The organism is Hominimerdicola alba (genome assembly GCF_900112155.1).
GTDB lineage: Bacteria > Bacillota > Clostridia > Oscillospirales > Ruminococcaceae > Hominimerdicola > Hominimerdicola alba_D.
The window spans coordinates 1-57,671 of record NZ_FOKQ01000005.1 but is presented as its reverse complement, the minus strand read 5'-3'; the positions used below and the strand labels follow the sequence as shown (position 1 = coordinate 57,671).

The window sequence follows — 57,671 nt, the reverse complement described above, 5'->3', positions numbered from 1 at the left end:
TTGCTGCGCCTGTTATAAACGCCCAGCGTCCTTTTACATCAATCATTCATATTCTCCTTTGCTTTTTCAATAGTATCAATTACCTTGTCGCACCACATATCGAATTCCTTGTCCTCGTGCTGATATTCGGGGTGTGCAAGGATATTTTTTACAGTCATTTCTATGCCCTTTGCAGCACTTATCTCCGCCTTGAAATCGGGAACTACCGACTTCAGCTTTGAGTTATCGAATATCACCGAGTTTGACTTATCACCGATAAGACTGCCGATAAAGTCGTAATCTTTGCCCATGTCAGCCAGCATCTGTGAGGATACATAGTATGCATTAAGTTCAACACCCAGCGCATCTGCGATGGCTTTATATATGCTGTTCCAGCTGACGCTTTCATCGGAAGTGATGTGATAAGCCTGACCAATGGCTTCTCTTTTGCCGATGAGTCCTACAAAACCCTTAGCGAAATCGCTGTTGTGGGTTATCGTCCAGAGTGAGGAACCGTCACCATGGATTATAACGGGCTTGCCCTCCATGATACGTCTTATTACCTGCCAGCTTCCTCCTTTGCCGTGTACCCCAAGTGGGACGCTGCGTTCATCATAGGTATGGCTTGGTCTGACGATAGTAACAGGGAAGCCGTCATTGCGGTATCTTTCAAAAAGATATTCCTCGCTGGCTTTCTTGTTTCTTGAATATTCCCAGTAAGGATTTTCAAGCGGAGTTTCTTCTGTTATAAGATAGCTCATAGGCGGTTTCTGATACGCAGAAGCGGAACTTATATAGATATACTGCTTGGTCTTTCCGTTGAAAAGCCTGAAATCTCTCTCGACTTGTGCGGGGACGAATCCGATGAATTCTGCAACGCAGTCAAATTCCATATCCTTGATCTTTTCAGCGGTCTCTTCTTCGTTATTGATATCTGCCGTTATGAACCTGATATTACCCTCAAGTCCGCTGTTCCTGCTGCCTCTGTTGAGCAGATAGACCTCGTTATCACCTGACAAAAGCAATTTTGTTATTGCCATGCTGATGGTTCCCGTGCCGCCGATAAGCAATACTTTCATGATTAACCTCCTTATTGGGTCTGTTGATTTTCCGTGCTCATATAATAGCAAATCTGGCGACGCATTTCAACGGTCTGGGGGAACATTTATAGATTTATACAATTTTTGAGTCTAATAGTGATATTTTTATCCGGCAAGTGGTGTTATAATGTAATACGTCAACCACCCGATTTCTTTTTGGACAGACGGAACTGTTTCGGTGTCAGCCCGCGCTGGCGTTTGAAGCTGCGGATAAAGTGGCTGCAATCTGAAAAGCCTGTCTGCTGGCTGATGAAAGTCAGATCGTGATCGGTAAACAGAAGATACTCTTCAGCCTTGAAAATGCGCATACGCTCGATATATTCCTTACAGCTCATGCCATATTGTTCGCGGAACTTTACCGCAAAGCCCGAATAGCTCATGTGACATTTGTCGGCGATATCCGTGACGCGGATATTCTCGTCAAGGCAGCTGTCGATATACTCTGCGATGTTTTCAATGCCGAAAACATCTGCTGAGTTTGCGGGGCAGCCGTTGATATCAAGACCCGAAGCTATCCATTTTCTTACAATTCCGAAAATGAGACGATAGATCTGAGAGCGGAGGATAATATCCCTGCCGTAAAGATAATGTTCGGTCTCGTTGACACAGTCATAGAATATCTCGCGGCAGTTGAGCTCGTCTGATTCGGAAGTGCTGAAATGTATCTGCATATCTTTTGAATGTGCGTACCTGAAAACTGCTGTTACAGAGGGTGCATACGACGAAGAATTCGGGAATTTGGCGGGATCAAATTTAAGTCCCGCGAAAAGAATAGGATTTCCGTCGGCAGACATTATTGAATGTACAGAGGAGGGGTAGAATATCATCAGTTCTCCTTCTGATACATCGTATGGTACACCGTCACAGGTTACGGCGGCTTTACCGTTGATAACGTATATGAATTCAGCAAAATAATGCCAGTGTGGTTTTACGGGAAAGCTCATTTTTTCGGTATCAAAAATGAAAGTTTCGATAGGCGAATTAAGGCTGTCCTGCTTTTCAAAAAGGGAACTCATAGGCTGATTCCTTTCTTATGCAGTTTTTTCCAATTATATATAAATATTGTAACACAAATATTAAAAAAAATCAATAGGGTAATCAAAAAAGGAGGATCATTTTTAATGAACAGTACTTCCGATCTCACACAAGGTAGGCCGTTCAAACTTATAATGCGCTTTTTCTTCCCTTTGCTGCTAACGAATTCACTGCAGCAGCTGTATTCTTTTGCTGATACTGCCATAGTCGGAAAAGGACTAGGTGACGATTCACTTGCAGCAGTAGGTAATATGTCATCGCTGTGCTTTCTGATAATAGGCTTTTCAATGGGACTTTCCAACGGATTCTCCATACTGATAGCCCAGAGCTTCGGCGAAAAGAACATGGATAAACTCCGCAGGACACTGGCGCATTCCATCGAACTTGCTGCCGTGATCACAGTACTGCTCACGCTTTTCAGCGCGGTTTTCCTCAGACCTATACTTATACTGATGAGGACAGATCCTTCTATAATAGATGAGAGCCTGCAATACGGCTACATTCTTTTCGGCGGACTTGCCGCAACCATAATGTACAATATGTGCGCGGGGATACTCCGTTCTCTCGGTGACAGCAAAACACCGCTGAAAGCTATAATAGTATCCTCGGTAATGAATATCACCCTCAACTCGGTGTTCATTTTCATATTCCACTGGGGTGTGAGAGGTGCAGCGCTGGCGACTATACTTTCGCAGATATTCTCCGGTGCTGTTTGCTTTGATAAACTGCGCAAAACAGATTTCCTTGCACTTTCAAATTCGGATTTTTCCCATGACGCGAAAATGTATTCTGTACTTCTCGGAAACGGCATACCTATGGCGCTTATGAATTCAATTACTGCTGTAGGCTGTATGGCTGTGCAGTATTTCGTAAACGGTCTGGGAGTTGCGTTCACTTCGGCATATTCGGCTTGCAGCAGATATCTGAATATGTTCATGCAGCCTGCCGCAACCGCGGGTGCAGCTATGTCTTCCTACACAAGCCAGAACTACGGCGCAAAGCGCTTCGACAGGATATGGGATGGTATGAAAGTCTGCCTTGGTATAGCAGGTGCAGCATATCTGGTGTTCGGTTCGGTGATGGTATTCTTCCCCGAATGGCTTGCGTCGCTGATACTTTCCGGCGAAAAGCAGATAAGCTACGCGGCAGAGTTTCTGCCTGTATGCGGAGTTATGATACTTTCTGTTGATATGCTTTTCGTTATAAGAAACGGTGTGCAGGGAATGGGATTCCCATTTGTGCCTATGCTTTCGGGCATAGCCGAAATGGTGCTTCGCATAGGTGCGATAGTTCTTCTTATCGACAGCATGGGCTTCAAAGCCACTGCAGCCGCTGAGATATTTGCATGGGTAGGTGCACTTCTTATAAATTCTGCGGCGTTCATAGTGATATTCGCCCGTGAAAAGGCAAAATATTCCGATAAGCAGAAATGCATCGCAAACCTTGCACATTCCGCAAGATAAGGGAATAATCCCTGATTTAACTTAGCTTTACAGATTTGTTCTTCCATATTAATGCCCCTCAATGGGTCTATCCCTTGAGGGGCACTATTATATCTGAATCTCAGCTTTACTTAAATATTTTAATATCTTGTGATTTCGCCTAATATCGCACCGTAATATTTGTTTGGATATTTGAATTTTCATATAATATTAATTTTTGTATTGATTTTCTTAACGAAATAGTGTATAATTAAATAAATACATTTTGCCTTGTTTGCAGGAGGTATTATTTATGCTATACAACGATCCAGTTTTCTTAAAAATAGCAGAAACACTGCTCATCGAATATAAAGGTATATATTACATCAATGCAGCTACAGGCGAGTATTGGTGGTATTCTTCTGATGCCTCTTCACGGTCGATCAAACTTGAACAAGGCGGCAAGGATTTTTTTGCTGATCTGGAAAAGGATATAGAACGTGTAATACATGAAGAAGACAGACATATCTTTCGGCAGGATCTCAGGAGGGATAACCTTCTTTCAATTCTGGAAAAAGGCAGCGAATACATGATAGAGTACCGCGTTATACTCAGCGGTAAGCCTGTTTATCATTCACTAAGACTGATAAGAGGTGTCGGTGAAGATACCGATCACTTTGTTATTGGTATCAGGAATGTTGACAAGGAAGTAAGAGAAAGGCAGAGGGCAGAAAAGAACGAGTATGAGCTTGAGATCTATAATCAGATCGCGGGCAGCCTTGCTGCGCACTACGATACGCTTTACTATGTTGATATGGAGACGAACGGATACTTTGAGTATTCTTCGACAGATATATACAAGAGCCTGAATGTACCAGCGGAAGGTGATGATTTCTTCAGCGAGAGCTACAAAAACATGAAGAAGTATGTTCACCCCGAGGATCAGGACAGAGTTATCCCGCAGTTCAAAAAGCAGACCATACTGGAAAATCTGAAAAAAGTAAAGTCATTTAATCTGACCTACAGACTTATGGTGGGTGGTTCGGTGATGCACTGTCGATGCCTTCAGATATGGGCGAGTGATAAAAAGCATATCCTGGTTGCCATCGAGAACATCAATGATGAAGTTAAAACTCAGCAGCTTCTTGAAGAGACTATGAAGGAGAAAGCGGCTTACGGTCATATAGTAAATACCCTTGCCCTGCGCTATGATGTTATATACTATGTAAACGGCAGTACCGGGGATTATTCGAGATATTCATCGGATAAGCCTGCTGTTGACGGTTCGCTGAGCTTTGACGGCAATGATTTTTATAACGAAGCAGTCAATGTCATCAACAAACAAGTACACCCTAAGGATCGTGACAGGATCCTTTCGATATGTGACAGGGACTATATGATCACCACACTTGAAAACAACAGCCAGTACAGTGCTGATTTCAGGATAAGAACGCATGGAAGAACAGCGCATACCAGGCTGACAATAATGCGTTCGGGAGATAAAACGCATTTTATAATCGGCCTTGAAAACATAGATGAAGAGGTCAAGAAGGAACAGGAGCAGATAGATGCGCTCAACAAAGCCAACGAGCTTGCAAGGCGCGACGGTCTGACAGGAACCAGAAATATGATAGCTTTCCGTGAGTTTGAGGAATCTATCCAGAAAAGCATGGACAGCGGGTCTGGTCATTCTCCCTTTGCTGTGGTGATATGCGATATCAACGACCTTAAAGCTATAAATGACAGCGAGGGTCATAAGGCTGGAGACGAATATATAAAGTCTTCATGCAGGATAATATGCGGACTTTTCGCCCACAGCCCTGTTTTCAGGATTGGCGGAGATGAATTTACAGCAGTGCTTGCAGGTTCGGATTACGAAAAGCGAATTTCGCTTGTTGAAACTCTGCGCAAATTATCCCATGAAAACTTTAAGAAGAATGACGGCCCAGTGCTGGCTGTCGGCATAGGTGTATACGACAAGCTGAACGATAAGAAGTTCTCTGAAGTCTTCAAGCGTGCTGATGAGAATATGTATCAGGACAAACTCAGGCTGAAAGATGGCAGACCTGTTGCCGAAAGCGAGAACCAGGATGAAACGAGAAAGCGCATACCGGCGGAACGTAAGAGACTTCTGGACAGTATGTTCGAGATGAATTGTATTTCCGCAGACGGAATGTATATATACATATGCGATATGAGGTATGATTTTTCCAGGTGGTCAAAGGCAGCAGTGGATTCCTACGGCCTGCCTTCGGAATATATGTACGGCGCGGGAGATATCTGGGAGGAACATATCCACGAGGAGGACAGGGAAGCATATCACAGCGGTCTTGCGGACATTTTTTCAGGCAAATGCAAAGGCCATGATATGCAGTACCGCGCAAGGAGAATAAACGGAGAATACAATGTATGCACCTGCCGCGGTATAGTGCTGAAAGATGAAAACGGCGAACCCGAATACTTTGTGGGCGCTATCAGGGATCACGGCATACAGAGCAACATCGACAGTCTTACAGGACTCAGAAATCAGTATGGGTTCTTTGATGAGGTGCAGTCAAATATTGTCAAAAACAATGTTATGCACATCGGACTTGTGGGTATTGCAAAGTTTTCGGAGATCAATGAGATCTACGGTTATCATTTCGGAAATCTTGTACTGCAGAAAACGGGACGGTTTCTTTTTGATAATTCAGTGGATTTTGCCAGTGTGTACAGACTGGACGGTACAAAGTTTGCTATACTCAGCACTAAAAACATTTCAGTTGAGAGAACGGCAGAACGGTATAATAATCTGCGTGCGCGTTTCAGGGAAGGCATTGTCATAGATGATAAAAAGATCATGCTGGAACTAAATGCGGGCATGATAGATATAGAAAACTTCAATATTGATTCGCAGACGGTCATGACCTGTCTTTCATTTGCGTATAATGAATCTAAGATAAAACGTCGCGGTGATCTTGTTATTTTCAACAACGATCTCGGAAGCGGCAACAGGCAGAGAATTGAGAAATTCCATGCCATAAGAGCCTCGATAACACAGGGGTTTGAAGGCTTCTATCTGATGTATCAGCCTTTTGTGGATGCAAAGACCGAAAAGATCAAAGGCGCTGAAGCACTTCTCAGATGGAAGAGTGAAGAGTATGGCATAGTTCCCCCCGATCACTTTATACCTTTGCTGGAACAGGATCCGCTCTTCCCGTCACTTGGCGAGTGGATACTAACGACGGCTATAAAAGATGCTCAGAAAATGCGGGAGATCTATCCTGATTTTACCATCAATGTCAATCTGTCATATTCACAGATCGAAAAAGCTGACTTTGTGGATATAGTGATGGATATTCTTGACAGGACAGGTTATCCCCCTGAGAACCTTTGCCTTGAAGTTACTGAAAGGTGCAGACTTCTGGATATCGATATGCTGGGCAATACTGTATGCAGTCTGCGCAGCAGGGGCGTAAAGGTGGCTCTTGATGATTTCGGAACAGGATTCTCATCTATCGGCATAGTCAAGGAACTTCCTTTTGATACGATAAAGATCGACAGGAGTCTTGTAAGCAGGATAGAAGAGGACATTAAGGAACGCGAACTGATAAAGACTTTCGTTATGATGGCGAACACCTGCGGTGCTAAGGTCTGTGTCGAGGGCATAGAGACAGCTGGCATGGGCAATATACTCAGGCAGTACAGCGTTGACAGTTTTCAAGGGTATTATTATTCAAAACCTTTGGAATACGATGCTTTTATGAAATGGAGGAAAGACTGAGGTCTGAAAAACACAGATGATTTTTATGGCAGAAATGTCATTCTGCCTATTGACAACAGCGTGATGCTGTGATATAATTTAGTTGTCTTCGGGGCAGGGTGTGATTCCTGACCGGCAGTTATAGCCTGCGAGCCGCAATGCGGCTGATCCGGTGTGATTCCGGAGCCGACGGTATAGTCCGGATGAAAGAAGATGACTGCGCCGTTTTTGCGGTAAATCGAATGTTCTGCCCCCGTATGCTGCGGGGGCTTTTTGTATTTTTACGAGAGGGAGTGTCATCATGGTGCATGAAGACTATATGCGCAAGGCTCTCGCCCTGGCGGAATGCGGCATGGGATTTGTTTCGCCTAATCCCATGGTAGGAGCTGTCATAGTGCGTGACGGTAATATCATCGCTTCGGGATATCATAAAAGGTACGGCGATCTCCATGCCGAGCGCAGTGCTTTTGCGGAATGTGACGCAAAGGGCATAGATTGCAGAGGTGCTGATATGTACGTCACATTAGAGCCCTGCTGTCATCACGGAAAGCAGCCCCCCTGCACTGATGCGGTGATAGAACACGGCATAAAGCGTGTGTTTGTGGGTTCTTCCGACCCTAATCCTCTGGTTGCAGGCAAGGGGACAGCTATTCTCAGAGATCACGGTATAGAAGTCGCAGAGGGTGTGCTGAAAGATGAATGTGACCGCCTTAATGAGATATTCTTCAAGTTCATAACGACGAGTCTGCCCTTTGTAACCCTTAAATATGCCATGACCATCGACGGAAAGATCGCCTGCTATACAGGAAGATCACAGTGGATAACAGGTGAGACTGCACGAAAGCACGTACACCGCGAGAGACTGCGTCATGCGGCAATTATGGTAGGTGTAGGTACTGTGCTGGCAGATGATCCCTTGCTTACCTGCCGCATCGAGAACGGCAGAGACCCTTTGAGGATAGTTTGCGATACTCATCTGCGGACTCCACTTGACAGCAATATAGTACGTACAGCTGGCAAAGTGCCTACGCTGATAGTCTGCGGTGATGCTGACAGCGGGCGTATCGGGGAGTATGAAAAGTATGGTTGCAAGGTGCTGAGTATGCCTGATAAAAATGGCAGTACTGATCTTGCGGCGCTGATGGCATATCTCGGAAAAGAAAAGGTCGACAGTGTGCTTATTGAAGGCGGCGGAACGCTTGGCTGGTCTGCTCTTGAAAGCGGTGTAGTCGATAAAGTCATGTCTTACGTTGCGCCTAAGATATTCGGGGGAAGTACAGCGAAAACTCCCGTGGGCGGACAGGGCGTGTCTGTGCCCGATGAAGCTTTTATACTGGAAGACCGCAGGATATCCGAGCTTGACGGCGATATACTTATAGAAGGACGGGTGAAGAGATGTTCACGGGACTGATAGAGGAAACAGGTACTGTATGCGAGGTCTGCCGAAACGGAAATGCGTCATTTATACGTATAGCCGCAGAAAAAGTCCTTGATGGTACTAAAGTCGGGGACAGTATCGCAGTCAACGGCGTGTGCCTTACGGTTACCGATCATGATGGTAAGATATTCAGGGCTGATGTTATGAACGAGACCCTTAGCCGATCTTCGCTGGGAACGCTGAAACAGGGCAGCAAGGTGGATCTTGAAAGAGCGATGTCGGCGGAAGGACGTTTCGGCGGGCATATTGTATCGGGTCATATCGACGGTACAGGAACTGTCAGCAGTATAAAGCAGGACGGCATCGCTGTGAGATATACCATATCGGCGGACGACAAACTGCTAAGGTATATTGTTGAGAAAGGTTCTGTGACCCTGGACGGCATAAGCCTTACCGTGGCAGCGGTGACGGATACTGACTTTACAGTATCGGTGATACCCCACACCGCCGAGCAGACGATTCTGCCGTATAAAAAAGTGGGGGATATAATAAATATCGAAACAGATATAATAGGAAAATACGTGGAAAAGCTGCTGCGTCCTGCTGAGCCGAAAAAGAGCGGCGTTACAATGGAGCAGCTTATGAAGAACGGATTTATCTGAGGAGTGGGCATATATGTTTGAATACAATACTATTGAAGAGGCACTTGAAGCTCTGCGAAACGGCGAGGTGATACTTGTCACCGACAATGAGGACAGAGAGAACGAGGGCGATATGATATGCGCGGCTCAGTTTGCCACCACCGAAAATGTGAATTTCATGGCGGCGCACGCTAAGGGGCTTATCTGTATGCCCGTCAGCGAGGCTATCTGCCACAGACTTCATCTGCCCCAGATGGTGGATTACAATACCGATAATCATTCGACCGCTTTTACGGTGTCCATCGACCATGTGGATACGACTACGGGCATTTCCGCAGAGGAGAGGGGTTATACTGCGAGAGCCCTCGCAGACCCGAATTCAAAGCCTGAGGATTTCCGCCGCCCGGGGCATATGTTCCCGCTGACTGCCAAGAAGAACGGCGTTCTGGAACGTGAGGGACATACCGAGGCTACTGTTGACCTCATGAGACTGGCAGGACTGGAGGAGTGCGGTCTTTGCTGTGAGATAATGCGCGATGACGGCACGATGATGCGCACCGAGGAACTTCAGGAAAAAGCCAAGGAATGGGGCATGAAGTTCATAACCATCAGCCAGCTTAAGGAGTACCGCAAGGTTAATGATAAACTGGTGGAGCGTGTGGCTGATACCAAGCTGCCCACCAAGTACGGCGAGTTCCGTGCCATAGGATTTATCAACAAGCTCAACGGTGAACACCATGTGGCGCTTGTAAAAGGCGATATCGGAAACGGTGAGGACATACTCTGCCGTGTACATTCCGAGTGTCTCACAGGTGACGCTTTCGGCTCGCTGAAATGCGACTGCGGACAGCAGTTCGCGGCGGCGATGACCGAGATAGAGAATGAGGGCAGGGGAATACTGCTTTATATGCGTCAGGAGGGCAGAGGCATTGGTCTTATAAACAAGCTTCGTGCCTATGAACTTCAGGACGCCGGAATGGATACCCTTGAAGCTAACCTTGCTCTTGGCTTCCCCGGAGATATGAGAGAGTACTATATCGGCGCACAGATACTCCGTGACCTGGGCTGCAAGACTCTCAGACTTCTCACAAATAACCCCGATAAGATCTATGGTCTCAGCGGTTTTGGCATCGAGATCAAGGAACGTGTGCCGATACAGATGTCTGCCACCGCATACGATCTTTTCTACCTGAAAACAAAACGTGATAAAATGGGTCATATTCTTGACTACTGATAATATTTTAAGGAGCTGTTATTATGAACACTTTTGAAGGAAAACTTATCCCCGAAAACGTGCGTGTGGGCATCGTAGTTGCACGTTTCAATGAATTCATCACATCAAAGCTGCTGGGCGGCGCTGTTGATACTCTGGTTCGTCACGGCATATCTGAGGATGCTATCGACACTGCATGGGTACCCGGTGCTTTCGAGATACCGCTTATCGCAAAGAAGATGGCAAAGTCCGGCAAGTATGACGCTGTTATCTGTCTTGGCGCTATAATCAGAGGCAGCACTTCTCACTATGATCTGGTTTGCAACGAAGCTGCAAAGGGTATAGCACAGACTTCTCTTGAAAGCGGCATACCTGTTATGTTCGGTGTTATCACCACCGAAAACATCGAGCAGGCTATCGAGCGTGCAGGCTCAAAGGCTGGCAACAAGGGCAGCGAGTGTGCTGAGGGTGCTATCGAGATGATCAACCTTATCAAGGCTATCGAGGGCTGATAATATAAACTGCAAAACGGATAGACCGTCAACAACGATGGCTATCCGTTTTTTGTACTCATATTATCCTGAACTGTGTGGGTGTCATGCCCTCGTAGCGGCTGAACAGTTTCGTGAAATAACTACCGCTGCAAAAGCCGACTTTTTCGGATATTGCTTCGACAGACATATCCGTTGTGGAGAGCAGTTTTTTAGCAGTCTGGATACGTCGTTTGGCGATATATTCCATAGGACGGCAGCCGAGATGCCGTTTGAAAAGGCGGCATAGCTGCTGTTTTGAAAGACCGGTGACGGTGCACAGTTCTTCCATGGTAATCTTGTTCATATAGCTGTTATTGATATGGTCGATAGCTGTGACGATGGCACGGTTGGAGGTCCTGACAACTCTGCCCGAGTTCTTCTGACGGTATAGCTCAATGAGAAAATTATACAAATACCCCGACGCTCTGAGATTGCCGTTAATGCTGTCGCCTAGAATTGACTCGTGCATACGTGAAAAGAAATGCTCCAGCAGTGCCATGTCTTTTATCTCAAAGACAGTTGGCTTTTCAAGCCCGATATATTTCAGAAAATCAGCGCAGGCGTATCCGTCGGGCACGACCCAGTGAATGTCCCAGTCATCTGAGGTGGGATAGTATTCATGAGGGTATCCCGCAGGCAGGAATATGGCGGTATGCGGGGATATCTCAGTGATGATTCCGTCAATGCAAAGCGTTCCGATGCCTTTGGTGCAGTAGAGAATCTGAGGATGTGGGAATCCTCCGCTCCTGACTGTATGAGGCTGACAGTTGTGCTTACCGATATTATCAATGAATATGGGGAGACCAAGCTCCTTGTTTTTGATGGGATAATCATAGAAATACATTTTCATACCTCCCTGAAAAAGATGGTACTATTGTTATAACAATATACTATCATTTATTGACAGTTTTGTCAATAAGGGTATAATAAGTGTAATAAGATAGGTTCTGTGTTATTCGTCAGAAAAGGAGAGACTATGGATATTTCAGCTATTGCAAAAAAAGGTTCACCCAAGTCAGAAATGATATATCACGAAGACCCACTTGCACTGCATATCGGCACTCTGCCGGATCATGCTTATTTTATACCGTTTGCGAAAGGACAGGACGCTTTTGCAGAGCGCAGATGTTCACAGCGTTTTGAATTGCTGAACGGCGAATGGTATTTTGCATATTATGACAGCATAATCGATATGCCCGATGATCTCACGGATATGAGGGATAGTGAAAGTATATTCGTGCCCTCAAACTTGCAGCTCTGCGGTTATGACAAGCCGCAGTATACTAATCTAAACTATCCGATACCTTATGACCCGCCCTTTGTTCCCGATGATATCCCAGTGGGTGTTTACGGCAGGGATTATGATTATACGCCCGACGGTCTGCGACGGATCCTTTGTTTTGAGGGTGTGGACAGCTGTCTGTATTTGTATGTTAACGGAGTATTTGCAGGGTATTCGCAGGTTTCGCATCACACTTCCGAGTTTGATATCACCGAACTTCTGCATGAGGGCCAAAACCGCCTGACTGTGGCTGTTCTTAAATGGTGTGACGGCACGTATCTTGAAGATCAGGACAAGTTCAGGCTTTCGGGCATATTCCGCGATGTGTATGTGCTTTCGCGTCCTGAAAAAAGTCTGAGAGATTTCCGTATCACTGCCGTGCCTGACAGCACTTTTACAAAGGGTGAACTGCGTGTATCTGTTGAGGGCACATCGGCGATACTTCGTCTGTATGACGGTGAAAAGCTTATCTGCCGGGGTGATGCATCTGAGGATAAGCCCTTTGAATGTGAGGTGGAAGATGTCAGGCTGTGGTCTGCCGAAAGTCCTTACCTTTATCGGCTGGAGATTGAAACGGACAGCGAGCTTATCGGCGAGAAAGTCGGTTTCAGAAAAGTTGAGATAGTTGACGGAGTTTTCAAACTGAACGGCAAGCATATCAAGCTGTTCGGCGTGAATCGTCATGACAGCTATCCTGACACCGGATATTATGCTGACCGTGAGAAAATGCTTCATGACCTTACTCTAATGAAACGCAGTAATATCAACGCTGTACGTACTTCACACTATCCCAACGCCCCTGAATTCTATGCGATGTGCGACGAACTGGGTCTGTATGTCATCGATGAAGCCGACCTTGAAACTCACGGCTGTGTATGTGTTTACAATGACCTGAAATGGTCGGCGGAGAACGCATATAATGGCATTGCGCTTATCGCGAAAGATCCTCTTTTCCGTGAAGCTATACTTGACCGCGAGCGTCTTCTCGTCAGCCGAGATGTGAACCGTCCTTCCGTGGTGATATGGTCTTTTGGAAACGAATCGGGATATGGTGAAAATCTGCGTGAAGCCGCAAAGCTGATAAAGTCGCTGGACAGCAGCCGCCCTGTGCATTATGAAAGCACCTACAAGCTTGACGAAACACCCGATGACGTTCTTGACATGGTTTCGGAGATGTACACTTCGCCCGAAGATATACAAAAATTTCTGGAAAGAGAGGACGAAAAACGCCCCTTTATATTGTGCGAATATTCCCACGCCATGGGCAACGGTCCCGGCGACCTTGAGGAATATCATGAGCTTTTCATGAAAAGTGACAGGCTTATGGGCGGGCTTGTCTGGGAATGGGCTGACCATGGGGTAATACTCGGATATACTGCGGACGGCAAGCCGAAATATGGCTACGGCGGTGACAGCGGCGAAAAACACGATGACGGAAATTTCTGTATGGATGCTCTTTGTTATCCCGACAGAACACCCCACACGGGTCTTGCCGAAGTGAAGCAGGTATACCGTCCTGTTCGCGTAACGCGGATATCCGCTGACAGATTTGCAGTCAACAACCTGCTTCGATTTATCGATGCGGGTGAATATCTCACCTGTAATTGGGAGATAACTTACGACGGTGGAAAGGCGGCAGCGGGAAGCTTTGATTTTTCTGCCGAGCCTATGGGAAGCGCAGAAGTAACTATCCCCGAAGCTGCTCGGAATTTTGAACGCGATGCGTATATCAGATTTATTTTCACGGCGAAGAACGGCTATAGCGTGTTTGCAGACGGCGATGAAGTCGGCTTTGACCAGATAAAGGTCTTCACGGCTGAAAGAAAGGCAGTTATCAACGAGGGAAAAGCTCCCGATATTACCGAAACACCACTTAAATTTGAGATCACGGCAGGGGATATAAGATACGTATTCAACAGGCGTACAGCGCAGTTTGACGGCATTTTCAAGGGTGGGAAAAATCTGCTTGCAAAGCCAATGGAGTACAACTTCTTTCGCGCCCCGATTGACAACGACACAATGAAGAATGACTGGTATGCGGCACATCTGAATGACTACAAATTAAAAGTATATGAAACAAGTATATCTGCTGAAAATAGCTGTGCAATAATTCGTGTGAAGCAGTCATTCGGCTGGAGCATACATCAGCCATTTGCGAAAATGACAGCCGAATATCGTATCGGAAATCACGGAGAATTGGATATAGGATGCGACGCGGAGTTTTCAAACAAAGTGACATTCCTGCCGAGATTCGGGCTTAGGCTGTTTGTTGATAAGGATTTTGACAGTGTTGAATATTACGGATATGGAGAATACGAAAGCTACGCTGATAAGCACCAGGCGTCCTATGTCGGCAATTTCAGCGCAAAGATAGCCGATATGCACGAGGATTATATCAGACCTCAGGAGAATGGCTCCCACTGGGGTTGTACAAGAATGTCGGTGACAAACGGCAGCGATACGCTCGTATTTTCAAACCCAGATGGTTTTTCTTTCAGTGCATCTGAATACACTCAGGAGGAACTTGCTGAAAAGCGGCACAATTTTGAGCTTGTAAAGTGCGAACACAATGTCATATGTGCGGATTTTGACATGGCAGGTGTTGGCTCAGCTGCCTGCGGCCCTCAGCTGGCGGAGAAATACAGACTTTCTCTGCCCAAGATAAGCGGCAGTATAAAAATAGTACCCAATTGATTGAAAAAACTAATGCCCGCATCACACAAACGTGATGCGGGCATTTTGTAATCTATTTAACGGCTTTGAGTTTCCACTTGCCGCTTTTGTATCTCAGTATGCTGACTGCTCCTGTGATCGCCCATGTTATGGCAGTGGTTATCCATATACCGCGCCAGCTGATATATGCTATCCTTGTAAGGACAAGTGAGAAAAATATCCTGCAAAGTACTTCGGTGATACCATTGACTAGTGAATAGCCTGTATCACCTGCGCCATTCAAAAATCCCCTTGTGATATGTATAGCTCCCAGAGGGATATAACAGCTGCCTGTTATGATAAGTGCAAGAGCACCTATCTCTTTCGGGCGGCTGCCGTTGACGAAAATACCGATAACATTCTTTCCGAAAAAAGCAAACAGAACGAACATAACTGCCGCAAATATCGAGCCTATCTTCATTGAAGACTTATATCCTTTGACCGCGCGTTCCTGTTTGCCCGCGCCGATGTTCTGTCCCGTGAAAGCGGTCACTGCCGCACTCATACTGAAATATGGCTGATGAACAAGCTGTTCTATCCTCATGGTGGCGGTATATGCTGTCATTATGCCTTCATCAAACCTGTTTGTAACGCTTTGCAAAGCTACCATTGACAGCGATATCAGACCATTCTGCGCAGCTATCGGGATTCCTGTAGTAACACATTTTTGTATGAGTTTAGAGTCGATCTTCCATTCGCCTTCTTTTGGGCGGATATCAGCATTTGTCTTAAAGCAGTAGATTATGCAGCTTACCGCTGAAATACCCTGAGCGAGAATAGTCGCAAATGCCGCACCGCCGACACCCATCTTGAATACCATCACAAACAGCAGATCGAGTATGACATTAAGTATTGTCGATACTATCAGAAATATCAGCGGAGTTTTTGAGTCGCCCAGCGCTCTCATGACGGAGTTTATCCAGTTGTAGGCGGCGACGCATATCGTACCCGCGCAGGCTATCTTCATATATGTTGCCGCGCGTCCCAGGAGGTTCGCTTTGACCCCGAGAAAAGTCAGAACCTGCCTTGCAAACAGTACAGAGGGTATCGTTGCCAATATGGCGAATATCAGCGTTATAACTGACGAATTGACCACTGCCGCCCGTACCCTGTCAGGACGTCCTGCACCGAAATATTGTGATATCAGTACTCCCGCGCCTATCGAAAGACCTATGCACAGCGTATAGAACAGGTAGGTTATTGAGCCCGTTGCACCTACTGCAGCCAGCGAATCATCCCCAAGATATTTGCCGACTATCATGGTATCTACCACATTATAGGTCTGCTGCAAAAGATTTCCCACTAATAGTGGCAACGTAAAGCTGATTATACATTCTATTTCGCTGCCTTCAGTCATTATCCTGCTGCGTGACATCATATACCTCCTTTATAAAATAATAATCATATTATAATACCGAATAGTACAAAAGTCATCTGATATAATATGAATATTCTTATAAATATTATAGTAAAAATTTTCCATATTTGAGATTTGTCATATATTTATGAGATGTTGATGTATCTATAATTATATGGTATAATTAATTTCTAAAAAAATGCAACCGACGCACATCTATTGGTTAGTAGTAAAGTGGAAGCTTCTATATCATAATGAAAGGAGGAACAATGTGGAAGACGATCAGATAATTGATATGTACATTAACAGGGATGAAAACGCAGTCGCGATGACAGAAAGCAAATACGAGGTCTACTGCCGATCCGTCGCTTCACGAATACTTAGTACCAGGGAAGATACAGATGAAGCCTTAAACGATACATGGCTTGCGGCATGGAATGCGATACCACCACATAAGCCCAATAATCTCAGGACGTTTCTTGCAAAGCTCACCAGAAATATCAGCCTGAACAAAGTACGTTCCGCTAAGGCAATGAAACGAGGTCCGGCGGAAGTTCGTGTGGTTTTTGAAGAAATAGAAGAGTGGTTAAGATCGTGTGATGATACAGAACAGAAAATATCAGAACAGGCGGTGGCAGAATCTATAAACGGATTTTTAGATGGTATATCGGAAACAGAAAGAAATGTGTTTATCCGCCGTTACTGGTATATGCAGCCTATATCCGAAATAGCCGATTATCACGGCTTTTCAGAAAGCAAAGTAAAATCTATGCTGTTTCGTATGCGTAAAAAATTGTACTCAAAAATGGAAAAGGAGGAACTGATATGAAAGCCGAAACTTTTATGAATGCCATGGGCATGATAGATGATCGGTATATTGAAACAGATATGCCTAAGAAGAAAACTTCGATAAAATGGAAAAAGACGCTTATCTCCGTTGCAGCTGCCGCGATAGTGCTTTGTCCGCTGCCAGCGCTGACAGCTTTTGGTGTTGCGCCCGCATATTATATGCTTTACAAATTTTCCCCCGCCGTTGCACAGAATTTTAAGCCTGTTGAAAGATCCTGTGAAGACAAAGGCATTGAAATGACAGTCATTTCAGCACAGCGGAGTGGCAGTACGGCGAGCGTTTATCTTGCTATGCGTGATACTGAGGGGAAATATCCGCAAGGTGAATGGGATCTTTTTGATAGCTACAATATAAATGTTCCCTCCGACAGTATGTCGGGTACCTGCAGTTTTGCGGAATATGACAGCGATACCCACACTGCATATTTCTTAGTTGAACTTGATACGGTCGGCAGAGATATGCCCAAGGGTAAGGTGACTTTCTCGGTAAGTGAAATGCTTCTCGGCAAAGAGAGGACTGAGGGCATTGTTAATGAGATCGATATGGACAATATCCCCTGTGATCCCAGGACGTGTACTCTGGAAGATGTTGAGATACGGGGAATGAGTCTTGATGAGATTGATTGTCAGCGTTTTCTGACTATTCCCGAAAAACCAATATGCACACCAGCAAACGGCGTATCGATACAGAATATAGGTTACTTCGATGGTGCGCTGCATATCCTGGAAAAATATGATGATATATTCCATACCGATAATCACAGTTTTCTAAGTATACTAGATAATAACGGTAAAGACATCGTTGATGAAAGTTTGTGGGAATCTATAGATTATTGGGGTGAACAGCATATAGACGCATATCGCGAACATATCATCAGGATACCGTATGAAAAGCTCAGCGGTTCTCATCTGTACGGTGAGTTTGTGACATCGGATAATTATATTTCAGGTGATTGGGAGATAACTTTCACACTTGAATGAATAGATAAATATATTTCGGGCTGCCAATTATAAGGTTGCCCGAATTTTTTTACTTCTTTTCTTGTCTGGTGATAATGCACAACAATTTCCGACTAACTATATATGAAAAGTAAACTTTAGATGAAAATATATAATTCCTATTGACAAACTATAATTTACACTGTATAATAAATCATAGCAAAATCATAGGAATAATATATTTCCTCAGATAAGAAAGGAAAGATAGTATGTCAGAATTACTCAGGATAGAAAACCTCTCGGCTGCGGCTGAGGATAAGGAACTGCTTCACGGTGTATCCCTTGAAGTATCGGAGGGTGAAACTCACGTTGTTATGGGTCATAACGGCGCAGGTAAATCAACTCTCGGCTCGGTGATAATGGGCAGTCCCGAATATAAAGTTACAGGCGGAAAGCTGATATTTGACGGTGAGGATATAACAGCACTTGGTGCAGACAAGCGTGCAAGGCTTGGTATATTCCTCTCATTCCAGAACCCGATAGAGATACCCGGTATAACCCTTTCGGATTTTCTGCGAAATGCACTTGAACAGGTAACAGGCAAGCATCTGAAGCTTTGGGATTTCAAGAAAAAGCTGGCAGCGGCGATGGAACTTCTTGATATGGACAGTTCATATGCCGATCGTGACCTGAATGTTGGATTTTCAGGCGGCGAAAAGAAAAAAGCTGAGATACTTCAGCTGCTGATACTGGAGCCTAAGCTGGCGATACTCGATGAAACAGATTCGGGTCTTGATGTTGACGCAGTAAAGACAGTATCCAAGGGCATTGAAGAATATAAAAAGCGGACAAACGGAGCGCTGATAGTTATAACTCATAACACCAAGATACTTGAAGCACTGACCGTTGATAAAACACATATCCTTTCGGCAGGAAGTATAGTATCGGAAGGCGGCGCAGAGCTGGTAGATGAGGTAATCGAAAACGGCTTTGAGCAGTTCGCGGGCAGGGAGTGAGATAATGAAGGATAAAACACAGGTGGTCGATATCGACCGTTCGCGATATGATTTCCGATATGAAGAGGACGAGAGCGAATATCTTGAAAGCGGCATTTCGCCCGATATAATCAAATCAATATCAGATGAAAAGAACGATCCCGACTGGATGCGGGAGTTCCGACTTAAATCTCTTGAAATATATGACCATACACCTATGGTGGATTGGGGTCCCGATATATCTGGACTTAATGTTGACAGTATCGTTGCATATATCCGCCAGAAAAACCGTATGAAGACTGATTGGGAGGACGTTCCCGAGGATATCAAAGAGACTTTTGAGAAGCTGGGTATCCCACAGGCTGAGCGTGAATCCCTGGCAGGCGTTGGTGCGCAGTATGACAGCGAGCTTGTATATCACAATGTCCGTCAGGAGGTAGCGCAGTCTGGTGTTGTTTATACCGACCTTGAAAGCGCTATGCATGACCCTAAGTATGCGGATATCATTAAGTCTCATTTTATGAAATTGGTACCCCCGACAGATCACAAATTTGCGGCACTTCACGGTGCGGTATGGTCTGGAGGCTCATTTGTATACGTACCAAAAAATGTACACTTGGATATACCTCTGCAAAGCTATTTCAGACTGAACGCAAAGGGCGCAGGACAGTTCGAGCATACGCTGATAATCCTTGAAGAGAACAGTTATCTGCACTTTATCGAGGGATGTTCAGCACCTAAATATTACGAAGCATCGCTTCACGCAGGCTGTGTTGAACTGTATGTTGGCAAGGGAGCAAAGCTGAGATATTCCACCATAGAAAACTGGTCGAAGAATATGTACAATCTTAACACAAAGAGAGCTCTTGTAGAAGAAAACGGAACGATAGAATGGGTATCGGGAAGCTTTGGTTCACACGTATCATATCTTTATCCTATGAGTATATTGAACGGCAGGGGAGCAAGCGCAGAGTTCACAGGCATAACCTTTGCAGGTGAAGGTCAGAACCTTGATACAGGTGCGAAAATGGTTCACAATGCTCCTGAGACTTCTTCGTATATGAATACAAAGTCCATCTCGAAGAGCGGCGGTGTAAGCACTTTCAGAAGTGCGGTGGTCGTTAAGGAGAACGCTAAGGGCAGTAAGAGTTCGGTGAACTGTGAGTCCCTTATGTTGGATAGTATATCAAGATCTGATACCGTGCCGGTTATGGATATACGCACAAAACAGTGCGATATCGGGCATGAAGCTAAGATCGGACGTATCAGTGATGAAACAGTTTTCTATCTGATGTCCCGCGGACTGAGTGAAGAGCAGGCGAGAGCGATGATCGTCCGCGGATTTGCGGATAACGTTTCTAAGGAGCTCCCTCTGGAATACGCAGTTGAGATGAACAATCTCATCGGTCTTGAAATGCAGGGAGGCATAGGGTGAATAATATGAGCGAAACAAAAATAAATGTTCTGCCTGTGCCAACATTCAGATGGCTCGGGGTTAATGATTACAAACATGATATAAAAGATTTTAAAACTGATTCAAGTGAGATATCTGTTTCGGAAAACGAGAGCAAGTCCGAAGTGGTATATATCGATCGCGAGGGCTCTTCGGATATCCACATCAGCGCTGAAAGCGGTTCAAAGGTAAAGCTTGTTCAGGTGTTTGATGTTAAGGGACAGGCTAAGTCGAAAGTTACAGCAGAGCTTGGCGAAAACGCATCACTGGAGCTGGTTGAGCTGTTCCTCGGTGGGGAAGTAGTAAGCGAAATAGTCACCGATCTTAAAGGCAGAAAAGCATCTTTTGAAGCTGATATCGGATTCAAACTTGACAGCGGTGACAAGCTGGATATCAACCTTATTGCCGACCATCACGGCAGAAAAACAGTATCACGCATAAATGCCAGCGGTGTTCTGGGCGGAGATGCTGAGAAGACATTCAAGGGAACTATCGATTTCAAAAACGGTTCTGACGGTGCCAAGGGTGCTGAAAAAGAAGAAGTTCTGCTGATGAGCGATACAGCTGTCAACAAGACCGTACCGCTGATACTTTGCGCTGAGGAAAATGTAGAGGGAAGTCACGGTGCTTCTGTGGGACGTATCGATGAAAAGCAGTTCTTTTATATGCAGTCCAGAGGTATTGACGAAGAAAAGATTTATGACCTTGCGGCTCAGGCCAAGCTTGCCAAGGTAATCAGCAGGATAGATGACAAGGAGACGCTTTCACGAATATATGCGCGTCTCGGAAGAGGTGATGAAAGTGAGTGAGAAACTGATCTCAAAGGCAGATTTTCCTGTCTTTGAAAAATATAAAGATCTGGTTTATCTCGATAATTCCGCAACCCAGCAGAAGCCCCGACAGGTGCTTGAACGTGTTGAGAAATACTATCGGGAAGAGAATGCCAATCCGCTGAGAGGACTTTATGATCTCAGTGTAAAGGCAACAGACGCATATGAAAATTCCCGCGAAAAAGTGCGTGAGTTTATCGGTGCAAACAGCACAAAGGAGATAATTTTTACAAGAAATGCCAGCGAGAGCCTGAACCTTATTGCCTACAGCTGGGGCAGGGCGAATATCGGCAGCGGTGACGAGATACTTGTTGCTATATCGGAGCATCATTCAGATCTTCTTCCGTGGCAGCTGCTTGCGAAAGAAAAGGGTGCAGCTCTTAAATATCTCGACTGCGATAAATACGGTGAATATAAGGCAGATGATCTGAAAAAAGCCCTTACACCGCAGACAAAGATATTTGCCATCGCGCAGATATCCAATGTATTCGGCAGAGTTAATCCGATAAAGGAATTTGCTGGGATATGCCATAAAAACGGAACACTGATCGTTTGTGACGGAGCACAGAGCGTGCCTCATATCCCTGTAGATGTCAATGATCTTGACGTTGATTTTCTCGCATTTTCGGGACATAAAATGCTGGCACCAATGGGTATCGGCGTACTTTACGGACGCGAAGAACTGCTTGAAAAAATGCCTCCCTTCCTTTCCGGCGGTGAGATGATAGAGTACGTCACCCGTGATGGTGCGACCTATGCAGAACTTCCACACAAGTTCGAGGCTGGCACTGTGAATGTTGGCGGTGCAGTTGGTCTTGCGGCGGCTATAGATTATATCAACGAGATAGGTTTTGAAGCTATCGAAAAGCGAGAAAACGAGCTCACCGAGCTTGCTTTCAATGAGATGAAAAAGATACCTTACGTGAATATCATCGGTTCGGAAAAAGCTGAGGATCACCACGGTATACTAACATTTACCGTCGAGGGTGTTCATCCTCACGATATTGCAGCCATATTCGATGCGGACAACATAGCGATACGCGCGGGACATCATTGCGCACAGCCCCTGCATCAGCATCTGGGTGTGCAGTCCACCACAAGAATGAGCCTTGCATTTTATAATGACGAAGAGGACATAAAGCGTTTTATCGAAACGCTGAAAACAATAAGAAGGAGAATGGGATATGACGGATAACTTTTACGGTGAGGTGCTTGCCGACCACAATCTGCACCCGCTCCACAGGCATGAGCTGCCATGTGCGACCCATGTGTGTAAGGGTCTGAACCCTACCTGCGGTGATGATATCGAGCTGCATCTTGATATACATGACGGTGTTATCACAGACGGTTCATTTACGGGACTGGGCTGCGCTATATCTCAGGCATCGGCAGATATAATGCTGGAGCTGATAATCGGAAAATCTCCCGATGAAGCAAGGTACTACGCTTCACTTTTCCATAAGATGATAGAGGGAAAGATATCCGATGAAGAACTTGAAGAACTTGAAGAAGCAGGTGCATTACAGAACGTTTCAAAAATGCCCGCAAGAGTAAAATGTGCTCTGCTTAGCTGGAACACAATGGAGAAGCTGCTGAATGGAGGTGACAGCTGATATGAAGATCTCAACAAGAGTCGAGCTTGGTATCGTAGCGCTGGCAGATATTGCTGTTAATTCAGAAAAAGGGAATACAGTATCGTCTGCTGAGATAGCTGAAAGACAGAATATATCCCAGAAATATCTTGAACAGATAGTTCTGGGCCTGCGTCAGGGTGGATTTGTAAAGGGTCAGAAAGGTTCTCACGGAGGATATGTCCTCACTCGCCCCGCGGAAAAGATATTTCTTTCCGAGATACTCAATGCCCTTGATAACAATATCCTTGCCGATACCTACGAGGCGGAAGACGATCAGGAAAACAACAATATCAGAGCTTCTGTAAACAGCTGCCTCTGGGGAAATATCAACAACTATATGCGGCGTTTTACCGAGCAGATGTCCCTTGCCGATCTTATCAAAGAGTGTCAGAACGAACACGCTGAAAAGAAAAATTATATGTACTATATCTGATATGGACGATTTAAACCCGGACAATATTTTAATAGAAAAATGACCCCCGAAGCGGACAGATGACACTTCGGGGGCATTTTTTTCACGCTATATATCATGCTTTGTTGTATAAGGTATAAAAATCTTCGCCGTTATTCACAGCTTTTACAAGTTCGAGCAACTCCTGTACAGAATGTTTATCCAGCCATTCACTGATCTCATGTTTAGCGCATAGGTAGTGAAATTGACGCTCGTTTTCATCTTTGCATTGAAATTCAGAGTGTGAATCCATATCTTCAAGAGGTGTTGCTTTCTTGCCGTTGTCGGTCTTTGTTACCCAGTTTTCATAACTGTATTTTTCACGGTAGTCATTCTGTGTCGCCAGTCCTTCATCGAACCAAACAGGCAGATTTCTCTGTGTATCAGCTGATATATATGAGTGAAGTTCCGCGTGTGTCAGCTCATGTGCAACCACATCTACATTGAAATAATCATTCGATAAACAGATGTAGTCCTTCTTTGTAGGAAAAAGAAAAGTATTCGTATCTTTTTCGCCTATCTTGTCCGAGATATTTTTATCATCGCAGATTATGATAGTAGTGGTTTCAAGACAGTGCGTATCACCGTAGAATTCGGTCACACGTTCCTTTGCCTGCGCTGTTATTTCGCGGACTTCATCGGGAGTCAGTGAATTATCCTTGTTGAGATAAACATTGTTCTCGATCTTATTGAAATTTGTTCTTAAAGGGATACTCATGATATATCCCATTTGGGTGAACTGAAAAAATATCACTGCGGCAACAATAAACAGTGCCAACATAGTGAGAATGATCGTCGGTATCACTTTCTTTGATCTTGTTTTCATGGCGTTGTCTCCTTTGGATTTATTTTATCTGTCTGTTGTAATATTATACAGCTTTATGCTGAGAATGTCAACCGATCGGAAAAGTATATATCTGAAATGTTTATTGTACAAAAAATATCCCCTGTTTTCTTACAGGGGATATTTTTCATCTATATGATCTTATCTTCAACGAACTTGTCAAGCACAGCGTCTATCGGTCCGCTAACCTCGAAAACTCTTACGTTTTTCGATATCAGATACGCTGCCGCGCCTTCGCCGATCTTCTGTACCAGCAAAGCATCGCAGTCCGAGAGAAGCTCGATAATCTTATCGAAACGCGTAGTATCGTGACCAAGTGAATGCTGACAGGCAGCCACCGCATCACGCACATCAATGAAAGTATGACCTGTTTCATTCAGCTCATATACACGAAAGAAATTCGCGTGGCCGAAATGTTCGTTTACTGTAAAACCATCAGATGTTGCTACTGCAATTTTAGACATATCATATACCTCACTTTTAAAAATATCTCCTGTCGGCTGACAGGAGATATCTGCTATTATTTATATGTTGCAAGCGCAGTGTTGTAGATATCTTCTATAACTCTGAGACCGCCTGTGTAGCCCACATAATTTGTTGTCATAACTATGCGGTAAGGTGTAGGACAAGCTATGGAAAGGAAGTCAGCATTTATCTCAGCTGCAAGCTCCTTGTCCCAGCCGCTGCCGAGGATAAGACCTCTGCCCTTGTGTTCAAGACCTCTGATTACGTCCTGCATAGCACCTGCATCTGGGTCGAAGTATACAGGTATCTCACGCTTGTCTGAGGTCGACTTGATATCAGCCTCGATCTGCTCCTGATACTTTTTGGGAACATTATCAACGATGAACTGTTCCTTGGGTACAAGTCCTGTTTCGTGAAGCAGGAACTTTGTCAGACCAACAACATATCCCGCATCGTGGAGGATATGCACGTAACTTGGCAGACCGTAACGGAATTCCAGCAGGAAAGTAGCGAGGTTGTCAAGCTCTTCATAGTATGCTTTTTCCTCTTCTTCGATGAACTTTCTTGCTTTCTTTTCATCGATCTCTGCACCCTGTTCAAGTGCAAAATCAAGCACTCCGTTAAGGAACTTTGTAGTCTCGTTAGCACCGACAGGCAGATAGCCGAACTTGAAATATGGCTGACCGTATCTGCGCTGAAGATTCTTAACTATAGGTTCGCCGTACCAGGGTGATACGAACACATTGAAGTTTGCCTTGGGAATGGTCTGCCATTCCTTTACGCCACCTGAGTGAGGTCCGAAAAGGATATTAACTTTCAGACCGAGACCTTCCAGAAGTCTCTTGTATTCTTTCAGGTTGCCCTTCCAGAACTGATCCTGATAAGGTATGGAAGCGATAACGTTCACCAGATTTTTCTCCGAACGAGAGGGATTTTCCTCCTCAAAACGGCTTACATACTGGTCGATTATTGCATTCACAACTGCCGAATGAGATACATAGTTGTTGGATTTGAAACCCGAAGTTTCAACGTGAACTATGGGTCTGTCCTCTTCAAAGAGGAACTCGTCTGTGACGCTTGCAACGTCATCACCAACGATACCTGCGGTACATCCTGTTACAACAACCTGCAAGTCAGTGTCAAGCACCTTGTAGGTATTCTTGATTATATTGCGAAGTCTGTCAGTTCCGCCGAACACAACTTCCTTTTCGCTGAAGTTCGTGCAGGGTGCAGTTTCACCGCCTGCGTAACCTGACGAACGCTCAAAAAAGCCTTTTATCATAACTCCGCAGCCGGGACCCGAGTGAAGTATCGGTACAGCGCGGGGAATAGCTACTACTGTCTGTAATGCGCCTATGGCACAGGTGTAGCGCTCCTGTTCAATCAATCCTGCCATATTTGTTTCTCCTTTACTTTCCCAAGAATGTGTAAGGCTCCTGATCCAGCCACCACTTAGTGTAAGGGTTAGCTGAGTGTTTAGCCAGGTTCTTTACGAACTCATCGTTCTCGATAGTTTCGAGTATGCGCTCGCCGTAATTTACCAGACCTTCATAGCCCATACCGAAATGCTCATCGCCCACCAGCAGTGATGGTATACCAAGCTTTGCGCCCCAGAGGGTCATGCCGCCGTGACGAGCCAGAAGTATATCGGGCTTGATGCGGTTGAGTACGTTAACAAGCTCGAATTCCTGCTTGTTGCAGACGTTGTAGTTAGGCACATCACCGTAATCCGATACCGTATGTCTCAGAGTATCAGCACGCTCATCCTCATTATCATACTGAGGATCGTGATGGAATATCGCAGCACCCTGAGGTTCCATGCCCAGCTCTTTCAGCAGAGCCAGCAGTGAATGGCCGTGTGAAGCACCTGCGGTAACATATGCGGTCTTGCCCTTTAGTTTCTCGCGGAGAACTTCGATCTTGGGCATATATTCTTCCTTTTTGCGCTTCAGGAATTCTTCTACTTCCTTTTCCTTGCCGATTATCTGACCCAGTTCTCTGAACCAGCGATCGGTCTGTGCAATGCCGTAAGGAGGTGAATTGCGTATCTCAGGCACTCCGAACTGCTGCTCCAGAGCCGCACCTAGGTATGAACCAAGTGTCGAACATGCCTGTATTGTCAGAGCAGCTTCACTTGAATAGCTCAGGCTGTCCACAGTTGCAAATGGTGTGATATAGTTAGGCTCATAACCGAATTCTGCAAACCACTCGCGGAAAATATCGCTGCCCCAGAAGTTTATAACATTGATGATATTTCTCTTCTGTCTTGCGGGCTTGATGATCTTTCTTGCAATACCGTGATATCCTGCATCAAAGCCCGATGTCCACATCTTTGAACGGAAGCCCTCGCAGAATACAGCAACTACAGGTATGCCAAGTTCTTTCTGAGCAGCATTGGTAACGCTCTCAACGTCGTCACCGATGATACCTGCCGCACAGGTGGTTATAACAAATATCGCACTGGGCTTAGCACGTTTGTGTACCTCACGGATAGCAGCTTCAAGCTTCTTGCTGCCACCGTAGATCGTATCTTTTTCCTCCAAGTTGGTAGAGTATATCTTTCTCTGTGTGGGGTGGTCAAGCTGTCTGAGATATGCGTTCACGCGATATGTGAAAGCAAACTCATGCAGACAAGTTGAACATCCGACAGGACCGTGAGAGATTATCGCAGCGTCCTGTATAAGTGTCAGTGTGCAGGCAGCGTTTGATGTGCCGCATCCGAGACACTGGCTGAAAGAACGGTTCTTGTCCTTCATTTTTCCGCCGCAGGCAGAGCAAGCATCTACAAGCTCCTTTGCAGTTCCCTGAAATCCCGTGATCGAATTGAGACGTATCTCACGAATCTCGACCTCGGGTATATTCAAATTAACTTTACTCATTATCAAAACTCCTATTCTTATTTTTGTTATTCTGATAAAATCAGAGTATCAAGTAAGTTATGATAAAAACACAAAGCATTGATCCATGTCAGTAATTATGAATTATGAATTGTGAATTATGAATTATCTTAGATCTTATAATCGTCCTTCAGATCGTCCATCAGACCATACTCAACAAGTATCTCTTCAAGTCTTTCCTGAGTCATGGGCTTGGGTATTACGAACATATCGTTCTGCTCGATCTTCTCTGCAAGTGCTCTGTACTCGTCAGCCTGCTTGGACTCGGGGAAGTGCTGGATAACTGTCTTCTTGCGTATCTCTGCACGCTGAACATCGTTATCACGGGGAACAAAGTGTATCATCTGTGTGCCCAGTTCCTTAGCGAATGCTCTTACCAGTTCAGCCTCACGGTCAACGTTTCTGGAGTTGCATATGATACCGCCCAGACGAACTCCGCCCTGTCTTGCATATCTAGCGATACCCTTTGATATATTGTTCGCTGCATACAGAGCCATCATCTCGCCCGATGCAACTATGTATATCTCCTTAGCCTTGCCCTCACGTATAGGCATTGCGAAACCTCCGCAGACAACGTCACCAAGTACATCATAGAATACATAATCCAGATCTTCGGTATATGCACCCAGTCTCTCAAGCAGACCGATAGATGTGATGATACCGCGTCCTGCGCAGCCTACGCCGGGCTCAGGTCCGCCTGACTCAACGCACTTTGTGCCCATGAAGCCTTCTTTCAGGATTGCGTCCAGCTCGATCTCGTCCTCGCCCTGATCTCTCAGAGTATCCAGAACTGTCTTCTGATGCAGACCGCCCAGCAGAAGTCTGGTGGAGTCAGCCTTAGGGTCGCATCCTACAACCATTACGTTATTTCCGCGCTCAACAAGTCCTGCTGTAAGGTTCTGTGTTGTGGTGGACTTACCGATACCACCCTTACCGTATATTGCAATCTGTCTTAATTCCTTAGCCATTTTACTTTACCTCATTTCAAATAATAGTTTATATATTAAATACCGTATATGGTATTTTAAGATTTACTCATATATTTCATATGGTATTTTATCCGTGTGAGAATGTATCTTTTCTTGTCAATCTCTGCAGGTTCTGATATATCTCTTCGCCGTAATCCTTGCCGCCGGGTATTCCGACTGCATCTGCACGGCACCGCTGACAATGTCTGAATACATCTATATACTTCGATGCTTTCAGTATCGCTCTTTCAAGTTCCATGCAGTCTGGTTCGCGGCAGTCTTTCAACTTGTGATTTGGTATCAGCGGTATAATATTGTATATCGTAGCACCCGCTTCGGCAACTGTTCTTGCAACTTCTTCGATATGGTCGCCGTTTATTTCGGGAACGAATACCGTGTTGACTTTTAGTGTCATACCCGCATCACTGAGTATCTTTATACCTTTAAGCTGCTGTTCGATAAGTATCTCTGCGGCTTCTACACCTGTATAATGCTTGCCGTGCCAGATGATACCATCATTGAGTTTAGCTTCGATCTCGGGATCAACTGCGTTAACCGTTACCGTGAGTGAATCTATCCCCACATCCAGGATATCCTGTGCCTTTTCAGCAAGCAGAAGTCCGTTGGTGCTCATGCATTTCACAAGCTCGGGATATTCCTCTTTTATCAGCTTGAAAGTTTCCAGTGCATATGGACTTGCAAGCGTATCGCCCGGTCCTGCTATTCCCGCAACGTGTATATCGGGACAGACCTCAAGCGCCCTTTTGATAGCATCTAAAGCTTCTTCCGGTGTTATTACTGTTCTGCTGACACCCGGTCGGATCTCGTAGTTGTTGAAACTGCGTTCGCAGAATCTACATTCGATATTGCAGCTCGGGCTTATGGGAAGATGTATTCGTCCCGAACCGTTTTTCTCGCCTCTTGCAAAGCATGGATGCTTTGTAGTCAGCTCTTCGTATGAGATCGCCATTTGTCCACCTCCCATTGTTTTTCTTCCATTAGCAGACATATCGCCTGCTCGATTTCAAGCGGTATCTGATAAACAGCCTTGTTGTTTTCTTCAATATACTTCTTTGCCCCGGGACCTATTCTTTGTGCAACTATGGCAGATACATCGCTCAGCTGTTCGAGCACTGCGCCGAATTTTGAAACTTCGTGCCATCCGCCGTTGCAAGGGGGGCGAACTTCTATCTGACCTGTTATGTCATATTCCTCTTTTTCAATGTCCAGTGTTGCGATATAAAACCGTTCCGCCGCACCGAAATGACTGTCTACCTTAACTCCGTCGGAGCTTGCAAATGCTATTTTAAAAACCATTAACTCACCGCTATCCGAATAATCCTGTACTAAAATATCTGTCGCCTCTGTCTGGGAGTACGACTACGATATTTCCCTTTTCAATAGTTTTAGCCAGCTTCAAAGCTGCTGCCACAGCCGCGCCCGAAGACGATCCTGCGATTATGCCCTCGTTCCTTGCGAGATCGCGTACTGTTGAAAAAGCTTCTTCATCGTTGACTTTTATGACCTTATCCACAAGACTTATATCCATCGTATCAGGGATAAAATCATTGCCGATACCCTCGATGTTGTAATCGGAGTGTTCGCCGCCTCCTATGGTCGAGCCTTCGGGATCAGCGAGGATACCGACTGTTTTGCCGTGTTCTTTAAGATATCTGACGATACCTGAATAAGTACCGCCGCTTCCTGCACCTGCAACCAGATAATCGATATCTCCGTTAAGGTCATCGAATATCTCCTTGCCTGTGCCCTCGTAGTGTGCCAGAGGATTGTTGGGGTTTTTGAACTGTTCAAGAGATATCGAATCAGGTATCTGAGCTTTCAGTTCTTCAGCCTTGCGTACTGCACCAAGCATACCCTCAGCACGGGGAGTATTTATAACCTCCGCACCAAGCGCTCGCATCAGCGCCTGCTTTTCAGCGGAAAACTTCGTCGGAACGGTGAAGATCACTCTGTAACCTCTTCCGAGTGCTGCGAATGCAATTCCCAGTCCCGTGTTGCCTGCGGTAGCTTCGATTATCGTACCGCCCTTTTTTAGAAGACCCTCTTTTTCGGCTGCCTTGACCATGTATTCACCAATGCGGTCTTTGACGCTTCCCGAGGGATTATACATTTCAAGCTTGGCATAAATATGTATATCGGGGGAGACCCCCATATTTGTCAGCCTGACCAGTGGTGTGTGACCGATAAGGTCATGCATATTTTCATACAGCATATTACTTTACCTCACTTTTTGTGATCGCCTGTTCAAGGTCGTTCAGAATGTCATCAATATTCTCAATACCTATTGAAAGCCTTATCAGACCATCGGTTATGCCTACCTTTTTGCGAATCTCTTCGGGTATCGAAGCATGCGTCATGCTTGAGGGGTGGCATACCAGTGATTCAACACCGCCGAGACTTTCAGCCAATGTGATCAGCTTAAGGCTCTCGAAGAATGTGTTGATATCGTAGTTGTCCTTCAGTTCAAAGGATATCATCACGCCGCCGTTTTTAGCCTGACGCTTGTTGACTTCATATCCCTTATCAGTAGGAAGTCCCGGGTAGTGAACGCTCTTTACAGCCTTATGCTCTGTGAGATACTTTGCAGCAGCTTCAGCATTTGCAACGTGTCTGTCAAGACGAACACCCAGTGTCTTGATACCTCTTATCAGCAGGAAGCTGTCAAATGGAGGAAGCACACCGCCTGTGGAATTCTGTATGAATGCCAGCTTTTCCGCAAGCTCCTGAGTTTTAACTACTGCCAGACCTGCAACGACATCGCTGTGTCCGCCGAGATATTTTGTAGCACTGTGAAGAACGATATCAGCACCAAGTTCAAGAGGTCTCTGTAAATATGGTGTCATGAATGTGTTGTCCACGATTACGAGAAGACCGTGTTTGTGAGCTATCTCAGATATTGCGCGGATATCGGTTATGGTCATCAGAGGATTTGCAGGGCTTTCTATCAGAACAGCTTTCACATCTGGTGTGATATCCTTTTCAAAAGCCTCGGGATTCTCTGTATCCGATATAGTATAGTTTATTTCAAAGTGATTGAATATCTTGGAAAGCAATCTGAATGTGCCACCATAAACATTTGAAGATATCAGCACTCTGTCACCTGAGTTTAACAGGCTGAGAACTGCAGTTTCAGCAGCAAGACCGCTGGCAAAAGCAAATCCTGCGTGACCGCCTTCAAGCTCTGCGATAAGTGCTTCAAGAGCTTCTCTTGTGGGATTGCCTGTTCTTGAATACTCATATCCTCGCATCTTTCCCAGACCGTCCTGCTTGAATGTGGATGTCTGATAGATGGGAACGTTAACAGCACCTGTTCTTTCATCTATTGATATACCGCCGTGTATCAGCGCAGTTTCAATATTGTTGTAGCTCATAGTCCATACTTCCTTTCATATCATTCATATCTGTATAGTATGATTTATATCGTGACTATATTGTACAACATATTCTGCAATTTGTCAACACCTAAATATGATAACGTTGTCACGTTCTCATATGTAGTATTCAGGTTCGTTCAATTCCCCGTAAGGACGGCAGCTTTCGCGTATTATCAGCGTACCTTCAACTTCCAGTCGCGAGATTATCCTGTGTCCGCCTTTGATGCGGTCAAGCAATAGCATCAGCGAAAAGCGCACCATCTCGTTTTTAGGCAGTGATATCGTTGTCAGCATGGGCTTGGTGTACTGTGCCGCGTCGATATCATCATTGGATATGATGGATGGTGAATATATCTTTGATCTTCGTCGGTTTAGAGCTTTCAGCATACCCACCGCAAGGATATCATTTGCACAATATATACCCGATGGCGGATCAGCCAGTCCCGAAAAGTATTCCAGAGCCGCTATGCCATTGGCTTCATTCGGTGTAGTGTCGTAGATATAATCAATATCCGGGGACAGATGAAATGTGGTCATCGCCGCCTGATATCCGTTAAATCTCGATTCGTTGTGGCAGTCACCAACATAACCTATCTTCGTGTGACCAAGCTTTGCAAGATATGCGATCGCTGTGCGGGCTATTCTGCTGCCGTCGCAAAGCACCTCATCGACTTCATAATTCGTCGAGTTTCGGTTTATCGAAACGATATTCTTTTCCTTGGTCTTCAGCTGTTTCAGAGCACGGCTCGTTGCCTTGCCGATGATAATAAGTCCGTCTGACTTGTGCGTACTGTCTCGGTAAAGCTCTTCCACCAGATTCTGGAGCCTGTCGCTCTGTATTATCTTCTCATCTGAAAACTCACTTCGATGCCATACGTTGTTGACTATACAGCTGCTGTTTCTAAGTTCTTTTTCAAGTATCATCAGCAGCTCATCATAGAATGGGTCTGCTGCACCGCTGCCCAAGTGGGTAACAAGGATATTTATATGATATATCCTGTCCTCATTCCTGCCGCCTGCTCTCAGGGAACGGGCATTGGCATTCGGGATATAGTTTATCTCACGGGCAGCTTCTATGACCCTTTGCCTTACTTCCTCACTGGAACATTTGTGGTTCGGGTCGCTGAGTATCCTGCCCACGGTAGATACCGATACTCCTGTCATTTTTGCTATTTCTTTCAGAGACATATTTTTGCTCCCCTTTGTGAAATATATGTAATCCTATCTGATATATATGATTATAACATTTTATCTCCTACTTGTCAACTAGGTTATTTGTTAATTTTCTGTGATTACGTTGTCACAAAAAAGACATCTCCGTATATTACGGAGATGTCACGATATCAGAATTATTACAGCAGTCCTGCCGCCTTGAAAGCCTGTTCGAGGTCTTCGATGAGATCGTCAGCATCCTCTAAGCCTGCAGAAATACGAATCAGATTGCGCGGTATCTCAGCCAGCTTGAACTCATCCTCGGTCAGCTCGGAGTGAGTTGTATTAGGCGAGTCAACTATGAGAGAACGTGCGTCACCGAGGTTTACATGATAGTGGAAAAGCTTGATGTTGTTAAGGAACTCAGCCTCCTGCTCGGGAGTGCCCTTTATGCCGAAGGACAGCACTCCGCCGCCGCCGTTTGTAAGATGCTTGTCAGCCAGTTCCTTGAACTTGTAGCTAGCAAGGCTTGGGTGACGAACCCATTCAACAGCAGGGGAGCTTTCAAGATATGCAGCTATCTTAGCAGCATTTCTTGACTGCTTTGCAACTCGCTCTGAAAGTGTCTCAAGACCGATGATACCAAGATATGCATCCTGAGGTGAGAGCGCAGCGCCCAGCAGGTTCAGGTAAACGAGTATTGCACGGAATATAAAGAAGTTATCGGGGAAGATATCCGCAGGTGCTTTTCCGCCCAGCATTACTATGGGCTTGTAGAACTGAGGATATCTCTCCTTGGTGTACAGTGACATATCGCCGTTGTCAAGTATAAGACCCGCGATGATATTGCCGTGACCTGTCAGCGCCTTGGTTGCGGAATATACAACGATATCAGCACCGTGTTCGAGTGGTCTGTAAAGGTAAGGTGTTGCAAGGGTGTTATCAACTACAACAGGTACGCCGTGCTTGTGCGCAACTTCGGATATAGCATCGATATCCAGCAGATAAGCATTAGGATTGCTGATAGATTCAACATATATCGCCTTAACATCGTCTGTTATCTCAGCGTCCAGTTTTGCGGGGTCAAGAATAGCATCGGTGAGCTTGATATTTACACCGAATTCGGGGAACAGTCTGTCAAAAGCATCTATCGTTCCGCCGTAAACGTAAGGTGAAGCAAGTATCGTTCCGCCGCCAACTGCCAGATTCAGCAGTGTGTAGCTTATAGCCGCCATACCCGAACCTACTGCAACAGCGTTTTTTGCGCCGTCAAGAGCCTTTACTCTCTCAGCGAAGTAATTAACAGTGGGGTTGCCCACACGTGTGTAAAGATATCCCGCTTCCTTATATGTAAAAAGATTCTGCGCGTGCTCGGTATTCTTGAAATCGTAAGCCGCTGTCTGATATATAGGGGGCGAGATAGCAAGGTTGTTATCCAGAGGACTGTAACCTGCCTTTATTTTCTTGGTATCAAATCTTAAATCTGCCATAATGATCTTCCTTTCGGTGTTGTTTTGTTTTCGATGTTTACAGTTTACCCGAAAACAGTGAAAAGGTCAACGATAAAAGGTGATATCGTTGTCATGCACTCGCTGAAATATGGTGATTTCACGTTCGTTTTGGGTATCGAAATACACTGTTTTAAGTATAGAAATAGTCCGGTTCATCGAAAACGTGACAACGTTATCTATACGCAGATTCGGGGGTTTTCGGCATATATTACCTTCTATTTGTAGACATATGATATATCATTGGTAAAATAATAAGAATACGTTATCACAAATAGCGCTAGCTATAAAACATCTTTATTAGTCCTGATAAACAGTGTTTATCGGCTCGGGCTTAGCATTCTTTTGCAGACTCAGTTTCAGCTCCTCGATATACCTTTCTCCTATCTCACTGAGAGCTCCATGCTTCTTTCTGATATATCCTATCTCCATAACTGTATTGTGATTTTCGCTGTCCTCACGGAATGGTACAACAACATAATCACTGCCGTTCATTTCCTCGCAGAGTATTCCCGAACACAGTGTATATCCGTACAGTGTTTTCATAAGCTCACCCATAGCGGCGCGGTCAGTCGCTTTTATCATTCGGGGATAGATATTCTCGCTGAGTATCTCCTCGGCAAATAGATATCCGTTGCTTCCGTTCTGTTCAAATGAAAGACAAGGATACGGCGCAAGCTGTTCAAGCCCGATAGATTCCTCGCCGGCAAGAGGGTGCCCGCGCCACATATATACATAAGCTCGGCATTTTATAAGCCCTGTAAATTCCAGTTCGTTTTCTTCAAGCAGTTTTGTTATGGGCTTTCGGTTGAATGAACTGATATACAAAACTCCGATCTCGCTTTTCAGGCTTCCAACATCGTGTATGATATTCAGTGTCTCAGTCTCTCTTATTGCGAATTCAAATTCAAGTGTGCCGAACTGCTTTACGGTCTCGATGAACGCACTTACCGCAAAGGAGTAATGCTGGGTAGATACACCGAATTTTCGCTTCATATCCTTGTTGATATATTTTTCGCAGACAAGTTCGTACTGCCTGTAAAGCTGTCCGATGCTGCAAAGAAATTCCTCGCCCTCTGCAGTGGGTACAACGCCCTTTGGTGTGCGCAGGAAAATCTCTGCGCCTATCTCGCGTTCAAGTTCACGTACTGCGTTTGTAAGTGTCGGCTGAGATATCCCCAGCTTGTCCGCCGCCTTATTCATTGAACCGCTCTCGCTTATCATAAGTGCGTAATTTATCTGTTGAAGTGTCATACTGTTCTCCTTTTCACCGTATAAACTAAAACGCTCATCGGTAGTATTGTCTCGATGAGCGCCAAAAACTATTTCCGAAAGACTTGTATATAGGATATGTGTTCAGATATGCATAGCGTCCATCGCCTTGATATATTGCAGACTTGGTATGAATATCCCGTCATGCTGCCTGCCGATGTATACCTGTTCTCCGTCTTTGTATACCAGCAGCTGAGCAATAGGTACGTCATCCCATTCACCATTGTCAAGGGCTGTTGTTGCGAATATATATCCTGAACCCAGTTTACGATACAGCATTGTGTCTTTCATATTTTTATGTATATAAATCAGCTCGCCGTCATATATCATGAGGTTCAGCTTGTTTTTGTGTGACATCTCCTGAATGAAATTATCCACAAGTTCGCAGCGCTCTTTCTGAGAAAGTTCACCATTCTGCTGAGCACTGTTCAGTGTATCCATCAGGAATAAGAATAATCTTTCCGAATCGGTATCACCGCTTTGATTGTTAAGATATGGTATCAGTCTGCTGCCCGAATATATCGTACCGTTGTGGATAAGCGTCCACTGTCTGCCGGTGATATCTCGACCCGTGAAAGGGTGGCAGTTTTCAAGCTTTATCGAACCCACAGTAGCAAATCTTATATGCCCGAGAGTAGTTGTCTGGTCTTCGATCGTTTTCACCAGCCGTTCAACAGCAGCGCTGTCAGATGCACGTTCACATCCTCTTATCAGCCTGTCACCGTACATTATTCCCCAGCCGTGAGGGTTGCTTGCACTGTGAGAGTAAAATTCTTTTAGCTGTTCTTTGATATCTGTTGGTCTGGCGGCAGAAAAGCCGATAAGTTCACACATCTGTATCACCTTCTATCCGTAGATCTTTTCATTGATGATCCTGTTGCACAGGCGGTCACTGAGTTTTGTTTTTTCATATGCTATAACATTGAGATATTCTGCATTATCAGAAAAACGCTCCGACATTTTATCCAGTATCTGCTCCGCACGTTCAAGTATCGGGATACCGTCTATGGTCACTCCTTCAAGGTCAAGCAGTGCGGCATTTCTGTGATTATGTACAGCCCGGATCTGCAATTCATCGGTGTATTCAAAATCAGGCTGTTCCGAAAGATATACTGCCAGAAGATGAGCAAAACGAAGATCATTTGCATTGATACCCTGCGGCTCCAGCGGGTTGAGATCGAACATTCTCAGCTCGATGTGGCTGACACCATTTGCAAAATTCTCGATACTGTTCTCACCCTTTGGTTTCAGCCTTATGGGCATATACAGCTCACTTGCCGAAAACAGCTTTCCCTCGTCAACATACTTCTGTATACTGTCAACATATGCTGAAAGACTGTCAAATTTCAGGGTCGGTACAAAGCTATTCCAGTAGCCTCTCTCGCTGCTTCTTATGGAAGAATATCTGCTCACCTCAGCGCCATTTGCGCCGTCTTCATATAGTGAACGGTCATATACCGGACTTGCGGCAGTAAGCAGCAGCGGCAGCCAGCTGTGTCTGCTGAGCTGTTTGTACAGCCTGAGATAGAAACTGTTTTTGAATTCGGAAAAATCCTCACCTGACGATATACTTTTCAGATATTCGTCATCGAAAGAGAAGTTGAAATGTATTCCCGAAAAGAGCATCAGCCTTTTTCCGTAGCGTATCTCCAGCTTTTCGCGGTAGAAACGCTTGCCTGAAAGATCGCCTTTGAAATCAGCAACTGGTATCTCACTGTCGTCCGAAAAATGCGGCGGGTTGCTGTAAAGCCAGATTCGCTCATCCATATCATCAAGAGTTTTTCTCACTTTTTTATCCAGACGTTCAAGCTCTTTCATTACAACATCAATGCTTGAACAAACAGGAGTTACCAGCTCTATCTGATTTTCACAGAAGTCGCGGGTTATCTCGCCGTCATCCTCAAAGGGATGCGCCGTCTGTGAAAGTCTGCCGTTTTTATCTACACGCAAAGTCTCGCGTTCCAATCCGAAATTTCCTTTATATATAAGCTGATTCTTCATTTGTCCTCCTTGATACAGAAGCTGTTATTATGTGACCTTATCATTCAGGTTCATGTTCTGAAATTAATCCTATTAAATCAATATGATATATAGATTATATCATATTATTCCTATAATGTCAATATGAATTGTTGTAAACGAATTGTTAACACTGCAATATTTTATAAATGACATAAAAAACGCGCGGACAACTCAACATTGTCCGCGCTGTATATCAGAATTCATAAGGTGTTATCTGATAAACGAAATAGTTCAGCCAGTTTGAGAACAGCAGGCTCGAAGCCGATATCCAGCGGCTCTCGGGTTCTTTGTCAGGGTCATCATCGGGGAAATAATTCTTCGGTATATCAGGCGAGATACCCTTGTCGGTATCACGGATATATTCCTCCGCCAGCCTGTAAAGATCATACTCAGGGTGACCGTTCACGAATATGTTCTTTCCGCCGTCAGAAACGATATAAACACCTGTTTCATCGGATTCTGCGATTATGGACAGCTCATTGACCTTAAGTATCTCATCTCTGCTGATGCCTGTATATCTCGAATGAGGAGCATAGAAATTCTTGTCTAATCCTCTAACCAGTTCGTTGCTTGTATCTGTTACAGTGTGCCTGAATATACCGGAAAGCTTTTTATCAAGATCATACTTTGGCACACCGTAGTGATAGTAAAGCCCAGCCTGAGCCGCCCAGCACAGATACAGTGTTGAGGTTACGTGTATCCTGCTCCATTCAAATATCGCCGAAAGCTCACCCCAGTAATCCACATCCTCATAAGCAAGCTTTTCAACAGGCGCACCTGTTATTATCAGTCCATCATAATACTTGTGCTCTATCTGATAAAAGGGAAGATAGTTTTTCAGCAGATAGCTCATGGGCGTATTCTTATATTTATGAGTTGTGAGCCTTATAAAGGTAACTTCGATCTGCAAAGGTGAATTGGAAAGCAGGCGCAGAAGGTGTCGCTCTGTCTCTTCCTTGTCGGGCATTATATTCAGCACAGCTATTTTAAGCTCTCTTATATCCTGATGCATCGCGCGTTCTTCAGTCATTGCAAAGATGTTTTCCTTTTTCAGCTTTTCAATAACGGGCAGTGTTTCTTTTAATCTAATTGGCATAAGCTCGCACTCCTTTTATTATAGTTTTCATATATGTTTAGTATGTTTTTAGATTATAACACATTTTTCCGACCCTGTCAATAGCTGTTTTTAAATTTTTTCGCGAATTTTTCTATCTTATATTTCACCTGATCTCATGTTATTTCAGCCGATATCCGCCGTCTATTAACCGTTATAAATATCTTTTATAGCAAACCTGTTTTACGATAACGTATTCTTATCATTTCACGAAAATCACTTCTTGTGAAATATTTTTGTGACTAAATGACTGTACGAAACCCTTTGTTTTCGGAGAAGATATCGTTATCACTAATGGCAGAAAAAATCAAAAATATCAAGATATCTGATACAAACTGACCCCATAAATGGCATACATAATGGCATTTACAGCAAAGAAAAAGACAACGTTATCACATTTCCAAATTGACTTTTGCCCTGTTTTCGTATAAACTTTAGTCATCGCAAAAACGATAGCAAACACAAAGGAGTTTTGGAAATGAAAAAGGAAAGTATTTTTGCAGCAATAATGGCATCGGCAATTATGCTGACATCGTGCTCAGTAAGCGAGCAGGGAAGTTCTGATAATGGAAAAAAGGGTGCTGATAACAACACCGCACAAAGCACAGGCGATTTCAAATACGGCAAGATAGATATCCCCGGCAAGGACGGTGCCCTTTGCGGCGCACCTATCTATATAGCTTATGAGAATGGCTATTTTGCAGAAGAGGGCTTTGATGTAACTCTCATTTCTGCTGATTTTGAAACAAGAAAAATTGGTCTCAACAACGGTTCTATCCCAATAGTAAACGGAGATTTCCAGTTCTTCCCCTCTATCGAGAACGGCATAAACGTAAAAGTAGTCGACGGTCTGCATGAGGGCTGTATCAAGTTTGCGGTCAATCCCGATTCCGATATCAAGTCAGTTGAAGACCTGAAAGGTAAAAAGATTGGAGTTGACGAGATAGGCGGCACACCTCATCAGGTGGCATCTCTCTGGCTTGAAAATGCAGGCATCTCCGCTGACCCTTCTGACGGTGAAGTAACATTCCTGCCTTACTCCGATGGCAATCTGGAGTTTGAGGCGCTGGCAAGCGGTGAGATAGATGTAGCAGCCCTCTGGGATCCGCTTGGTTCTATCCACGAAAAAGCAGGCGATGTCCGCATACTTTTCGACCTCGGCACAGACCCATATTTCGCAGATCACTTCTGCTGCTTCCTCTACGCATCTAATAAGATACTTGAAGAAGACCCCGAAGAAGTAGCTGCTCTCCTCAGAGCATACCGCAAGGCTCAGGAGTGGATATACGAAAATCCCGAAGAAGCGGTAGATATCATAATCAATAAGAACTACGCTTCCATCGAGGACAAGGAACTTGCAGTTGAACTGATAAAGAGCTACGGTTTCCCGTCAGCTGCCGAGCATGATGAAAACTGGGATACTCACGTTGAAGAGGACGTAAAGTACTTCGTTGACGGTCTGGCAAAGATAGGCTACCTCAAAAGCGACCCCGACCAGTTCGCAAAGGACATTTATCAGAAAGTTGAAGTAAAATAGTAATCAGTAAAGAGAGGAGATACGGTAACGTATGAATGGACAGATAGCTTTAAAGGGCAGCCTGCAAAGTGCAGCTGAAAAGGAAAAGCCGACTGCCGAAAAGAAAGTGAAATGGGGATACAGGCACAACGGCTATTATGCCCTGAAAGCACTGCTCACCATATCGGGTTTTGTTGCTGCGATAATAGTAAATCTGGTATTCCCGCAGAAAGCGGCAGTCGAATTCAAGACCTACGTTATAAATACACTCGGTCTCAGCATCAGCCTTAATATAAACGATGCATATATATTCCTGCTGGCTGCACTGATACTGGTATTCTTAGGCGTTGGTATCGTGTCGCTGAAAGATAAGGATAAGCGCAGAAAATTCTGCAAAGCCGCAGCATTCAGGTTTGCTCTGGGTATAGCTCTTGCTGTGTGGGATATCGGCGGAACAAAAACCCAGGTGTTCGCACAGCCTTTCTTCCCGGGACCTGCTCAGGTCATCGAAGCATATCTTGCCGACGGCGAGTATGTGGTGCAGAACACTCTCTATTCCCTCAGATTATACGCAGCCGGATTCTCCTGCGGTGTACTCCTCGGAGTAGGTACAGGCATACTTATCGGCTGGTTCCCGAAAGTTTATTACTGGGTATTCCCGATACTGAAAATAACAGGAGTTGTCCCCGCAGTTGCATGGATGCCATTTGCGCTGACTTTACTGCCTAATTCATTCACAGCAGCAGTATTCCTCATAGTGATATGTGCATGGTTCCAGATAGCTTTTCTTACAGCTCAGGGCATACAGTCAACACCTAAGCAGAACTATGAAGCCGCAAGGATACTCGGAAGCTCTCAGGTAGGTCTGATATTCAACGTTGCAATACCCCACGCGATGCCCGATATCTTCACAGGCATAAGTTCAGCAAATGCCATGGCTTTCACTACCCTCGTCATGAGTGAGATGCTTGGTCAGCCCGGCGGACTTGGCTACTACATAAACCAGTCGAAAGTATGGAGCGCATATTACAAAGTGCTGGCAGCTATCGTCATAATGGCAGTGCTGTTCTCGCTGATAAATCACATAATAGGACGTATCCAGAAGCGTGCACTGCGCTGGCAGGAAGGAGTGCTGAAAAAATGAGCAGTACAATATCTGTAAACAACGTCAACAGAATATATACCGATGCCGAGGGTAACAAAGTCAACGCATTATATAATGTTGACCTTGATATCCGACCCGGTGAGTTCATTTCCATAATAGGACCCTCAGGCTGCGGAAAGACCACACTGCTTCGTCTGATAGCAGGTCTTGATAAACCACAGTCGGGTGAACTTACCATAGACGGCAGCAGAATAACAGACGTTTCTCCCGAACGCGGATATGTTTTCCAGCAGGGCGGTCTGTTCCCCTGGCTGAATGTGGAGAACAATATAGCCTACGGTCTGAAAGCACGCAAAGTCTACAAAAAGAACAAAGACAAAATAGGCAGATATATCTCAATGGTGGGTCTTGACGGTTTTGAAAAATCCTATCCCCACCAGATATCAGGCGGAATGGCACAGCGTGTCGCCATAGCAAGAGCACTTATCAACGAACCGAAAGCACTTCTCCTTGATGAACCGATGGGTGCGCTGGATTCTTTCACCCGCGCCGATCTTCAGGATAAGATACTTGAACTCTGGAAAGAAAACGGCATCACCATGATACTCGTCACCCATGATATCGACGAGGCAATATATCTCAGCGACAGGATAGTAATTATGACCCCGCGTCCCGGAAAGATCAGCAAGATAATCGATGTTGATCTCCCAAGACCACGTCATCGCGGCGGTTCGGAATTCCTGGCTATGAGAAAATCCATACTCGAGCATTTTGAACTTGCTCAGGCACAGCCTCAGCCCGAGTATATGATCTGAGGAAGAAGAATTTTAATGAAAGAAAAAATATATGACACAGCAGAACTGGTCTTGTCACTGCTGCTGACCATAGGCTCGCTGACATTTTTCAGAGCCTGCGATTCGGAAGAGGGCAGACATATGGCTTGTCACTGGGCACAAAATGCGGTCGCACTTATTGGCATAGTTCTGGTACTTCAGGCACTTGTCAAGATGTTTATTCGGCAAAATGGAATAAAGACGGGTATTGCCATAAGCATATTCACTCTCGCGTCGGCAGTGATATTTATTCCCTCAACTGCAATAAATCTCTGCATGATGAAGACCATGCGCTGTCACACGGTGTTCAGACCTGCCGTTACCGTAACAGCATCACTGCTTGCTGTGGTCTCCCTTATAGATGCTGCGACGAACCTGAAAAGAATGGAGAAAGATAAATGAAACTGAAAACTCTGCCGCTGAAAAATCTTGTGAAAAAGCCATTCAGGACAGGCGCACTTGTGCTTATCGCGGCACTTATGACCATCGCACTTTTCGGCGGTTCGGTGGCGGCGGCAAGCATGAAGAACGGTCTTGAAAGCCTAGAACAGCGGCTGGGTGCAGATATAATTGTCGTTCCCGAAGATGCAGAAGCTAAATTCGAACTTGAAAACATGCTTCTTCAGGGTACTCCGGGATATTTTTATATGGATAAGTCCATAGAGGAGCAAATAGCGTCGATAGAGGGTGTTGAACTCACCTCGCCGCAGTACTTCCTGGTTTCTGCAAATGCAGAATGCTGTTCGGTACAGGTTCAGATAATCGGTTTTGATGAAGATTCCGATTTTTCAATAAAGCCGTGGCTGAAACAGTGCTATGACGGCAAACTAGGCGAGAATGAGATAATCGTCGGTTCATCTCTCTCCACAAAAGTCGGTCACACACTGAAACTTTACGGCGTTGACTGCAAGGCAGTTGGCAAGCTTGATGCTACGGGTACAGGACTTGACACGGCTATCTATACCACCCCCGAAACAGTACGCACTCTGATAAAGGCATCAATGGAAAAGGGGATTGGTGTTCTGTCAAAGCAAAGTCCCGATGATGTGATATCTTCGGTTTATATAAAAGTCAAGGACGGTTACGATATTTCGCAGGTGGCAGGGGAGATCAATCTTCACGTTGACGGTGTTGAAGCTGTCCGCACCCGCTCGATGATAACAGGTACAGCCGACAGACTTTCGGCAATTTCAGGAAGCATCGGCATAATAAAAAACGCAGTCTGGATACTCGCAGCGGTGATACTTACAGCGGCATTTTCGGTTCTGGCGGGTGTCCGCAGAAGGGAATTTGCAATAATGCGCACAATAGGTTTTTCCCGCAGACAGCTTGGTGCAGAGGTCTTTTCCGAAAGCACTATCATATGTGTGGTTGGGATAATCGCAGGTATCCTGCTGACGGCGGTGACAGTCTTCCCCTTTGGCAGTCTGATCGAACAGCGCACAGGACTTCCGTATCTTTCGCCTGATGTTTTCAGCGATATCAGATATGCGGTCATCGCCGCCGCGGCAGTTCTGCTGACAGGTGTGATATCCTCAGCATATTCAGCATACAGCCTTAGCCGCGCGGATACGGGAAATATACTCAGAGAGGGTGACTGACATGAATATCATCGCTGAAAACATAAGCAAAAGCTACATCAAAAAAGGCAGAAAAAAACGCCAAGTAACAGCAGTAAAAACCACATCGGCTGAGTTTGACAGCGGTAAACTTACAGTCATTTTTGGTCGCTCGGGAAGCGGAAAAACAACTTTGCTGAATATCCTTTCGGGACTTATCAAGCCGACTTCTGGCAGTGTGAAATATGAAAACAAGGATATTTTCACTCTTAATGACGGTGAACTTTCAAAGTTCCGCGCTGAAAATATAGGCTATATCCCGCAGGGTCAGAGTTCTCTCGGTGCGCTCACAGTTCTCGAAAATCTTCTCCTGCCCGCGGCACTGATCGGCAAAATTATACCCGATAATGAAGTCGAAGAAATTCTGAAAACGGTGGGGCTTGAAAATCTGAAAGATGCATATCCCAATGAACTTTCAGGCGGCGAACTTAGAAGACTTGCCATAGCGAGAGCGCTTGTGAATAAGCCCTCAGTGATATTTGCAGATGAGCCCACAAACGATCTTGATGATGAGAACACGCAGATGATTTTTGAACTGCTTAAAAAAACAGCTGAGCAGGGAACGGCAGTTATTGCAGTCACCCACGACAGCACAGCGGCAGATTTTGCCCATAAGATATACCGCATGGATGCGGGAGTTTTGACAAAACAGGAGGGGATAAAACGTGAGATCGCGTAAAGGAAATATAAAAGATCTTGAAGAACTGGCGGCAATAGAAAGTACCTGTTTTCCGCCAGAACAGGCTGCGGGGCTTGAACAGTTCCGTGCACGGCTGAAGAAATACCCGAATCATTTTCTTGTGCTTTGCGATGACAACGATAAGATAATTTCGTTCATCAACGGCTTTGTTACAAACATTCCCGATCTTACGGACGAGATGTACGCAAAGCCCGAAATGCACAATGAAAAAGGTTCATGGCAGATGATTTTCGGTCTTGATACCCTGCCCGATCACAGGCGCAGAGGATACGCGCAGACACTCATGAATGAGTTTTTGTCAATAGCAAAATCCGAGGGCAGGCGTGGTGCAGTTCTCACCTGCAAGGAATCTCTTATAGGTTTTTACGAGCGATTCGGATTTGTCAATGAGGGCATTTCAGAGGGCTCTGTGATCGGCGGAGTAAAATGGTATCAGATGAGGAGATCATTCTGATGAGAAAAACGATCATAGCGGCATTTACAGCGCTGCTTCTTTCGGGCTGCGGAGCTTCTGCAAATGCAAGTGTAGCCGAAGTCAGAAAACCGCAGACGGAAGTCAAGTCCCAAACTTCTGATGTCAGCAGCGGACAGTATAATACATTTTTCGGCGTGTTGATGGACGAGTGCTGTTCCGACATTGAAGACCCAGCAATACACGAAACGAACTGTATGTTCATGGAGGGCTGTCGTGAAAGCGGATACGGTCTTGATATTCAGCAGGAGGATGGTTCGTGGAAATTTTATATGTTCGATGAAGCAGGGCAGCAGCTCACCCTTGAATATCTTGAACAGACAGAGCGCGTTGACGGACTTTATGTCACTGTCATGGGCACTTTGGAAAATGAAGTAATAAAAGTAATATCAATTGAAGAAAGTTGAGGAAAGAAAAATGAAGAACAGAATTATCAGAAACAGCGTAGCAGTGCTGGCATCATTTGTGATCGCAGGAGCAGCAATTTCGGCGAATACAGCTTTTGAAGTTTCAGCCGAGCAGGCAGAAAATGTCAAGGTCGTAGTTACCGATTATGCCGATCTGTGGACAAGCACAGATATAACCGTTGAGGAAGGCACGACAGTTCAGTGGTATGTTTCCGTTCCCGATGGTACCGAGCCAAGGGGCTGCGGCGCTACTGTAAAGATACCCGGTCTTGGATTCGGCACTGACACTCACAATAAGGAAGAAGGTCATATTGTTCTGCAGCAGGGCGAGAATTTTATCTATGAGTTTACCCCCGATGAGCCCGGTGATATCCTTTTCACTTGCTGGATGGGTTCCGGCTGCCACAAGAATTATATACACGTAACTCAGGCAGCTGCCGCCGTTATAGAAGACCTGAGTTCAGCTGAAGTAGATGCTCCCGAGAGCACAGTATCTGTCGAATCAGCCACCGAATCAGCACCGGAGAGTGTATCAAATACAGACATATCTTCATCGGCAGCAGATTCATCTGTTTCAGAAAGCGCAGTATCATCGTCTTCTTCTATATCGGAAAGTTCTTCCAAGACCGTCAGCACTTCAAGCAGTGCCAATACTGCAAATGCAAATTCAAACAGCACCAACAGCAATCCCAAGACAGGTAAGTCTGTTATTGGCAGCACGCTGGCAACTTTGATCCTGATAGGCAGTGCGGCACTTCTTATCAGAAAAAGAAAGAACTGATAAGCCAATATATTTCAATACATAAAGTCGGATTATTCGGAAACTGTATCCATGAAATAATAGCTATAAAAGCAAAAGACGAGGAGTTTAGCCCCTCGTCTTTTGCTTTTTTAAATCACACCGCCGATCTCATCTTTGTTGTCTCGCGCTGAGCCATTACAAGTTTATAGTACACGCCCTTCTGACTCATCAGCTCTTTGTGAGTTCCTGTTTCAGCAAGTCTGCCTTTATCCAGCACAAAAAGCCGGTCTGCATTTGAAAGTGTTGATAGTCTGTGTGCTATGGCTATGGTTGTCCTGCCCTCGGTCAGGCGATCAAGGGCCTGCTGGATCTGCTTTTCAGTTCTGGTATCAAGTGAAGCTGTCGCTTCATCGAGTATCAGTATTTTCGGGTCGCGGAGTATAGCTCTTGCGATGGCGATACGCTGACGTTCACCGCCCGAAAGCTGAAAGCCCTTGTTTCCCACCTTTGTGTTGTAGCCATCGGGGAGTTTCACTATAAAATCGTGAGCGTTAGCAGTTTTAGCCGCGCGGATAATATCCTCAAAAGATGCCGTCGGGTCAGCGTAAGCGATGTTATCGTAAACACTTCCGTCAAACAGGAAAGTTTCCTGCAATACTACACCTATCTGCGAACGCAGACTGTTCTGTGCGATATTTTTTATAGGGACACCGTCGATGCTTATTTCGCCCTCGGTGCAGTCATAAAGACGCATGATAAGATTTATCATCGTGGATTTACCAACACCCGAATGTCCAACAATGCCGATCATTTCACCCTTTTTGATCTTGCAGGATATTTCTTTCAGTACAGGGTCGTAAGCTTTGTAACCGAAGCTTACATCGCTGAATTCGATATCACCGTTGATATCTATCTCCCGTGAATCCTCATTGTCCATAATATCCGAACGCTCATCCAGTATCTCGAATATTTTACCTGCTGAGACTGATGCGTCAGCAAAGGTACGTGGTATATATATGAACCAGCTGAGAGGACCGTAAAGCATTGAAACATATGTGGTGAACTGTACCAGCTGACCTAAGCTCATGGTCTCGCCGAGAACGCTTTTTCCACCAAAATACAGCACAAAATAATTTCCTGCCGTTATAAGGAACCATGAAAAAGGCATTGTCATATACCATATTGTTTCGGCGCGGATATTCATTCTCGCAAGCTTTTCCGAGCAATCATTGTAGCGAACAGCCTCACGTTTTTCACTTCCGTAAGTCTTTACCACGCGTATGCCATTGAGGATATCGTGCAGCAGCTCACCGTGATGTGTGCTGTATTTCCATACTCTTGTGTAGTTTACAGCCATTATCTCGTGGAGCTTTTTGGAAAGCATGAGTACAAAAGGTATGGGTAACACCGCCATAAGTGCCAGCTTCGGGTTCATGGCGAAAAGCAGTCCTCCGATGACTAACACAGAGAATATATCAACGATAGCATCCTTGCCGTTTGCAGTTATGAAATCTTCCAGTTTGGCCGCATCGTTGGATATTCGGTTTATAAGCTCTCCAGCCGTGCGCCGCGAGATAGCATTCATCGAAAGCTGCTGAGATTTCCTGAACACAGATTCGCGGATATTCCTTCCAATGTTCAGTGATACTTTAAAGCTGTGCTTCATGTTGAAATAGTTGAACACACCTTCTATCAGCCTCAGCCCTATCATTGATAAAGCTATCAGGATAATCCCCGCAAGATGTTCGTTTTTGGGGGTAACATATTTGTCGATCAGTAGCCTGTCAAGGTAAGGATAAGTCACAAGTATCGACTGAGAAAGCACTGTGCATACAAGTGCTATAATAAAACTTTTGCGGTAGGGGAGTATCATTTTTACCAGCCGCAGCATTGTAGATGTTTTGCTTTTGCAGAAAACACATTCGCTGCTGCCCTCCAGCGGCATACCGCATTTCGGACAAACAGGCTCGTCCGCGCCTGTATCCCTGATAAGTTCGCCTGTGCGAATGTAGTGGCTCAGCAGTTTTGCCACTTCGCCGTAACGCGGGAAAAGGTCCTGTGTAAATCCGCACAGCCCGATCACCTCGCCATTTGCGCTCTTGCCCTGTATCATGGAAGTTCCAACTCCGCGGCGCACATAAAATTCTGTAAAGTCCGATATTTTGTACACTTCTTCGATCTTGCCGTCTATGTATATACAGATATCTTTATCGGTAACAGCGAATATTCCGTCACATTTATCGCCGCTTTCCGTGAATCCGAATGGCAGTGAATATACAATCCCTTCGTCATTATCGGGCGGCAGCTTCAAGATAAGCTTCATGTTTATCAGCCTCCTTTGCTATGTTATTTTGCCTGATGCCTGATATTATGTAAACATTTCCAGCACCGCAAGGCTCTTTTTGTCAAGCTTGTGTATATCTTCGCAGAAATACTTGTTTCCGTCTGCATCGTTGACGTACAGATAGTTATCCGAAAGCATACGGAAGTTCTGATACCAGTCCTTGACACAAATAGTTTTCTCGCCCGAAGTCGTCAGAGACTTCACGAAAATCGAGCCCTGCATATTATCGCGTATATTGTACACTTTGAGTATCTCAGGCATGAAGTACTTGTATTTCAAGAAACTATCCAGTAAATTGTACTGTTCTTCGTCTAGATCAGCCATGTCCTTTATAACGCCGATCTCCCTGAATTCCTGCTCCTCGCTCTCATATGAAAGGCTGATATAAGTGGTCTTTGAAAAGAATGGTATGAGCCTTGTGGGGTCTGTTTTGTGATATGTTTTACCCTCATATTCAAGGGTAAGGAATCCGCTTTTTTCGTGAGTGAAATGTATCTTTTTACAGTCGAGGAGGTTCAGCTCATCGACCTTGTATAACTCTTCGTTGTTAGTCATGTTTTGCCTCCTTAATTGTTGATGAATCCCAGTGCTTCAAACTGCATTTTGTACAGTTCGAAATATTTGCCTTTCTTTGCGATGAGTTCATCATGTGTTCCTGTTTCTTTAAGTTCGCCGTTTTCTATCACGCAGAGCATATCTGCATCACGGAGAGTAGACAGCCTGTGGGCTATGGATATTATCGTTCTGCCCGATTTCAGATTGTCTATCGCCGCCTGGATCCTGCGTTCTGTGCGGGTATCCATCGAAGCTGTGGCTTCATCGAGTATAAGTATATCGGGGCGCTGTATGATAGCCCTCGCAATGGATATACGCTGTTTTTCACCGCCCGAAAGTGATACTCCGCCCTCACCGACCTTAGTATCATAACCGTCGGGAAGTTTCATTATAAAGTCATGAGCATTAGCAGCCTTTGCCGCGGATATAACTTCTTCCATGGAAACATTCGGGTCGGAATATCTGATATTGTCAGCGATAGAACCGATGAAAAGATATGTTTCCTGCGAAACGATACCGATGCACCGCCTCATATCCTCAAATGCTATATTACGCACATTAACGCCGTCGATAAGTATCTCACCGCCTGTTACATCGTAAAGCCTGGCCATAAGATTTATTATGGTGGATTTTCCTGCACCCGTTTTTCCAACAATGCCGTACATCTTTCCCGCTTCTACTTTCAGGCTTACGTCCTTTATTATCGGACGTCCTGCCTCGTACTCGAATGTTACGTTTTTAAGTTCGATATCTCCCATCATTCTTTCCATGCGTACAGGCGCATCTGCTTCCTTTACCGAGGGCAGAGCGTCGGTTATCTCAAACATACGTGAAGCTGCATCCATGCATCTCGCCCAGCGGTCGCCTATCCATGTGAAGAAATTGATAGGCTCATAAGCAAGCTCGGTGTAGGAAACAAGTGCAGTCAGCGAACCAAAAAGCAGATGTCCCCTTATGACCAGCACAGCACCGATGTAGAAAAACAGCTTGCTGAAAATGCGGTAGACTGTCCATATTACAGGTATTGTCCCCGCTATACGCGAATTGATATTGCTGTTTATGGCGAAAGCCGCGCTGTTCTTTTTGGAATATCTATCCGCTTCAAGACTCTCGTTTGCAAAAGCTTTTACCACTCGCTGACCGTTCATAGCATCTGAAAGTACTGAGTTAGCCGAGCGTGTTGCCACATCGAATTTGCGGTAAAGCTTTCTTTGTGATTTGTAAAATCTTGACTGCACTATCATTATGAACAGGATAGCCAGTATAAGCCCGATGGAAAGCACAGGCGACAATGTCAGCATGATAACGGTTATACCAAGCAGTTTTACCATGTTCGTCAGCCCGAAAGGTACTATATCCGTAAAGAACCAGTATATGTTCATGCTGTCGCGGTCAACTCTGGACATCAGTGAACCTGTTTGCTTGCCTGTGAAAAAGTCGAGAGATAATTCCTGCATCGAACTGAATATCCTTATGCGAAGCTTGTGCGCAACTTTAGGCACAACCCTTGAGGTTATAACGCCCGATATAACTCTCATGATAAGAGAAATCAGATCTATCGAAACAACTATCCCCACCATAAGCCCAAGCTGTCCGTAATGCTTGCCGTTCTCTATGAGAATGTCGTCATACAGCATTTTTGTACCGAAAACAGGGGTCAGCACAGCCATGACGTTGCACAGCAGTATCGTCAGAAGTATCAATGCTACCGACCACTTGAACTCACCGAATAGCTTTAAAAGCCTGCGGAAAGTTGAGCGCCTGTCAACGCAGTTTGGGCAGACAGGTCTGTTCGGGTCTGGATAGGGTTCTCCGCATACGGGACAGTGGGTGTGTTTGCCTTCAAGCAGTGAATCATCAATTGGTTCTTTTGCGATGGTCTTGTTCACTCTCTCGGAGAATTTTTCAAACTTGTCCGAAAAGCCCAGTGAAAATCTAGCTATCGGAAATTCCTCGCCATCAGCGGGAACAAGCATAAGTCTTGCAGCGTTTGCGTATCTGTCAACGTAGATCTTTTTTATATCTGCAAGAGGATATTCCTCGTATCCGCTGGTCTTGAAATCCATCAGCGCAGGACGTTTCTCTCCACGCTTCAGCTTCCCGAATTCCTCATAGCCCAAAATGACAGAAAGCGTTTCTGCCGTAAATGTCAGGTATACATCTATATAATTGCCTTCTGCATCAAGATCTGATTTTACGCAGTACAGCAGTTTATCGGCAAATACTCCGCGCTTGACGAGTTCAGTTTCCACAGGTTTCGGCATTACGTCAAAGTATTCCATTTTAGGTCACTCCTTTCTCTTTCTCAAAAAATGGCACAAAAAGCCCCCGACCAAAAGCAGGTCAGGGGCATAAACGCATATATATCACAAGACAGCACAAGTATTAAAAAGCTGTCTCCCCGGAGCGTTTTGCTGTGACCAAATGACTTTTGATAACTTTGTTATTGACTGATATCTTATTCATTGTCATTATTTTAAACACTCCTTTCTTTATTATTTCAGATCTGTAAAATCATGTCATTTATTATATACGAAAAATTTTCCTTTGTCAAGAGCTTTTGAAAAATTATTTTGATATTTCTTGAAAGTTACATTCTGCACAGCTTGATGATTTAATGATTCATAAGAAAAACTATTCGTCCGCTTGACACAGCGTGATTAAATTGATATAATATATGTACAATCAAAGAATTATATTTATAAATTGTATTAATATTTAAATATTGCAAAAGTAGTTAACAAAATAATATGAAAGGAAGTCCGCTTATGGGCAAGAAAAATAACTCTGTTGACACTCAGCCCAACCGCAAGATAAAGGCTGTTGTCGATATGATGTTTGACGATATATCATATTCCGATGAAGTAAACGAAGCTCAGCCAAAGATAGAAGCAGTTCTTAATACCGAATTTGACAAGATAAAAGCGGATAAGCACGAGGATGAAGCCCTGGAAGAACTTCTGGGCAGATACGGCAAGCTTTCACAAATGGCAGAACTTGCAGGCTATCCCGCAGACAGTGCCGATAAATGGCGCAAAGAGGGCGAAGCACAGGCATTCCAACCACTCAGAAAAGAGATCACGAAACAGCGTATCAGGGTGTATCGTATAGCGCTGTTTATCTCGGCGACCCTTTTACAGCTCTTCTGGCTGATACACGACCTTGCTGTCAGACCGCGGTATGCAGTTGGAGATATCGGCTTAATCTCATTCTGGCTTTTGTGCGCCTACATACCATTTAAACGTTACCATAAAACAGAAAAAGAGGCTGAGGGAAATAAGTACGACACCGATGCATATAAATATCTCCGCCGACGAAGCGATAAGTATACAAAACGTCTGCTGAACAGTATCGCCCTATTATTTGCCTTGGTATTCTTGATACTCATCGCGGAACTGTTCTTCTATATCTATAGTAATTCAAAGCCTGCAGAGTTCAAAGAAACTGCTTTTATAAACAGCATAGCAGTTGAGATACCTGTATTTATCTTGCTAAAAAATATCCTTTGCCTGTGGATTTTCCAGCGGCGTATAAAAATACCCGATTTGCCGAAATACGGAAAGCATGTCCGAGGTATAATTATATTTTCTGCCGTTTACTGGATAGGTGCAACGATCTTCTCTGTAATTTACAGCAGCAAAGTTATTTTCCCGATGAATATATTGCCCGTTGTTGGCATTCTGTTTGCGATACTGCTCCTCATCTACGACCTCACCTTGAGAAAAAAGATCACCTACAGGAACATCGAGATAAACAGACTTAGGATAGCAGTTTTCACCTCTGTCATCATCGCAGTCACGGGATTTACTTTTATTAAGCGCGACAGATGGTACACCCAGACATACATAAATTCAGTACCCGTTGTACAGCATAACACCCATAAGATCAGCTATGACGAAGATACAGGCATCTATACCATAACCAAGACCACCGATGATTTCAAGATACTCCACCTGACCGATATCCACATAGGAGGAAGCCTGTATTCATATCCGGAAGATATGAAAGCCCTGCGTGCCTGTTATGCTGAGATCGAACACACCCACCCTGACCTAGTGATAGTCACAGGTGATATGTGTTTCCCGATGGGCATAATGTCTATGTCGCTGAACAACTCAGCGCCTGTTCACCAGTTTGCCGCTTTTATGCGAAATACCGGCATCCCCTGGGCATTCACCTACGGCAACCACGACACCGAGAGTATGTCCACGATGAACAAAACCGAACTCAACGAGGTTTATAAATCCCTTTCGTATAAGACCTCTGCAAATCTGCTGTACCCATATGTTCAGCCCGATATCATGGGCAGGAACAATCAGCTTATCGAGCTACGCAACTCCGACGGTTCGCTGAACACAGGTCTGTTCCTGATCGACTCAAATGCCTACACGGGTGAGAGCTTAAATGCTTACGATTATATTCACGATGATCAGGTTGACTGGTACGCAGATGAAGTTCAGCGCCTTAAAGCAGAAGCGGGTCACACCGTGAATTCGCTGCTGTTTTTCCATATCCCGCTTCAGGAATACAAGACAGCCACCGAGCTTTATCTTGAAGGCAGTGACGAGGTGAAACATTACTTCGGCGAAAACCCAGGTGATCACGGTGGTATCACGAATGATCTGGTATGCTGTTCCGAATATCCCAGCAAGCTGTTCGATACGGCAGTGGAGCTTGGCAGCACAACCGGTATGTTCTGCGGACATGACCACTATAACAACGCATCACTGGAATACAGGGGCATCCGCCTGACATATGGCATGAGTATCGACTATCTCGCAATGCCCGGCATCGAAAATGAGACCAAACAGCGCGGCGCAGAACTGATAACCATACACTCCGACAGCACCTGGGATCTGGTGCAGATACCGCTGGAGAAGATAACATGATGGAAGGTGGCAAAATACAGTAGTTAGAAGCGGAGCGGAATGAAACTGCTCGCAATAAATCTAAGGAGGAATCATAATGAGTACCATGAAAGTCAGAGGAGAGGCTAAATATGATTTTGCTGTAGACCAGTTTACTATCACATTTAAGATTAAAGCTGCGTTACAGTCATCAGGAGAAGCTATTGAATCTGGAAAGAAACGCACTGAACAGTTTCTGCAAACTATGAATGATGAACTTAATCTCAAACCCAATGACTTTATTATTGGTGATTTTTCGGTTAAGCAGGGATACAGTGCATCGAAATATACTTACGAAAAAAACATCATGCTTAAAATATGTTCAAATCTGAAAGCAGTTGAAAAAATAGCTATATTAATGGAATCTATGTCAGATATAGAATATGAAGTTGCTTTTGAAATCAGTGATGAACCTGAAAAAGAACAAATTGTACTTCAAAGTGCGATTAACGACTCCAAGAGCAAGGCAGAAATGATTGCATCGTCGTTAGGAAAGAAAATAATTGGTATTGAAGATGTGAACTACGAATATACTACCGGCGAACGCAATTACGATTATAGTGGTGAAAGGAATCTTTGTAAAAGTATTTGTGTTGATGATGTGAATGATCTTGCGAGCCAATTAAAGGATCCTGTGAAAAACATAAGGAAAGCAATCAACATTATCTGGATAATGGAATAACAAAAAGAGCTATCCGATTCACAACTGAATCGGATAGCTCTTATCTTTTAAACAGAATATTTATTACCGTAGCCGATAATTATTCCCATTCCCCAGATTTCACTCAAAACAAAACAAATTTGTTTAGGTTATTTGCGTTGTGGTATCTCAGTTATACATTTTGCTCTGTATAATAATGCCCGCTGATGCCCCGTTATCATTTTATTAGCGCCATGATAACAAAAACCAGCGACTTATAGGAGAATATGTGCCTAGTGGCTTGCTCCTTATTTGGTATTATAGCGCCGATTGGGAGAGTTGTCAAGAGGGGATAATACCTCTTGCCTTTAATATTTCTAAGTTTACTGCATCCTCAATATCATTTCTTAGCATCCGCATATTAGGATAACTTCCTTCTCTTATTGCTTTTTCAAAAAAAGGAAGCACTCCATTGCTTTCAATTAAAGCCTTATCTTCATCATCCAAACTATCAATTACTTCTGCATAGCGGTTACTTGCGATAGTGAGCTTATCCTCTATGCTAATTGGCTTAAAAATCACGACTTTAGAAAAACGTGAATAAATGGGTGTACCAAGATTCTTTTCAGCTTCTTCTTCAGTTCGATAATTTGTAGTGCATATTATAATACACTGTGATACATCCACAGAATAATTTGAATCAACAAATACTCCTTCATCAAACATCTGATAAAAAGCATTGTAAAACGACGGTACTACTTTGTCAAATTCATCGAGAAGGATAACATTTGAACTACGTCTTATTAATTCTCTTGCTAGACTATCTTCACCATGTTCTGCACCAAAAATATACTGATATGCACTATTAGTTTGTTGCATCGAAAACTGTATTCTAACCATATTCGATCCTAGGCACTCGCTTATATATTTAGCTGTTTCAGTCTTGCCAATACCTGAATCGCCTAGAAACAATAGGGTGACGGGACGTTTGCGTTTTATACTTTTTAATGTATAAATAGATGAAAGAGCTTGCTTAATTACATGAGGTTGTCCTATAACTGCTTTATTGAATCCTTCTGCAATTCTTTTCATGTCTTCTATAGTAATTGCTTTATATTCGTGTTTGTGCTCATGGATAATAGCGTTTTCAAATGTTCTTATGATATCCTTGTATATCTTATCTGGAGGATTACACAACCAAATATTTTTTATATTCACTTTCAAATGAAGCAAAACATTATTTGAAAATCCAAGCACTGCCCATTCTTTGATACCGCCATAGTCATCAGTATGTATTATTAGATTCTCAACTTCCATAGGGGCTTCTTGTGAAGAAGGTATTCCACTAATCTGTATATCTGTTTTATTTATATGAGCAATCACATCAGTTAGAAAATATACATTCTCTAATAATTCTGTAGCTGATTCAAAATCCCTATCAGCTCCCCAATAAATTTCTATTTTTTCAATCATTCAACCACCCCAGCCAATACAATGTCATAAACATCGAGCTTTGATGAAGTATCATTTGTTTCACCATCAGCATAATTTGCTCGTGATGATACTGTAGAGGTTCCAAATTCAAATTCTTTCTGAACCTGTAAATCTGACTTATCTATTTGCCCTACATGAATACCATAGTAAGTCAACTGCATTTTGGGAAGATCGGACATCGTATAGCTGTTTCTGAAAGCAGTTCTGTTAAATCTAAGTACTATTTCTTTTCCGTTGTGATCCGCAATAAAATCATAATATCCTCTGCCTTTTTCAATAGCTTCTTCTATTTTTGTAACATCAATTTGCATAGCTTGTCCATCGTTGGTTGTTAGTGGTAGCTGCCCATTGATCATACTCATATATGGGGCGATTAACATCATATATGCAAAAGAGTTCTTTTCAGGTCGAACTTTAATTTTTGAGAATTTTTTGATGCCTTCACATCTCTTATTCTTGGTTCGACGTTTATCTGATTCAAGTAAAGCAATAAAATCAGCTAATAAGGTGTTTTCAAGGATATTCTTAGCTAAACGCTCTGACTTTCTCATAGCATTAGCATCCGCTCCAACCTCAATGTTGATTTTACCACCGCTTAAAAAACTAAAAATCTTAGATAATCCGCTCTGCTCTGTACCGATTCCAGCTTCCATAGAAGCATTTCCTTCTATTTCAGAATTAACCTCTGATATAAATTCTGTTGTCTTCTTCAACTCTCCACCTGCAATAACTTGCATAAAGTCAGAAACAAACATCTCATCAAAATATATGATCTTCAAAAAAACATTTGATGTACTACTCATACGAACCTCCTCAAAATATCTTGTAAAATCTCGTAAATACTCGCGAAATCTCAGTATTTCATAAAGTTATGTTCAAGAAATGAACCAAGTTATGGATGATCCAAAGCATTGAATGCCGGATTTAACGTTATCAGGGTATAGCAAACAAAACGTCTTGAGAGATCTGTTTTGACAGCCTTGATGCGACCCATATCCGTTACGGCAGCAAACCTCCTCTGTCCAACGGGATCATTCGTCACGTGAAGTCCCAACTTCCTTCGTTCTGCCTATCCATAACAGGGCGTCGGCGCAGCTCCATTGCGAGGTCATGCCCCTTGGTAATAATTCCTGCCGACTGCCGGCTCATCCTTTGT

Annotated in this window: 51 protein-coding genes and 1 riboswitch (1 of these 52 running past the window's edge); of the genes, 26 read left to right on the top strand and 25 right to left on the bottom strand. The window is 44.5% G+C overall.

Translation table 11 applies throughout. The annotated features are described in order from the left end of the window. The 3 genes from BM265_RS04390 to BM265_RS04380 form a co-directional block, all read right to left on the bottom strand. Positions 1 to 46: the beginning of an SDR family NAD(P)-dependent oxidoreductase gene (locus BM265_RS04390; RefSeq protein ID WP_074960353.1), read on the bottom strand. Its footprint begins 716 nt before the window's first position; 46 of the gene's 762 nt are visible here — the first part of the coding sequence; its start codon is at positions 44 to 46; its stop codon lies off the left edge, out of view. After that, a complete protein-coding gene (locus tag BM265_RS04385) occupies positions 39 to 1,058 on the bottom strand; it encodes an NAD-dependent epimerase/dehydratase family protein (protein ID WP_074960351.1) in 1,020 nt (339 codons plus the stop codon). The genes BM265_RS04390 and BM265_RS04385 overlap by 8 nt, the downstream gene beginning before the upstream one ends. 158 nt (positions 1,059 to 1,216) lie before the next feature. Then, a complete protein-coding gene (locus BM265_RS04380; protein ID WP_074960349.1) occupies positions 1,217 to 2,095 on the bottom strand; it encodes an AraC family transcriptional regulator in 879 nt (292 codons plus the stop codon). A 105-nt stretch (positions 2,096 to 2,200) separates the two neighbouring features. Here BM265_RS04380 and BM265_RS04375 point away from each other — a divergent pair, with 105 nt between their 5' ends. From BM265_RS04375 to ribH, 6 genes are all read left to right on the top strand, one after another. Continuing rightward, on the top strand, positions 2,201 to 3,577 hold the full coding sequence (locus tag BM265_RS04375) for an MATE family efflux transporter (RefSeq protein ID WP_074960347.1): 1,377 nt from the start codon (positions 2,201 to 2,203) through the stop codon (positions 3,575 to 3,577). A 271-nt stretch (positions 3,578 to 3,848) separates the two neighbouring features. Further along, complete coding sequence (locus tag BM265_RS04370) at positions 3,849 to 7,298, top strand: EAL domain-containing protein (protein WP_074960345.1); 3,450 nt, start codon at positions 3,849 to 3,851, stop codon at positions 7,296 to 7,298. A gap of 80 nt (positions 7,299 to 7,378) precedes the next feature. After that, positions 7,379 to 7,496: riboswitch (FMN riboswitch) on the top strand. A gap of 82 nt (positions 7,497 to 7,578) precedes the next feature. Continuing rightward, a complete protein-coding gene (ribD, locus tag BM265_RS04365) occupies positions 7,579 to 8,688 on the top strand; it encodes a bifunctional diaminohydroxyphosphoribosylaminopyrimidine deaminase/5-amino-6-(5-phosphoribosylamino)uracil reductase RibD (RefSeq protein ID WP_074960344.1) in 1,110 nt (369 codons plus the stop codon). Beyond that, positions 8,673 to 9,317: a riboflavin synthase gene (ribE, locus tag BM265_RS04360; RefSeq protein ID WP_074960342.1), complete on the top strand. Its 645-nt coding sequence runs from the start codon at positions 8,673 to 8,675 to the stop codon at positions 9,315 to 9,317. The genes ribD and ribE overlap by 16 nt, the downstream gene beginning before the upstream one ends. 13 nt (positions 9,318 to 9,330) lie before the next feature. Beyond that, complete coding sequence (locus BM265_RS04355; RefSeq protein ID WP_074960341.1) at positions 9,331 to 10,530, top strand: bifunctional 3,4-dihydroxy-2-butanone-4-phosphate synthase/GTP cyclohydrolase II; 1,200 nt, start codon at positions 9,331 to 9,333, stop codon at positions 10,528 to 10,530. Between the two features lie 23 nt (positions 10,531 to 10,553). Beyond that, complete coding sequence (ribH, locus tag BM265_RS04350; RefSeq protein WP_024857231.1) at positions 10,554 to 11,021, top strand: 6,7-dimethyl-8-ribityllumazine synthase; 468 nt, start codon at positions 10,554 to 10,556, stop codon at positions 11,019 to 11,021. A gap of 58 nt (positions 11,022 to 11,079) precedes the next feature. Here ribH and BM265_RS04345 read toward each other — a convergent pair whose 3' ends face one another. Next, positions 11,080 to 11,886: an AraC family transcriptional regulator gene (locus BM265_RS04345; protein WP_074960339.1), complete on the bottom strand. Its 807-nt coding sequence runs from the start codon at positions 11,884 to 11,886 to the stop codon at positions 11,080 to 11,082. 132 nt (positions 11,887 to 12,018) lie between these two features. Between BM265_RS04345 and BM265_RS04340 the strand changes: the two genes are divergently transcribed. Further along, positions 12,019 to 15,018, top strand: a complete 3,000-nt coding sequence (locus BM265_RS04340) for a glycoside hydrolase family 2 TIM barrel-domain containing protein (RefSeq protein WP_081358353.1) — start codon at positions 12,019 to 12,021, stop codon at positions 15,016 to 15,018. A 52-nt stretch (positions 15,019 to 15,070) separates the two neighbouring features. Here the strand turns inward: BM265_RS04340 and BM265_RS04335 are convergent, their stop codons facing one another. Beyond that, the gene (locus tag BM265_RS04335; RefSeq protein WP_242940770.1) at positions 15,071 to 16,411 is read right to left on the bottom strand and encodes an MATE family efflux transporter; all 1,341 of its coding nucleotides are present in this window, start codon (positions 16,409 to 16,411) and stop codon (positions 15,071 to 15,073) included. Positions 16,412 to 16,664: 253 nt separating this feature from the next. Between BM265_RS04335 and BM265_RS04330 the strand changes: the two genes are divergently transcribed. The 8 genes from BM265_RS04330 (at position 16,665) to BM265_RS04295 (ending at position 23,526) form a co-directional block, all read left to right on the top strand. Further along, positions 16,665 to 17,222 (top strand): RNA polymerase sigma factor, encoded by a 558-nt coding sequence (locus BM265_RS04330; protein ID WP_074960335.1) that lies wholly within the window; start codon positions 16,665 to 16,667, stop codon positions 17,220 to 17,222. Further along, on the top strand, positions 17,219 to 18,223 hold the full coding sequence (locus BM265_RS04325; RefSeq protein ID WP_074960333.1) for a hypothetical protein: 1,005 nt from the start codon (positions 17,219 to 17,221) through the stop codon (positions 18,221 to 18,223). Before BM265_RS04330 ends, BM265_RS04325 begins: the two co-directional genes overlap by 4 nt. Before the next feature lie 227 nt (positions 18,224 to 18,450). After that, positions 18,451 to 19,197 (top strand): Fe-S cluster assembly ATPase SufC, encoded by a 747-nt coding sequence (sufC, locus tag BM265_RS04320; protein WP_074960331.1) that lies wholly within the window; start codon positions 18,451 to 18,453, stop codon positions 19,195 to 19,197. 4 nt (positions 19,198 to 19,201) lie between these two features. After that, positions 19,202 to 20,611 carry a Fe-S cluster assembly protein SufB gene (sufB, locus tag BM265_RS04315; RefSeq protein ID WP_074960329.1) on the top strand — a complete coding sequence of 470 codons (1,410 nt, stop codon included), beginning with the start codon at positions 19,202 to 19,204 and terminating at the stop codon, positions 20,609 to 20,611. Positions 20,612 to 20,616: 5 nt separating this feature from the next. Beyond that, on the top strand, positions 20,617 to 21,438 hold the full coding sequence (locus BM265_RS04310) for a SufB/SufD family protein (RefSeq protein WP_143098668.1): 822 nt from the start codon (positions 20,617 to 20,619) through the stop codon (positions 21,436 to 21,438). Further along, complete coding sequence (locus tag BM265_RS04305) at positions 21,425 to 22,654, top strand: aminotransferase class V-fold PLP-dependent enzyme (RefSeq protein ID WP_074960324.1); 1,230 nt, start codon at positions 21,425 to 21,427, stop codon at positions 22,652 to 22,654. The genes BM265_RS04310 and BM265_RS04305 overlap by 14 nt, the downstream gene beginning before the upstream one ends. Beyond that, the gene (gene sufU, locus BM265_RS04300; RefSeq protein ID WP_074960322.1) at positions 22,644 to 23,072 is read left to right on the top strand and encodes a Fe-S cluster assembly sulfur transfer protein SufU; all 429 of its coding nucleotides are present in this window, start codon (positions 22,644 to 22,646) and stop codon (positions 23,070 to 23,072) included. Before BM265_RS04305 ends, sufU begins: the two co-directional genes overlap by 11 nt. A 1-nt stretch (position 23,073) precedes the next feature. Then, the gene (locus tag BM265_RS04295) at positions 23,074 to 23,526 is read left to right on the top strand and encodes an RrF2 family transcriptional regulator (RefSeq protein WP_074960430.1); all 453 of its coding nucleotides are present in this window, start codon (positions 23,074 to 23,076) and stop codon (positions 23,524 to 23,526) included. Between the two features lie 94 nt (positions 23,527 to 23,620). Here BM265_RS04295 and BM265_RS04290 read toward each other — a convergent pair whose 3' ends face one another. From BM265_RS04290 to BM265_RS04220, 15 genes are all read right to left on the bottom strand, one after another. Beyond that, entirely contained in the window at positions 23,621 to 24,370 is a 750-nt protein-coding gene (locus BM265_RS04290; protein ID WP_074960320.1) for a hypothetical protein, read from the bottom strand. A 149-nt stretch (positions 24,371 to 24,519) separates the two neighbouring features. Next, positions 24,520 to 24,852, bottom strand: coding sequence for a NifB/NifX family molybdenum-iron cluster-binding protein (locus BM265_RS04285; RefSeq protein ID WP_074960318.1), 333 nt, complete (start codon positions 24,850 to 24,852; stop codon positions 24,520 to 24,522). Positions 24,853 to 24,908: 56 nt separating this feature from the next. Next, complete coding sequence (locus tag BM265_RS04280; protein WP_074960316.1) at positions 24,909 to 26,249, bottom strand: nitrogenase component 1; 1,341 nt, start codon at positions 26,247 to 26,249, stop codon at positions 24,909 to 24,911. A 13-nt stretch (positions 26,250 to 26,262) separates the two neighbouring features. Then, positions 26,263 to 27,732 carry a nitrogenase component 1 gene (locus tag BM265_RS04275; protein WP_074960315.1) on the bottom strand — a complete coding sequence of 490 codons (1,470 nt, stop codon included), beginning with the start codon at positions 27,730 to 27,732 and terminating at the stop codon, positions 26,263 to 26,265. Positions 27,733 to 27,860: 128 nt separating this feature from the next. Continuing rightward, positions 27,861 to 28,718 (bottom strand): nitrogenase iron protein, encoded by an 858-nt coding sequence (gene nifH, locus BM265_RS04270; RefSeq protein WP_002851636.1) that lies wholly within the window; start codon positions 28,716 to 28,718, stop codon positions 27,861 to 27,863. A gap of 88 nt (positions 28,719 to 28,806) precedes the next feature. Further along, the gene (locus BM265_RS04265; protein WP_074960313.1) at positions 28,807 to 29,688 is read right to left on the bottom strand and encodes a radical SAM protein; all 882 of its coding nucleotides are present in this window, start codon (positions 29,686 to 29,688) and stop codon (positions 28,807 to 28,809) included. After that, complete coding sequence (locus BM265_RS04260; protein WP_074960311.1) at positions 29,664 to 30,035, bottom strand: NifB/NifX family molybdenum-iron cluster-binding protein; 372 nt, start codon at positions 30,033 to 30,035, stop codon at positions 29,664 to 29,666. Before BM265_RS04260 ends, BM265_RS04265 begins: the two co-directional genes overlap by 25 nt. A gap of 10 nt (positions 30,036 to 30,045) precedes the next feature. Beyond that, on the bottom strand, positions 30,046 to 30,951 hold the full coding sequence (locus BM265_RS04255) for a PLP-dependent cysteine synthase family protein (protein WP_074960308.1): 906 nt from the start codon (positions 30,949 to 30,951) through the stop codon (positions 30,046 to 30,048). 1 nt (position 30,952) lies between these two features. After that, positions 30,953 to 32,110, bottom strand: a complete 1,158-nt coding sequence (locus BM265_RS04250) for a trans-sulfuration enzyme family protein (protein WP_074960306.1) — start codon at positions 32,108 to 32,110, stop codon at positions 30,953 to 30,955. 117 nt (positions 32,111 to 32,227) lie between these two features. After that, complete coding sequence (locus BM265_RS04245; RefSeq protein WP_074960304.1) at positions 32,228 to 33,301, bottom strand: LacI family DNA-binding transcriptional regulator; 1,074 nt, start codon at positions 33,299 to 33,301, stop codon at positions 32,228 to 32,230. A 164-nt stretch (positions 33,302 to 33,465) separates the two neighbouring features. Beyond that, on the bottom strand, positions 33,466 to 34,755 hold the full coding sequence (locus BM265_RS04240) for an O-acetylhomoserine aminocarboxypropyltransferase/cysteine synthase family protein (protein WP_074960301.1): 1,290 nt from the start codon (positions 34,753 to 34,755) through the stop codon (positions 33,466 to 33,468). Positions 34,756 to 35,073: 318 nt separating this feature from the next. Continuing rightward, on the bottom strand, positions 35,074 to 36,027 hold the full coding sequence (locus tag BM265_RS04235) for a LysR family transcriptional regulator (RefSeq protein WP_074960299.1): 954 nt from the start codon (positions 36,025 to 36,027) through the stop codon (positions 35,074 to 35,076). A gap of 102 nt (positions 36,028 to 36,129) precedes the next feature. Next, entirely contained in the window at positions 36,130 to 36,879 is a 750-nt protein-coding gene (locus BM265_RS04230; RefSeq protein WP_074960297.1) for a class II glutamine amidotransferase, read from the bottom strand. Positions 36,880 to 36,891: 12 nt separating this feature from the next. Next, positions 36,892 to 38,046, bottom strand: a complete 1,155-nt coding sequence (locus BM265_RS04225; protein ID WP_074960295.1) for a glutathione synthase — start codon at positions 38,044 to 38,046, stop codon at positions 36,892 to 36,894. 214 nt (positions 38,047 to 38,260) lie between these two features. Beyond that, positions 38,261 to 39,163 carry a homoserine O-succinyltransferase gene (locus BM265_RS04220; RefSeq protein WP_074960293.1) on the bottom strand — a complete coding sequence of 301 codons (903 nt, stop codon included), beginning with the start codon at positions 39,161 to 39,163 and terminating at the stop codon, positions 38,261 to 38,263. A gap of 496 nt (positions 39,164 to 39,659) precedes the next feature. Here BM265_RS04220 and BM265_RS04215 point away from each other — a divergent pair, with 496 nt between their 5' ends. From BM265_RS04215 to BM265_RS04175, 9 genes are read left to right on the top strand one after another with little or no spacing between them, the layout of a single operon-like run. Continuing rightward, positions 39,660 to 40,718, top strand: coding sequence for an ABC transporter substrate-binding protein (locus BM265_RS04215; protein ID WP_074960292.1), 1,059 nt, complete (start codon positions 39,660 to 39,662; stop codon positions 40,716 to 40,718). A 31-nt stretch (positions 40,719 to 40,749) separates the two neighbouring features. Next, complete coding sequence (locus BM265_RS04210) at positions 40,750 to 41,841, top strand: ABC transporter permease (protein WP_074960290.1); 1,092 nt, start codon at positions 40,750 to 40,752, stop codon at positions 41,839 to 41,841. Next, positions 41,838 to 42,617, top strand: coding sequence for an ABC transporter ATP-binding protein (locus BM265_RS04205; RefSeq protein ID WP_074960288.1), 780 nt, complete (start codon positions 41,838 to 41,840; stop codon positions 42,615 to 42,617). Before BM265_RS04210 ends, BM265_RS04205 begins: the two co-directional genes overlap by 4 nt. Before the next feature lie 15 nt (positions 42,618 to 42,632). Continuing rightward, the gene (locus BM265_RS04200; protein WP_074960286.1) at positions 42,633 to 43,037 is read left to right on the top strand and encodes a DUF4418 family protein; all 405 of its coding nucleotides are present in this window, start codon (positions 42,633 to 42,635) and stop codon (positions 43,035 to 43,037) included. Continuing rightward, complete coding sequence (locus BM265_RS04195) at positions 43,034 to 44,236, top strand: ABC transporter permease (RefSeq protein ID WP_074960284.1); 1,203 nt, start codon at positions 43,034 to 43,036, stop codon at positions 44,234 to 44,236. The genes BM265_RS04200 and BM265_RS04195 overlap by 4 nt, the downstream gene beginning before the upstream one ends. Before the next feature lies 1 nt (position 44,237). Beyond that, on the top strand, positions 44,238 to 44,933 hold the full coding sequence (locus BM265_RS04190; protein ID WP_074960282.1) for an ABC transporter ATP-binding protein: 696 nt from the start codon (positions 44,238 to 44,240) through the stop codon (positions 44,931 to 44,933). After that, the gene (locus tag BM265_RS04185; protein ID WP_074960280.1) at positions 44,920 to 45,408 is read left to right on the top strand and encodes a GNAT family N-acetyltransferase; all 489 of its coding nucleotides are present in this window, start codon (positions 44,920 to 44,922) and stop codon (positions 45,406 to 45,408) included. The genes BM265_RS04190 and BM265_RS04185 overlap by 14 nt, the downstream gene beginning before the upstream one ends. Next, the gene (locus BM265_RS04180) at positions 45,408 to 45,833 is read left to right on the top strand and encodes a putative periplasmic lipoprotein (protein WP_074960278.1); all 426 of its coding nucleotides are present in this window, start codon (positions 45,408 to 45,410) and stop codon (positions 45,831 to 45,833) included. Before BM265_RS04185 ends, BM265_RS04180 begins: the two co-directional genes overlap by 1 nt. Before the next feature lie 10 nt (positions 45,834 to 45,843). Next, complete coding sequence (locus BM265_RS04175; RefSeq protein WP_074960276.1) at positions 45,844 to 46,614, top strand: LPXTG cell wall anchor domain-containing protein; 771 nt, start codon at positions 45,844 to 45,846, stop codon at positions 46,612 to 46,614. A gap of 115 nt (positions 46,615 to 46,729) precedes the next feature. Here the strand turns inward: BM265_RS04175 and BM265_RS04170 are convergent, their stop codons facing one another. The 3 genes from BM265_RS04170 to BM265_RS04160 are packed head-to-tail and all read right to left on the bottom strand — an operon-like array spanning position 46,730 to position 51,756. Further along, positions 46,730 to 48,898 (bottom strand): ABC transporter ATP-binding protein, encoded by a 2,169-nt coding sequence (locus BM265_RS04170; RefSeq protein WP_074960274.1) that lies wholly within the window; start codon positions 48,896 to 48,898, stop codon positions 46,730 to 46,732. Positions 48,899 to 48,943: 45 nt separating this feature from the next. After that, positions 48,944 to 49,474: a DUF1854 domain-containing protein gene (locus BM265_RS04165; RefSeq protein ID WP_074960272.1), complete on the bottom strand. Its 531-nt coding sequence runs from the start codon at positions 49,472 to 49,474 to the stop codon at positions 48,944 to 48,946. A gap of 11 nt (positions 49,475 to 49,485) precedes the next feature. Continuing rightward, entirely contained in the window at positions 49,486 to 51,756 is a 2,271-nt protein-coding gene (locus BM265_RS04160) for an ABC transporter ATP-binding protein (protein ID WP_074960270.1), read from the bottom strand. A gap of 486 nt (positions 51,757 to 52,242) precedes the next feature. Between BM265_RS04160 and BM265_RS04155 the strand changes: the two genes are divergently transcribed. Both BM265_RS04155 and BM265_RS04150 read left to right on the top strand, forming a co-directional pair. Continuing rightward, positions 52,243 to 54,363 (top strand): metallophosphoesterase, encoded by a 2,121-nt coding sequence (locus BM265_RS04155; RefSeq protein ID WP_074960268.1) that lies wholly within the window; start codon positions 52,243 to 52,245, stop codon positions 54,361 to 54,363. 76 nt (positions 54,364 to 54,439) lie between these two features. Then, positions 54,440 to 55,063: an SIMPL domain-containing protein gene (locus BM265_RS04150; protein ID WP_074960266.1), complete on the top strand. Its 624-nt coding sequence runs from the start codon at positions 54,440 to 54,442 to the stop codon at positions 55,061 to 55,063. 300 nt (positions 55,064 to 55,363) lie between these two features. Here the strand turns inward: BM265_RS04150 and BM265_RS04145 are convergent, their stop codons facing one another. Beyond that, positions 55,364 to 56,494 carry an AAA family ATPase gene (locus BM265_RS04145; protein WP_081358351.1) on the bottom strand — a complete coding sequence of 377 codons (1,131 nt, stop codon included), beginning with the start codon at positions 56,492 to 56,494 and terminating at the stop codon, positions 55,364 to 55,366. Continuing rightward, complete coding sequence (locus BM265_RS04140) at positions 56,491 to 57,318, bottom strand: DUF6414 family protein (RefSeq protein WP_074960264.1); 828 nt, start codon at positions 57,316 to 57,318, stop codon at positions 56,491 to 56,493. The genes BM265_RS04145 and BM265_RS04140 overlap by 4 nt, the downstream gene beginning before the upstream one ends. Positions 57,319 to 57,671 lie beyond the last annotated feature (353 nt).

Bases quoted from the DNA above. Each gene is read 5' to 3' on its own strand.
- BM265_RS04385 (WP_074960351.1), bottom strand. From the start codon at position 1,058: ATGAAAGTATTGCTTATCGGCGGCACGGGAACCATCAGCATGGCAATA.
- BM265_RS04380 (WP_074960349.1), bottom strand. From the start codon at position 2,095: ATGAGTTCCCTTTTTGAAAAGCAGGACAGCCTTAATTCGCCTATCGAA.
- BM265_RS04375 (WP_074960347.1), top strand. From the start codon at position 2,201: ATGAACAGTACTTCCGATCTCACACAAGGTAGGCCGTTCAAACTTATA.
- BM265_RS04370 (WP_074960345.1), top strand. From the start codon at position 3,849: ATGCTATACAACGATCCAGTTTTCTTAAAAATAGCAGAAACACTGCTC.
- ribD (WP_074960344.1), top strand. From the start codon at position 7,579: ATGGTGCATGAAGACTATATGCGCAAGGCTCTCGCCCTGGCGGAATGC.
- ribE (WP_074960342.1), top strand. From the start codon at position 8,673: ATGTTCACGGGACTGATAGAGGAAACAGGTACTGTATGCGAGGTCTGC.
- BM265_RS04355 (WP_074960341.1), top strand. From the start codon at position 9,331: ATGTTTGAATACAATACTATTGAAGAGGCACTTGAAGCTCTGCGAAAC.
- ribH (WP_024857231.1), top strand. From the start codon at position 10,554: ATGAACACTTTTGAAGGAAAACTTATCCCCGAAAACGTGCGTGTGGGC.
- BM265_RS04345 (WP_074960339.1), bottom strand. From the start codon at position 11,886: ATGTATTTCTATGATTATCCCATCAAAAACAAGGAGCTTGGTCTCCCC.
- BM265_RS04340 (WP_081358353.1), top strand. From the start codon at position 12,019: ATGGATATTTCAGCTATTGCAAAAAAAGGTTCACCCAAGTCAGAAATG.
- BM265_RS04335 (WP_242940770.1), bottom strand. From the start codon at position 16,411: ATGTCACGCAGCAGGATAATGACTGAAGGCAGCGAAATAGAATGTATA.
- BM265_RS04325 (WP_074960333.1), top strand. From the start codon at position 17,219: ATGAAAGCCGAAACTTTTATGAATGCCATGGGCATGATAGATGATCGG.
- sufC (WP_074960331.1), top strand. From the start codon at position 18,451: ATGTCAGAATTACTCAGGATAGAAAACCTCTCGGCTGCGGCTGAGGAT.
- sufB (WP_074960329.1), top strand. From the start codon at position 19,202: ATGAAGGATAAAACACAGGTGGTCGATATCGACCGTTCGCGATATGAT.
- BM265_RS04310 (WP_143098668.1), top strand. From the start codon at position 20,617: ATGAGCGAAACAAAAATAAATGTTCTGCCTGTGCCAACATTCAGATGG.
- BM265_RS04305 (WP_074960324.1), top strand. From the start codon at position 21,425: ATGAAAGTGAGTGAGAAACTGATCTCAAAGGCAGATTTTCCTGTCTTT.
- sufU (WP_074960322.1), top strand. From the start codon at position 22,644: ATGACGGATAACTTTTACGGTGAGGTGCTTGCCGACCACAATCTGCAC.
- BM265_RS04295 (WP_074960430.1), top strand. From the start codon at position 23,074: ATGAAGATCTCAACAAGAGTCGAGCTTGGTATCGTAGCGCTGGCAGAT.
- BM265_RS04290 (WP_074960320.1), bottom strand. From the start codon at position 24,370: ATGAAAACAAGATCAAAGAAAGTGATACCGACGATCATTCTCACTATG.
- BM265_RS04285 (WP_074960318.1), bottom strand. From the start codon at position 24,852: ATGTCTAAAATTGCAGTAGCAACATCTGATGGTTTTACAGTAAACGAA.
- BM265_RS04280 (WP_074960316.1), bottom strand. From the start codon at position 26,249: ATGGCAGGATTGATTGAACAGGAGCGCTACACCTGTGCCATAGGCGCA.
- BM265_RS04275 (WP_074960315.1), bottom strand. From the start codon at position 27,732: ATGAGTAAAGTTAATTTGAATATACCCGAGGTCGAGATTCGTGAGATA.
- nifH (WP_002851636.1), bottom strand. From the start codon at position 28,718: ATGGCTAAGGAATTAAGACAGATTGCAATATACGGTAAGGGTGGTATC.
- BM265_RS04265 (WP_074960313.1), bottom strand. From the start codon at position 29,688: ATGGCGATCTCATACGAAGAGCTGACTACAAAGCATCCATGCTTTGCA.
- BM265_RS04260 (WP_074960311.1), bottom strand. From the start codon at position 30,035: ATGGTTTTTAAAATAGCATTTGCAAGCTCCGACGGAGTTAAGGTAGAC.
- BM265_RS04255 (WP_074960308.1), bottom strand. From the start codon at position 30,951: ATGCTGTATGAAAATATGCATGACCTTATCGGTCACACACCACTGGTC.
- BM265_RS04250 (WP_074960306.1), bottom strand. From the start codon at position 32,110: ATGAGCTACAACAATATTGAAACTGCGCTGATACACGGCGGTATATCA.
- BM265_RS04245 (WP_074960304.1), bottom strand. From the start codon at position 33,301: ATGTCTCTGAAAGAAATAGCAAAAATGACAGGAGTATCGGTATCTACC.
- BM265_RS04240 (WP_074960301.1), bottom strand. From the start codon at position 34,755: ATGGCAGATTTAAGATTTGATACCAAGAAAATAAAGGCAGGTTACAGT.
- BM265_RS04235 (WP_074960299.1), bottom strand. From the start codon at position 36,027: ATGACACTTCAACAGATAAATTACGCACTTATGATAAGCGAGAGCGGT.
- BM265_RS04230 (WP_074960297.1), bottom strand. From the start codon at position 36,879: ATGTGTGAACTTATCGGCTTTTCTGCCGCCAGACCAACAGATATCAAA.
- BM265_RS04225 (WP_074960295.1), bottom strand. From the start codon at position 38,046: ATGAAGAATCAGCTTATATATAAAGGAAATTTCGGATTGGAACGCGAG.
- BM265_RS04220 (WP_074960293.1), bottom strand. From the start codon at position 39,163: ATGCCAATTAGATTAAAAGAAACACTGCCCGTTATTGAAAAGCTGAAA.
- BM265_RS04215 (WP_074960292.1), top strand. From the start codon at position 39,660: ATGAAAAAGGAAAGTATTTTTGCAGCAATAATGGCATCGGCAATTATG.
- BM265_RS04210 (WP_074960290.1), top strand. From the start codon at position 40,750: ATGAATGGACAGATAGCTTTAAAGGGCAGCCTGCAAAGTGCAGCTGAA.
- BM265_RS04205 (WP_074960288.1), top strand. From the start codon at position 41,838: ATGAGCAGTACAATATCTGTAAACAACGTCAACAGAATATATACCGAT.
- BM265_RS04200 (WP_074960286.1), top strand. From the start codon at position 42,633: ATGAAAGAAAAAATATATGACACAGCAGAACTGGTCTTGTCACTGCTG.
- BM265_RS04195 (WP_074960284.1), top strand. From the start codon at position 43,034: ATGAAACTGAAAACTCTGCCGCTGAAAAATCTTGTGAAAAAGCCATTC.
- BM265_RS04190 (WP_074960282.1), top strand. From the start codon at position 44,238: ATGAATATCATCGCTGAAAACATAAGCAAAAGCTACATCAAAAAAGGC.
- BM265_RS04180 (WP_074960278.1), top strand. From the start codon at position 45,408: ATGAGAAAAACGATCATAGCGGCATTTACAGCGCTGCTTCTTTCGGGC.
- BM265_RS04175 (WP_074960276.1), top strand. From the start codon at position 45,844: ATGAAGAACAGAATTATCAGAAACAGCGTAGCAGTGCTGGCATCATTT.
- BM265_RS04170 (WP_074960274.1), bottom strand. From the start codon at position 48,898: ATGAAGCTTATCTTGAAGCTGCCGCCCGATAATGACGAAGGGATTGTA.
- BM265_RS04165 (WP_074960272.1), bottom strand. From the start codon at position 49,474: ATGACTAACAACGAAGAGTTATACAAGGTCGATGAGCTGAACCTCCTC.
- BM265_RS04160 (WP_074960270.1), bottom strand. From the start codon at position 51,756: ATGGAATACTTTGACGTAATGCCGAAACCTGTGGAAACTGAACTCGTC.
- BM265_RS04155 (WP_074960268.1), top strand. From the start codon at position 52,243: ATGGGCAAGAAAAATAACTCTGTTGACACTCAGCCCAACCGCAAGATA.
- BM265_RS04150 (WP_074960266.1), top strand. From the start codon at position 54,440: ATGAGTACCATGAAAGTCAGAGGAGAGGCTAAATATGATTTTGCTGTA.
- BM265_RS04145 (WP_081358351.1), bottom strand. From the start codon at position 56,494: ATGATTGAAAAAATAGAAATTTATTGGGGAGCTGATAGGGATTTTGAA.
- BM265_RS04140 (WP_074960264.1), bottom strand. From the start codon at position 57,318: ATGAGTAGTACATCAAATGTTTTTTTGAAGATCATATATTTTGATGAG.